46 protein-coding genes (1 of these 46 cut by a window edge) are annotated in these 57,671 nt (G+C 60.6%); 29 read left to right on the plus strand and 17 right to left on the minus strand.

The window, feature by feature from the left end; genetic code table 11:
• Window positions 1-51: 51 nt before the first annotated feature.
• Window positions 52-690: a TetR/AcrR family transcriptional regulator gene (locus tag HX818_RS19540; RefSeq protein WP_087694933.1), complete on the minus strand. Its 639-nt coding sequence runs from the start codon at window positions 688-690 to the stop codon at window positions 52-54.
• A gap of 92 nt (window positions 691-782) precedes the next feature.
• On the opposite strand from HX818_RS19540, the gene HX818_RS19545 reads away from it, so the two are divergent.
• Window positions 783-1,883, plus strand: a complete 1,101-nt coding sequence (locus HX818_RS19545) for an efflux RND transporter periplasmic adaptor subunit (protein WP_003219359.1) — start codon at window positions 783-785, stop codon at window positions 1,881-1,883.
• Between the two features lie 6 nt (window positions 1,884-1,889).
• A complete protein-coding gene (locus HX818_RS19550) occupies window positions 1,890-4,955 on the plus strand; it encodes an efflux RND transporter permease subunit (RefSeq protein ID WP_134325827.1) in 3,066 nt (1,021 codons plus the stop codon).
• Between the two features lie 679 nt (window positions 4,956-5,634).
• Here the strand turns inward: HX818_RS19550 and HX818_RS19555 are convergent.
• From HX818_RS19555 to plsB, 3 genes are read right to left on the minus strand one after another with little or no spacing between them, the layout of a single operon-like run.
• Entirely contained in the window at window positions 5,635-6,324 is a 690-nt protein-coding gene (locus HX818_RS19555) for a DUF4197 domain-containing protein (RefSeq protein ID WP_003219356.1), read from the minus strand.
• Between the two features lie 28 nt (window positions 6,325-6,352).
• A complete protein-coding gene (locus tag HX818_RS19560) occupies window positions 6,353-6,754 on the minus strand; it encodes a YbaY family lipoprotein (RefSeq protein ID WP_003219355.1) in 402 nt (133 codons plus the stop codon).
• A 51-nt stretch (window positions 6,755-6,805) separates the two neighbouring features.
• Window positions 6,806-9,310: a glycerol-3-phosphate 1-O-acyltransferase PlsB gene (plsB, locus tag HX818_RS19565; RefSeq protein ID WP_102607519.1), complete on the minus strand. Its 2,505-nt coding sequence runs from the start codon at window positions 9,308-9,310 to the stop codon at window positions 6,806-6,808.
• A gap of 196 nt (window positions 9,311-9,506) precedes the next feature.
• Between plsB and HX818_RS19570 the strand changes: the two genes are divergently transcribed.
• A complete protein-coding gene (locus HX818_RS19570; RefSeq protein ID WP_003219353.1) occupies window positions 9,507-9,716 on the plus strand; it encodes a cold-shock protein in 210 nt (69 codons plus the stop codon).
• A 122-nt stretch (window positions 9,717-9,838) separates the two neighbouring features.
• Here the strand turns inward: HX818_RS19570 and HX818_RS19575 are convergent, their stop codons facing one another.
• The 4 genes from HX818_RS19575 to HX818_RS19590 form a co-directional block, all read right to left on the minus strand.
• A complete protein-coding gene (locus HX818_RS19575; protein WP_008430491.1) occupies window positions 9,839-10,216 on the minus strand; it encodes a hypothetical protein in 378 nt (125 codons plus the stop codon).
• Between the two features lie 77 nt (window positions 10,217-10,293).
• Window positions 10,294-11,103: a putative RNA methyltransferase gene (locus HX818_RS19580; protein ID WP_177020592.1), complete on the minus strand. Its 810-nt coding sequence runs from the start codon at window positions 11,101-11,103 to the stop codon at window positions 10,294-10,296.
• Window positions 11,103-12,254 (minus strand): succinyl-diaminopimelate desuccinylase, encoded by a 1,152-nt coding sequence (dapE, locus tag HX818_RS19585; protein ID WP_008430488.1) that lies wholly within the window; start codon window positions 12,252-12,254, stop codon window positions 11,103-11,105. The genes HX818_RS19580 and dapE overlap by 1 nt, the downstream gene beginning before the upstream one ends.
• Window positions 12,255-12,490: 236 nt before the next feature.
• Window positions 12,491-15,082, minus strand: coding sequence for a glycosyltransferase (locus HX818_RS19590; RefSeq protein ID WP_177020593.1), 2,592 nt, complete (start codon window positions 15,080-15,082; stop codon window positions 12,491-12,493).
• Window positions 15,083-15,301: 219 nt separating this feature from the next.
• On the opposite strand from HX818_RS19590, the gene tcdA reads away from it, so the two are divergent.
• Complete coding sequence (gene tcdA, locus HX818_RS19595; protein WP_003219345.1) at window positions 15,302-16,111, plus strand: tRNA cyclic N6-threonylcarbamoyladenosine(37) synthase TcdA; 810 nt, start codon at window positions 15,302-15,304, stop codon at window positions 16,109-16,111.
• A gap of 117 nt (window positions 16,112-16,228) precedes the next feature.
• Here the strand turns inward: tcdA and HX818_RS19600 are convergent, their stop codons facing one another.
• From HX818_RS19600 to HX818_RS19615, 4 genes are all read right to left on the minus strand, one after another.
• A complete protein-coding gene (locus HX818_RS19600; protein WP_177020594.1) occupies window positions 16,229-16,642 on the minus strand; it encodes a SufE family protein in 414 nt (137 codons plus the stop codon).
• The gene (locus HX818_RS19605; RefSeq protein ID WP_003219343.1) at window positions 16,639-17,844 is read right to left on the minus strand and encodes an aminotransferase class V-fold PLP-dependent enzyme; all 1,206 of its coding nucleotides are present in this window, start codon (window positions 17,842-17,844) and stop codon (window positions 16,639-16,641) included. Before HX818_RS19605 ends, HX818_RS19600 begins: the two co-directional genes overlap by 4 nt.
• Before the next feature lie 69 nt (window positions 17,845-17,913).
• Window positions 17,914-18,948: a 2,3,4,5-tetrahydropyridine-2,6-dicarboxylate N-succinyltransferase gene (gene dapD / locus HX818_RS19610; protein ID WP_003219342.1), complete on the minus strand. Its 1,035-nt coding sequence runs from the start codon at window positions 18,946-18,948 to the stop codon at window positions 17,914-17,916.
• A gap of 33 nt (window positions 18,949-18,981) precedes the next feature.
• A complete protein-coding gene (locus HX818_RS19615) occupies window positions 18,982-19,344 on the minus strand; it encodes an ArsC family reductase (protein ID WP_003219341.1) in 363 nt (120 codons plus the stop codon).
• A 213-nt stretch (window positions 19,345-19,557) separates the two neighbouring features.
• Between HX818_RS19615 and HX818_RS19620 the strand changes: the two genes are divergently transcribed.
• Complete coding sequence (locus tag HX818_RS19620; protein ID WP_003219338.1) at window positions 19,558-21,201, plus strand: Na+/H+ antiporter; 1,644 nt, start codon at window positions 19,558-19,560, stop codon at window positions 21,199-21,201.
• Window positions 21,202-21,321: 120 nt separating this feature from the next.
• Here the strand turns inward: HX818_RS19620 and dapC are convergent, their stop codons facing one another.
• The 3 genes from dapC to map all read right to left on the minus strand — a co-directional run bounded on the left by dapC (window position 21,322) and on the right by map (window position 26,114).
• A complete protein-coding gene (gene dapC / locus HX818_RS19625; protein WP_008432243.1) occupies window positions 21,322-22,521 on the minus strand; it encodes a succinyldiaminopimelate transaminase in 1,200 nt (399 codons plus the stop codon).
• Window positions 22,522-22,567: 46 nt separating this feature from the next.
• Window positions 22,568-25,270: a [protein-PII] uridylyltransferase gene (locus HX818_RS19630; RefSeq protein ID WP_003219334.1), complete on the minus strand. Its 2,703-nt coding sequence runs from the start codon at window positions 25,268-25,270 to the stop codon at window positions 22,568-22,570.
• A gap of 61 nt (window positions 25,271-25,331) precedes the next feature.
• Window positions 25,332-26,114 carry a type I methionyl aminopeptidase gene (gene map, locus HX818_RS19635; RefSeq protein ID WP_003219332.1) on the minus strand — a complete coding sequence of 261 codons (783 nt, stop codon included), beginning with the start codon at window positions 26,112-26,114 and terminating at the stop codon, window positions 25,332-25,334.
• A 385-nt stretch (window positions 26,115-26,499) separates the two neighbouring features.
• Here map and rpsB point away from each other — a divergent pair, with 385 nt between their 5' ends.
• The 23 genes from rpsB (at window position 26,500) to ispD (ending at window position 52,678) form a co-directional block, all read left to right on the plus strand.
• Complete coding sequence (rpsB, locus tag HX818_RS19640; protein WP_003219330.1) at window positions 26,500-27,237, plus strand: 30S ribosomal protein S2; 738 nt, start codon at window positions 26,500-26,502, stop codon at window positions 27,235-27,237.
• 192 nt (window positions 27,238-27,429) lie between these two features.
• Window positions 27,430-28,293 carry a translation elongation factor Ts gene (tsf, locus tag HX818_RS19645; RefSeq protein WP_008432237.1) on the plus strand — a complete coding sequence of 288 codons (864 nt, stop codon included), beginning with the start codon at window positions 27,430-27,432 and terminating at the stop codon, window positions 28,291-28,293.
• Window positions 28,294-28,504: 211 nt separating this feature from the next.
• Window positions 28,505-29,248, plus strand: a complete 744-nt coding sequence (gene pyrH / locus HX818_RS19650) for a UMP kinase (RefSeq protein WP_003219327.1) — start codon at window positions 28,505-28,507, stop codon at window positions 29,246-29,248.
• Window positions 29,245-29,802: a ribosome recycling factor gene (gene frr / locus HX818_RS19655; protein WP_003219325.1), complete on the plus strand. Its 558-nt coding sequence runs from the start codon at window positions 29,245-29,247 to the stop codon at window positions 29,800-29,802. The genes pyrH and frr overlap by 4 nt, the downstream gene beginning before the upstream one ends.
• Window positions 29,803-29,819: 17 nt before the next feature.
• Window positions 29,820-30,575: a polyprenyl diphosphate synthase gene (gene uppS / locus HX818_RS19660; protein ID WP_003219323.1), complete on the plus strand. Its 756-nt coding sequence runs from the start codon at window positions 29,820-29,822 to the stop codon at window positions 30,573-30,575.
• A complete protein-coding gene (locus HX818_RS19665; protein WP_177020595.1) occupies window positions 30,575-31,381 on the plus strand; it encodes a phosphatidate cytidylyltransferase in 807 nt (268 codons plus the stop codon). Before uppS ends, HX818_RS19665 begins: the two co-directional genes overlap by 1 nt.
• A complete protein-coding gene (gene ispC, locus HX818_RS19670) occupies window positions 31,378-32,568 on the plus strand; it encodes a 1-deoxy-D-xylulose-5-phosphate reductoisomerase (protein ID WP_177020596.1) in 1,191 nt (396 codons plus the stop codon). The genes HX818_RS19665 and ispC overlap by 4 nt, the downstream gene beginning before the upstream one ends.
• Before the next feature lie 53 nt (window positions 32,569-32,621).
• Complete coding sequence (rseP, locus tag HX818_RS19675) at window positions 32,622-33,974, plus strand: sigma E protease regulator RseP (RefSeq protein ID WP_177020597.1); 1,353 nt, start codon at window positions 32,622-32,624, stop codon at window positions 33,972-33,974.
• A 74-nt stretch (window positions 33,975-34,048) separates the two neighbouring features.
• Window positions 34,049-36,436 (plus strand): outer membrane protein assembly factor BamA, encoded by a 2,388-nt coding sequence (gene bamA / locus HX818_RS19680; protein WP_008432225.1) that lies wholly within the window; start codon window positions 34,049-34,051, stop codon window positions 36,434-36,436.
• Window positions 36,437-36,481: 45 nt separating this feature from the next.
• Window positions 36,482-36,985, plus strand: a complete 504-nt coding sequence (locus HX818_RS19685; RefSeq protein ID WP_003219314.1) for an OmpH family outer membrane protein — start codon at window positions 36,482-36,484, stop codon at window positions 36,983-36,985.
• 3 nt (window positions 36,986-36,988) lie between these two features.
• Window positions 36,989-38,044, plus strand: coding sequence for a UDP-3-O-(3-hydroxymyristoyl)glucosamine N-acyltransferase (gene lpxD / locus HX818_RS19690; RefSeq protein WP_008432224.1), 1,056 nt, complete (start codon window positions 36,989-36,991; stop codon window positions 38,042-38,044).
• 110 nt (window positions 38,045-38,154) lie between these two features.
• On the plus strand, window positions 38,155-38,595 hold the full coding sequence (fabZ, locus tag HX818_RS19695; RefSeq protein ID WP_003219309.1) for a 3-hydroxyacyl-ACP dehydratase FabZ: 441 nt from the start codon (window positions 38,155-38,157) through the stop codon (window positions 38,593-38,595).
• Window positions 38,592-39,368, plus strand: a complete 777-nt coding sequence (gene lpxA / locus HX818_RS19700) for an acyl-ACP--UDP-N-acetylglucosamine O-acyltransferase (RefSeq protein WP_003219308.1) — start codon at window positions 38,592-38,594, stop codon at window positions 39,366-39,368. The genes fabZ and lpxA overlap by 4 nt, the downstream gene beginning before the upstream one ends.
• Before the next feature lie 2 nt (window positions 39,369-39,370).
• Window positions 39,371-40,510, plus strand: a complete 1,140-nt coding sequence (lpxB, locus tag HX818_RS19705) for a lipid-A-disaccharide synthase (protein WP_218168064.1) — start codon at window positions 39,371-39,373, stop codon at window positions 40,508-40,510.
• Entirely contained in the window at window positions 40,507-41,139 is a 633-nt protein-coding gene (gene rnhB / locus HX818_RS19710) for a ribonuclease HII (protein ID WP_177008895.1), read from the plus strand. Before lpxB ends, rnhB begins: the two co-directional genes overlap by 4 nt.
• 75 nt (window positions 41,140-41,214) lie before the next feature.
• Entirely contained in the window at window positions 41,215-44,736 is a 3,522-nt protein-coding gene (gene dnaE, locus HX818_RS19715; RefSeq protein WP_102605547.1) for a DNA polymerase III subunit alpha, read from the plus strand.
• A gap of 139 nt (window positions 44,737-44,875) precedes the next feature.
• Window positions 44,876-45,823, plus strand: a complete 948-nt coding sequence (locus HX818_RS19720; RefSeq protein ID WP_003219302.1) for an acetyl-CoA carboxylase carboxyltransferase subunit alpha — start codon at window positions 44,876-44,878, stop codon at window positions 45,821-45,823.
• Window positions 45,824-45,999: 176 nt separating this feature from the next.
• The gene (gene tilS / locus HX818_RS19725) at window positions 46,000-47,319 is read left to right on the plus strand and encodes a tRNA lysidine(34) synthetase TilS (protein WP_177020598.1); all 1,320 of its coding nucleotides are present in this window, start codon (window positions 46,000-46,002) and stop codon (window positions 47,317-47,319) included.
• A gap of 273 nt (window positions 47,320-47,592) precedes the next feature.
• Window positions 47,593-49,224 (plus strand): CTP synthase, encoded by a 1,632-nt coding sequence (locus HX818_RS19730; RefSeq protein WP_003219298.1) that lies wholly within the window; start codon window positions 47,593-47,595, stop codon window positions 49,222-49,224.
• A gap of 5 nt (window positions 49,225-49,229) precedes the next feature.
• Window positions 49,230-50,075 (plus strand): 3-deoxy-8-phosphooctulonate synthase, encoded by an 846-nt coding sequence (gene kdsA, locus HX818_RS19735; RefSeq protein WP_003219295.1) that lies wholly within the window; start codon window positions 49,230-49,232, stop codon window positions 50,073-50,075.
• A 156-nt stretch (window positions 50,076-50,231) separates the two neighbouring features.
• The gene (gene eno / locus HX818_RS19740; protein ID WP_003219294.1) at window positions 50,232-51,521 is read left to right on the plus strand and encodes a phosphopyruvate hydratase; all 1,290 of its coding nucleotides are present in this window, start codon (window positions 50,232-50,234) and stop codon (window positions 51,519-51,521) included.
• A gap of 171 nt (window positions 51,522-51,692) precedes the next feature.
• Window positions 51,693-51,971, plus strand: coding sequence for a cell division protein FtsB (ftsB, locus tag HX818_RS19745; protein WP_003219292.1), 279 nt, complete (start codon window positions 51,693-51,695; stop codon window positions 51,969-51,971).
• On the plus strand, window positions 51,968-52,678 hold the full coding sequence (gene ispD, locus HX818_RS19750) for a 2-C-methyl-D-erythritol 4-phosphate cytidylyltransferase (RefSeq protein ID WP_177020599.1): 711 nt from the start codon (window positions 51,968-51,970) through the stop codon (window positions 52,676-52,678). The genes ftsB and ispD overlap by 4 nt, the downstream gene beginning before the upstream one ends.
• A 3-nt stretch (window positions 52,679-52,681) precedes the next feature.
• Here the strand turns inward: ispD and HX818_RS19755 are convergent, their stop codons facing one another.
• Both HX818_RS19755 and HX818_RS19760 read right to left on the minus strand, forming a co-directional pair.
• Window positions 52,682-55,720, minus strand: a complete 3,039-nt coding sequence (locus tag HX818_RS19755; RefSeq protein WP_177020600.1) for a dermonecrotic toxin domain-containing protein — start codon at window positions 55,718-55,720, stop codon at window positions 52,682-52,684.
• Between the two features lie 67 nt (window positions 55,721-55,787).
• Window positions 55,788-56,684, minus strand: a complete 897-nt coding sequence (locus tag HX818_RS19760) for a LysR substrate-binding domain-containing protein (protein ID WP_003219287.1) — start codon at window positions 56,682-56,684, stop codon at window positions 55,788-55,790.
• 109 nt (window positions 56,685-56,793) lie between these two features.
• Here HX818_RS19760 and HX818_RS19765 point away from each other — a divergent pair, with 109 nt between their 5' ends.
• Window positions 56,794-57,671 carry the 5' portion of an S-(hydroxymethyl)glutathione dehydrogenase/class III alcohol dehydrogenase gene (locus HX818_RS19765; RefSeq protein WP_003219285.1) on the plus strand. It continues 235 nt past the right edge of the window, so only the first 878 of its 1,113 coding nucleotides appear in the window; the start codon lies at window positions 56,794-56,796; its stop codon lies beyond the right edge, outside the window.

Below are 57,671 nucleotides of genomic sequence, written 5' to 3' on the forward strand. Positions count from 1 at the left end.
AAGAGCGGAACCATAAGCGGCCCTGACCCAAAAAACGGATATGTACTCAGTTCAAAAAGCCCGATAAGCCCGCATAAACAGCCCCACAACCTCCTGCACATGCTCCTCGGCCGCCTCAGCGCTCAACTGCCCCCCGCACCCATACAACAAACAAAAATTCGCCGTCCCCTTGAGCAAGCAAAAAAAATGCTCCGCCGCGGTGAACGGCTTGGCAATACGCAATGCGCCACTCTGGTCGATCTTACAAAGCAGCCGCTCCATCCCCTGCAACATACGCATCGGCCCGGCTTCGAAAAAGATCTGCGACAACTTCGGATCCTGACTCCCGGAAGTCATCATCAACCGATGCAGGTTCACCGACTCCTCGCTATTGATCAGCACATGAAACCCGCGGGCGATATTGAGCAGCACCTTCTCCACCGGCACACCCTCGGGCAGCTCGAAATACATCACCGGTAACTGCTCTTCGCACTTGGCAACCACCGCCGCCGAGAACAGCGTCTCCTTGTCGGTGAAATGGCTGTACACCGTCAGCTTCGACACCCCGGCCTCCACTGCCACGGCATCCATGCTGGTACTGGCATACCCATTACTCAAAAACAGGATCTTCGCCGCATCAAGAATCGCCTGGCGTTTTGCCATGTCCTTGGGACGCCCGGGGCTATTGGTGTTCACAGGATTGTCGGACATTTTCACTTTATTACTGGACTGGTGAGTTTGGTATTAATAACATACTGGCCAGTATAATTATTCCTAGCACCATTAGCGAAAGGTCCTTCAGCATGCGCAGCTATTTCCTGCCACTCGCGTTGCCTGCCAGCTTGTTATTCCTGTTGGCTGCCTGTGGCCATGAAGAAGCGGCGCAAACCACCGTCCGCCCGGCCATGGTGGTTCAGCCAGAGCCTTCGGCGCAGGCTTCCGACAGCTACCCGGGCGAGGTGCGTGCACGCTATGAACCCGACCTGGCCTTTCGCATTGGCGGCAAAGTCAGCCGACGACTGGTGGAGGAGGGCGAGCGCGTCAAGGCCAACCAGCCCCTGGCCGAACTCGACCCTCAGGACGTACGCCTGCAACTGGAAGCCACCCGCGCCCAGGTCGCCGCTGCCGACGCTAACCTGAGCCTGGTACGCGCCGAGCGTGATCGCTACAAGACTCTGATGGACCGTCAGATGGTCAGCCGCTCCCAGTACGACAATTCCGAAAACCTCTACCGCTCCGGTGAAGCACGCCTCAAGCAGATCAAGGCCGAATTCGACGTGGCCAATAACCAGGCCGGTTACGCCGTGTTGCGCGCACCCCAGGATGGCGTGGTCGCCAAGCGTGCAGTGGAAGTCGGCCAGGTGGTGTCGGCCGGCCAGACCGTATTCACCCTGGCCACCGATGGCGAGCGGGAGGTGTTGATCAGCCTGCCGGAGCAAAGCTTCGGGCGTTTCAAGATTGGCCAGCCGGTGTCCGTGGAACTGTGGAGCCAGCCCGACCAGCGCTTCAACGGCCGCATCCGCGAACTGTCGCCGGCTGCCGATCCAAAGTCGCGAACCTTCGCCGCCCGCGTCGCGTTTACCGGCGGCAAAGTGCCTGCGGAACTGGGGCAGAGCGCTCGCGTCTTCATCCAGGCTGACGGGGTGATTCCCCTGGCGGTGCCGCTGTCTGCCCTGAGCGCGGAGAACGGCGCGTCCTACGTCTGGGTGGTGCAGCCCGACAATACCCTCAAGCGCACACCGGTGCGGATCGGCGCCTTTGGCGAGAAAACCGTGCCGGTGCTGGAAGGCTTGAACCCCACTGATTGGGTGATCGCCGCCGGTGTGCATGTACTCCATGAGGGCCAGCAAGTGCGCCCGGTGGATCGCGCCAATCGAGTGGTAAGTCTGGCGGCCAAGGAGTAGTCCCCGATGGGTTTCAATCTTTCCGAATGGGCGTTGCGTAATCGCCAGATCGTACTGTTCCTGATGATCCTGCTGGCAGTGGTCGGCACCTTGTCCTACACCAAGCTGGGACAAAGCGAAGACCCGCCGTTTACCTTCAAGGCCATGGTGATCAAGACCAACTGGCCAGGCGCTACGGCCCAGGAAGTGTCGCGCCAGGTGACCGAGCGTATTGAAAAGAAATTGATGGAGACCGGCGACTACGAGCGCATCGTCTCCTTCTCGCGGCCCGGTGAATCCCAGGTCACCTTCATGGCCCGGGACTCGATGCACTCGGCAGAGATCCCGGACCTCTGGTACCAGGTGCGCAAGAAAATCAGCGATATTCGCCAGACCCTGCCACCGGATATCCAGGGCCCGTTTTTCAACGATGAATTCGGTACCACCTTCGGCAATATCTACGCCCTGACCGGCGATGGCTTTGACTACGCCGTGCTCAAGGACTACGCCGACCGCATCCAGATTCAGCTGCAACGGGTGCCGGATGTCGGCAAGGTCGAACTGCTGGGCTTGCAGGACGAGAAGATCTGGATCGAGCTGTCCAACCTCAAGCTCGCCACCCTCGGCCTGCCGCTGGCGGCCGTGCAGCAGGCGTTGCAGGAACAGAACGCGGTGTCCACCGCCGGCTTCTTTGAAACCCCGAGCGAGCGCGTGCAGTTAAGGGTGTCCGGCAACTTCAAGACCGTTAAGGAGATTCGCGACTTCCCGATCCGCGTCGGTGATCGTACGTTCCGTATCGGTGACGTGGCCGAGATTCATCGTGGCTTCAACGATCCACCGGCACCGCGCATGCGCTACATGGGCGCCGACGCCATCGGGCTGGCCGTGGCCATGCGTGATGGTGGCGACATCCTGGTGCTGGGCAAGGCCCTGGAAGGCGAATTCGCACGCCTGCAGAAGAACCTTCCTGCCGGTATGGAACTGCGTAAGGTGTCGGACCAGCCAGCAGCGGTAAAAACCAGTGTCGGCGAATTCGTCCAGGTGCTCGCTGAGGCCCTGGCGATTGTGTTGCTGGTGAGCTTTTTCTCTCTGGGCGTGCGCACCGGCATGGTGGTCGCCCTGGCGATTCCGCTGGTGTTGGCCATGACGTTTGCCACCATGTATTACCTCGGCATCGGCCTGCACAAAATCTCCCTCGGCGCGCTGGTGCTGGCGCTGGGCTTGCTGGTGGACGATGCGATCATCGCCGTGGAAATGATGGCGATCAAAATGGAGCAAGGGTACGACCGGCTCAAGGCCGCCAGTTTCGCCTGGACCAGCACAGCCTTCCCGATGCTCACCGGCACCCTGATCACGGCCGCGGGTTTCCTGCCGATTGCCACGGCGCAATCGAGCACCGGTGAATACACCCGCTCGATCTTCCAGGTGGTGACCATTGCGCTGCTGGCCTCGTGGGTCGCCGCAGTGATGTTCGTGCCGTACCTGGGGGAAAAACTCCTGCCGGACCTGGCGAAGATTCATGCGGCCAAGCATGGCACCGACGGGCCGGATCCCTACGGCACACCCTTCTATCAGCGCGTAAGACGCCTGGTGGAGTGGTGTGTGCGTCGGCGCAAGACGGTGATCGTCCTGACCTTGCTGCTGTTTATCGGCTCGGTGGCGCTGTTCCGCTTTGTGCCCCAGCAGTTCTTCCCGGCTTCCGGGCGACTGGAACTGATGGTCGACCTGAAACTCGCTGAAGGCGCGTCCCTGAGCAATACGGCCGACCAGGTCAAACGCCTTGAAGCCTTGCTCAAGGAACATGCAGGTATTGAAAATTATGTGGCCTACGTCGGTACCGGTTCGCCACGTTTCTACCTGCCGCTGGACCAGCAACTGCCGGCCGCCAGCTTTGCCCAGTTTGTGGTGTTGGCCAAGACCATCGAGGAGCGCGAAAGCTTGCGCACCTGGCTGATCGAAACCCTCAACGAACAATTCCCGGACCTGCGTTCGCGGGTTACGCGGCTTGAAAACGGCCCGCCGGTTGGCTACCCCGTGCAGTTCCGGGTAACGGGCGAGCACATCGAAGAAGTCCGGGCCCTGGCGCGGAAAGTGGCGGCCAAGGTTCGCGAAAATACCCACGTGGTCAACGTGCACCTGGACTGGGAAGAACCGAGCAAGATCGTCTACCTCAACGTTGACCAGGACCGCGCCCGTGCCCTCGGCGTGAGCACCGCCAACCTGTCGAAATTCCTCCAGAGTTCCCTCACGGGCTCCAGCGTCAGCCAGTACCGCGAGGACAACGAGTTGATCGAAATCCTGCTGCGCGGCACGGTGCATGAGCGCACCGAGCTGTCGCTGCTGCCAAGCCTGGCGGTGCCGACCGACAACGGCAAGAGCGTGGCGCTGTCGCAGATCGCGACCCTGGAATACGGCTTTGAGGAAGGCATCATCTGGCACCGTAATCGCCTGCCGACCGTGACCGTTCGCGCCGATATCTACGGCAAGGAACAACCGGCCACCCTGGTGCAGCAGATCCTGCCGACCCTCGAAGGCGTGCGCGCTGAACTGCCGGACGGCTACCTGCTGGAAGTTGGCGGCACGGTCGAGGATTCCGCCCGTGGGCAGAATTCGGTCAAGGCCGGTGTGCCGCTGTTTATCGTGGTGGTGCTGACCTTGCTGATGCTGCAATTGCGCAGCTTCTCCCGCACCGCGATGGTGTTTCTCACGGCGCCCTTGGGCCTGATCGGGGTGACACTGTTCCTGCTGGTATTCCGCCAGCCCTTTGGGTTCGTGGCGATGCTGGGGACCATCGCGCTGTCGGGGATGATCATGCGTAACTCGGTGATCCTGGTGGACCAGATCGAGCAGGACATCAAGGCCGGCCTGGCTCCCTGGCAGGCGATTATCGAGGCGACCGTGCGGCGCTTCCGGCCGATTGTGCTGACGGCGCTGGCGGCCGTACTGGCGATGATCCCGCTGTCCCGCAGCGTGTTCTTCGGGCCGATGGCCGTGGCGATCATGGGCGGCTTGATTGTTGCGACGGCATTGACGCTGTTGTTCCTGCCCGCGCTGTATGCGGCGTGGTTTCGGGTCCGCAAGGAGGCGGTGTAAGGCTGCGAGTGGCAGGGGTGTCCTGTAAGGAAATGCCTCTGGTCATTCACACATAGACGCAAACTGCGACCCTGGGCGACGGAACGTTTGCCCGTGGTGCTCCACTCAGAATTGTCTGATTGACAGACGTCGTTGTCGGGGCCGCAAGCCTGCGGTCCCGATGAACAACAATGAGTTCATGGAGTGTCATATGTTTATTTTGTCTGCCCTGGCAGCTTTCAAAGGTGCTTTCCTGGGGTCACTGCTGGGCAATCTGTTGCCTGGGTCCAATAAAGAAGCTGATACGGCGCGACCGCACAAGCCCGGCCATGGACGGCCCGGTTTCAACCACGGCCATCACTCCCGACCAACGGGGCCTGTCCTGCCTGCGCGGCCCAAGCCGTATCACCATGCGCCGGTGCATGAGGCCCACCAACCCTACCAGAGGTCGTCGGCACTCTTTCCGATCCATCGATAGCCGCTGACTCGAGGCAGCCCGGGAACCACTCGGGCTGCCTTGCCGAATTTCGGTCGGTCCAATGGCAATGGCCAGCCCGAGATCAACATTAATATCAAAACCGAAAACAACACCACCAACAGCAGCAACAGCGATGCCGTGGGTAGTGATTTGCCTTGCAAGTGCCGCTATTAAAAAAAACGCCCTGAATAGTTCAGGGCGTTTTTAGTTGCCGGGTGTGGTCTACAGCGCGCCGAACACCTTCTTGGCCAAGCTGGTGGCAGCCGCCGCCGGGTTCTTGCGAATGGTTTCTTCCTGCTGGGCGATCATCTTGAACAGCCCGTCCAGCGCCTGTTCGGTCACGTAGCTTTCGACATTGGCGCTCTTGGCATCAATGGCGCCAAAGGTGGCGGCCTTGCCGGCGAGCGCGTTGTACTGCTGGGCCACGCCGACCTTGTCGGTAGCGGCCTTGACGATCGGCAGGAACTTGGCCCGGATCTCGTCACGGCTGCTTTTGTTCAGGTACTGGGTGGCCGAGTCCTGGCCGCCGGTGAGGATGCCCTTGGCATCGGTCACGCTCATGTTTTTCACCGCGTTTACCAGGATCGGCTGGGCCTGGGTGACAGCAGACTCGGCCGCCTTGTTCATGCTGGTTTCAAGTTGCGTGACCTGGTCACCCATGCCGAACATTTTCAACTTGTCGGCGACTTTGCCCAACTTGCCCGGCAGTCCGATCTTCACTTCGGGGTTGTTGCTGAAACCACCGGGCACACCCAGTTGTTTCACGGCAATCTGTGCGCCTTGGGTCAGTGCATCCTTGAGGCCGCCGGTGGCGTCGCCCTGGGACAGGCTGCCGAGGGACAAGGCCATGGCGTTGGCACCGAGCAGCAAGCCGGCGCACAGGGCAGTGAGGCGAAGGGAGTTACGGAGCATGGGCGCTTCCTTATGTTCGATATTTTAATCAGTGTGCAACCGCATCCACGCGCAGGCGCAGCGGTTGTGGGTCCTGGCCGTTCAACTGCACGGAGTGCCGTTCGGTGGTGATAAACAGTAGCTTGCCCTCCAGTTCGATGCGAGCGCTCACCGAGTAACTGTGGCCAGGCTTGACCTGGGTCGGGTCGTAGCTCAGATGAAAGGGCAGTGGCACCTGGCCTTTCACCGGGCCTTTCTGCTCGGCCAGGGTCACGGCCGGGGCGTCCATCAAGGACACATCCTGCAGGGTCACACTCAAGGTGGCGGCGGGCGGGAGGGCGATGCGTTGCAAATAGAAGACTTCGCCATCGAGGCTGGCTTTGGGCGCGGGGCTCATGGTCTGGCAGGCTCCCAGCAGGGCGGTCAGGCCCAGGAGGATGATTTTTTTCATGGTGCAGCTCCTTGTCAACGGCGCCAGAAACACCCTGGCGCCTCGGTCACTCTAGTGTGTTTCTTCGGGTACCACAGGCTGGTCTGCCGCCTCTTCGCTGCGATGCAGTGCGACCTGGCGAATCGACAGGCGAATCTCCGCGGGCAATACGCGTTTGGCTGCACCTTCGGCCAGCTCACCCAGCAGCGGGTGATAGCTCAGTTTGCCGGCCTCGTCGCGACGCAGCACATCTTGCTCCAGCAGGGTCTGGATAAAATGTCGGAAAAGGCTTTTGTCGAAGAACTCCGGGGCATTCAGGCCGTGCAGGATCGACAGGCGCTGGGCCATGACCGTGCACAGGTCTTCCAGCTCTTCGGCGCTGATGCTGTTCTGGCCGCTGTTGAGCAGCAGCGAGATCGCCATGTAGAAGCGTTGCAGGGTCTGGGCGATGCTCTTGGACAGCAGGGTCAACAGCACAAACTGCCGTGAGCTCGGCGCCGGGCGCAGGTACACGTCGTTTTCAAAACGCAGCAGGCCTTGTTCGACGAAGGCGTCCAGCCACTGGTCGACCACAGCATCCAGTTCGTCCAGGGACCAGCGGATAAACAGCTCCGATTGCAGGTACGGGTAGAGCGCACGGGTATAGCGCAGGATCTGTTCGCGGCTCATCCGCGAGCTGCTCTGGAAGAAACTCGCCAGCAGCGCCGGCAGGGCAAAAATGTGCAGCACGTTGTTGCGGTAGTAGGTCATCAGGACGGCGTTCTGCTCGTCCAGGTAGAGGATCTTGCCCAGTGCATCGCTCTGTTCGGACAGCAGGTGCATGTCCTTGACGTGCTTGATCAGCGCCAGGCCGTCGCCTTCCGGCAGGGTGGTGTGGGGCGAGTAGGGCACCTTGCGCAGCAGTGCCAGGTACAGATCCAACTGGCGCGCCATCGCCTGTTCGTCCAGGGCCAGGCGGGTGGTGGACAGCAGCGCGAGGGCCACCAGGTTCACCGGATTGATCGCCGCCGCTTCGTTCAAGTGTTGCGCCACCCGTTCGCCGAGGCGGTTGGTGGTTTCGTTGAGCCACGCCGGCTTGTAGTTCGGGCCCAGCTCCTGGGAGCGCCAGTCGGGCTGCTCGCTGTCGAGGAATTCAGCCAGCTTGATCGGTTCGCCGAAGTTCACGGCGACCTGGCCAAAGCGCTGCTTGAGGGCGCCGACCACTTTGAAAATATCGAAAATCGACTCTTTCTTCTTGCTCGCACCGCGCAGTTCGCCCAGGTAAGTGCGGCCTTCCAGCACCCGCTCATAGCCGATGTACACCGGCACGAACACGATGGGCATGCGCGAGGAACGCAGGAAGCTGCGCAGGGTGATCGCCAGCATCCCGGTCTTCGGTTGCAGCATGCGCCCGGTGCGCGAGCGTCCCCCTTCGACGAAGTATTCCACCGGGAAACCCTTGGTGAACAAGGTGTGCAGGTATTCGTTGAACACCGAGGTGTACAGCGGGTTGCCCTTGAAAGTACGGCGCATGAAAAACGCCCCGCCACGGCGCAACAGGCTGCCGATCACCGGCATGTTCAGGTTGATCCCGGCGGCGATGTGCGGCGGGGTCAAGCCATTCTTGAACAGGAGATAGGAGAGCAGCAGGTAGTCGATATGGCTGCGATGGCACGGTACATAGATCACCTCGTAGCCCTGGGCGACCTTTTGCACACCTTCGATGTTGTTGACCTTGATGCCGTCGTAGATCTTGTTCCAGAACCAGCTCAGCACCACTTCGAGGAAACGGATGGCGGTGTAGGTGTAGTCCGAGGCGATCTCGTTGCCATAGCGCAGGGCCTGGGCCTTGGCTTTCTCGGGGGTGATTTTCTCGCGTTCGGCCTCGTCGAGGATCGCCTGGCGTACCAGTGGCATGTTCACCAGGCCCTTCACCAGGTTGCGCCGGTGGGACAGGTCGGGGCCGATCACTGCGGTTTTCAGGTTGCGAAAGTGCACCCGCAGGATGCGCTGGGCCATGCGCACGGTGCGTTCGTGGCCTTTATTGTGCTCGATCAACTCACGCAGGTTGATGGGCGCGGAGAATTGCACCCGGGTCTTGCGGCCCAGGATCAGGATGCTCAGCAGCCGGCGCAGGCGGCCGGTGACAGCCCAGCTGTCGGCGAACAGCAGTTTCCAGGGGCTGGACTCGCTGTCGGGCGACTGGCCCCAGAACACGCTGACTGGAATGATCTGTGCATTCTCTTCGGCGTGTTCGGTGAGCACATCCACCAGGCGGGTCAGGGTGGGTGGGGCGCCACGCTTGTCCTGGCGCCCCAGCCAGTCGGGGTCGGGCGTCAGGTAGAAGAAGGCTGCCGGCTCCATCAGCGGGCCGACCGACACCGGCAGCACCGGGCGCGGCAGGCCGGCCTTGGTACATTCGGTATCAACCACCGCCAATTCGGTGAGGGATGGAGATTGCAGGACGTAAAACACCGGACGACTGCGGTCGAGGTTCAAGGTAAGGGACGACTGGTTGATCGTCTCTGAGCGAACCCAGAGGTACAACAGCCGGCGCAAGGTGCCAAATACCAGACGGCGAAAGGGAGAACGGGTCATACGGCTTCTGCTTTGAGTGGGGAAAAAAACCGGGCAGGTGCTCGGGGCGCTAGTGTGCAGTATTAGCCGAAAATCGGCAAAAAAGCGGCGAAGTAATCTTGAGTTGAAGCTTTTTGAGCCTGTCTTATACTCGGCAGTTCAACTGCGACGACTCAACAATAAACGTACTTATAAAAAGCATGTGGGAGCAAAACAGATGGCAACGCGCGAAACCGGCAATGTGAAGTGGTTCAACGACGCCAAGGGCTATGGCTTTATCCAGCGGGAAGATGGCAAGGATGTGTTTGTGCACTACCGCGCCATTCGCGGTGAAGGGCATCGTTCATTGGCTGAAGGCCAGCAGGTGGAATACGCCGTGGTGACGGGAGAGAAGGGCTTGCAGGCTGAGGATGTGGTGGGCCTGTAACCTTGGCGTGATCGTTCCCACGCTCTGCGTGGGAATGCTTCTTTGGACGCTCCGCGTCTGCTTTTAATCGTGACGCGGAGCGTCACAGGTTGCATTCCCACGCAGAGCGTGGGAACGATCCCTCAGGTTGTTTTCCAGGTGATCTGCTCTTCACCGTCTGCGCTGATACGAATCCAGGTATCCGCGCTTTCTTCACCTTCTTCCTCTACCCAGCTGCCCGGCGCGCAACGCACTTCGACGTTCAGCGCGGCAAAGGCTGCGCGGGCGCAGGCGATGTCATCTTCCCACGGGGTCTGGTCGCTTTCCAGGTACAGGCTGTTCCATTTGCCTACGGCTTTCGGCAGCCAGGTGACCGGTACGCTGCCGGCTTTGCACTTGTAGGTCTGGCCGCGCTGGACCCAGTCGGTGCACGGGCCCAGGGCGGCGCCCAACCAGGCGGCGATGGCCTTGTGGTCGACGTCGGCGTCCTTGAGGTAAATCTCGATATCAGGTTGGCGCATGGATGTTCCTCGTTGCGGGATTTTGAAAATCCATTCGCGGATTCGGTGTGGGCCCCGAGGCCCACAAAAATAATGGGTTATTGAAGCACGAAATAGTCGTAGCGCATCGACACAGTGACCAGCAGCGGTTCGGCGGCTTCGATCACCCGGGCCCGGCGTTCGGCACTCGCGCGCCAGCCGTGGGGCGTCATCGCCAGCAGGTTGGCGCGATCCTTGGGGTCGGCCAGGTTGAGCTTGAACTCCAGGGTTTCGCTGTGTTGCAGGCTCATGCCCTGCGGCACCAGCGCCAGGTGCTTGTCGTCGGTGTACTCGCGCACTTCGTCGTACAAACGCTCACGCAGCTCCATCAGGTGGCCGCGGGTCGGGCCGACTTTCATCAAACCACCACCCGGGCTGAGCAGGCGCTTGGCCTCCAGCCAGTCCAGTGGGCTGAACACGCTGGCCAGGAACTGGCAACTGGCATCGGCCAACGGCACCCGGGCCATGCTGGCGATCAACCAGGTCACCGTGGGGTTGCGCTTGCAGGCGCGCTTGACCGCTTCCCTGGAAATATCCAGGGCATAACCATCGGCGCGCAGCAGGGCGTCGGCGATCTGTGCGGTGTAGTAACCCTCGCCACAGCCGATGTCGAGCCAGCGCTGGGGTTTGCGTTCAGCGGCCAGTTCGGCCAGGCGCCTGGCCACCGGGGCGTAATGCCCAGCGTTGAGAAAGTCGCGGCGCGCTTCCACCATCGCCAGGTTGTCGCCTGGGTCACGGCTGTTCTTGTGCTGCACCGGCAACAGGTTCAGGTAACCCTGGCGCGCCCGGTCGAAACGGTGCCCGGCCGGGCAGGCTACGCCGTTGTCCACTTCATGGAGCGGTGCGCTGCAAATGGGGCAAGCGAGCATCAGGCGAGCAACTTGATCAGGGTCTGGTAGTAGATTTCGGTCAGCACATCGAGGTCGCTGGCGAGGATGCGCTCGTTGACCTGATGGATCGTCGCGTTGACCGGGCCCAGCTCCACCACCTGAGTGCCGAGGGTAGCGATGAAGCGCCCATCGGAGGTGCCGCCGCTGGTGGACGCCTGGGTCTCGCGACCGGTGACGGCCTTGATGCTGGCGGAGACCGCATCGAGCAACGCGCCCGGTTCGGTGAGGAACGGCAGGCCCGACAGCGCCCACTCCACATGCCAGTCCAGGCCATGCTTGTCGAGAATCGCCGCGACCCGCTGCTGCAGGCCTTCGACGGTGGACTCGGTGGAGAAGCGGAAGTTGAACACCGCCGTCAGGTCGCCCGGGATCACGTTGGTGGCGCCGGTGCCGGAGTTGAGGTTGGAAATCTGGAAGCTGGTAGGCGGGAAGAAGGTGTTGCCATCGTCCCAGTGCTCGGCGGCCAGTTCGGCCAGGGCCGGAGCCGCCAGGTGGATCGGGTTCTTCGCCAGGTGCGGGTAGGCCACATGGCCTTGCACGCCGCGCACGGTCAGGGTGGCGCCGAGGGAGCCGCGACGGCCGTTCTTGACCACGTCGCCCACCAGGGTGGTGCTCGACGGTTCGCCGACGATGCACCAGTCCAGGCGCTCCTTGCGGGCTGCCAGGCGTTCGATCACCGCCTTGGTGCCGTGGTGCGCCGGGCCTTCTTCGTCACTGGTGATCAGGAATGCGACCGAACCCTTGTGGTCCGGGTAGTCGGTCACAAAGCGCTCGGAAGCGACCAGCATCGCCGCCAGGCTGCCTTTCATGTCGGCTGCGCCACGGCCGCAGAGCATGCCGTTTTCATCGATCAGCGCGTCGAACGGGTCGTTCTGCCAGGCCTTGACCGGGCCGGTCGGCACCACGTCGGTGTGGCCGGCGAAGCACAATACCGGGCCTTCGTGTTTGCCGTGGGTGGCCCAGAAGTTATCCACATCCTCGATGCGCATCGGCTCAAGCGCAAAACCGGCGTCGCCCAGGCGCTGCATCATCAGCTTCTGGCAATCGGCGTCGACCGGCGTCACCGACGGGCGGCGGATCAGGTCGATAGCGAGTTGGAGGGTCGGCGAAAGGTCGGCGTGGGCCGTCATGTAAAAACTCCAGAAGCATGTCAGGGCGCAAGGCTTATGTGGGAGGGGGCTTGTGTGGGAGCGGGCTTGCTCGCGAATACGGAGTGTCAGTCAACAATGTATGAACTGACCCGGCGCATTCGCGAGCAAGCCCGCTCCCACACAAAGCAATGGCCTGGGCCAAGTCTCACAAAATGGCCGTTATCTTATAGCAAAACGGCGGCCAGAGGCCGCCGTTTAGTGCATTGCGCAGGATTTTAAGCAGCGGCCACAGGCTCTTGCTTCGGTGCCGGTTTCGGCAGCGACGACAGGAACGCCATGATCAGCGCCGCCACATACGGCAGCGACTGCACCAGCAACATCACCACCCAGAAGCGCATGTCATTGCTCGGCAGGCCCTGCACCAGGTAAATCCCCAGTGCCGCACCCCACAACAGCAGCATGATGAACATCTCTTCCCGGGCTTCGGAAATCGCCACCCAGAAACCGTGGTTATCGGCGTTCTTCGGTGTACGGAAGAACGGAATGCTGGTGGTGAAGAACCCGTACAGCACCGCCTTGGCGATGGTGTGCGACAACGCCAGCCCGGCCAGTGCCGCGCAGAACGCATCTTTCAGGTTCACACCCACCGCACGACGGTAGAGGAAGATGATCTTGCCGACCTTGAACACGAACAACGCCAGTGGCGGGATCGCGAAAATCAGCAGCGGCGGGTCAACCCGCGTCGGCACGATAATCATCGCCGCCGACCACAACAAGGCGCCCACGGTGAAGAAGATGTTCATGCCGTCGGCCACCCACGGCAACCACCCCGCGAGGAAGTGGTAGCGCTGGCCACGGGTCAGCTCGGTGTCCTTGCCGCGCAAGAGGCTCGCAGTGTGGCGCTTGATGATCTGGATCGCGCCGTAGGCCCAGCGGAAACGCTGTTTCTTGAAGTCGATAAAGGTATCGGGCATCAGGCCCTTGCCGTAGCTGTCGTGGTAGTACGCCGCCGACAGGCCCTTCTCGAAGACCCGCAGGCCCAGCTCGGCATCCTCACAGATGCACCAGTCGGCCCAGCCCAGCTCTTCCAGCACCGAGCGACGGGTCATGGTCATGGTGCCGTGCTGGATGATCGCGTCACGGTCGTTGCGGGTGACCATGCCGATATGGAAGAAGCCTTTGTATTCCGCGTAGCAGAGCTTCTTGAAGGTGCTTTCGTTCTGGTCACGATAATCCTGTGGCGACTGCACCACGGCGATTTTCGGGTCGGCGAAGTGCGGCACCATGTGCTTGAGCCAGTTTGGCGACACGCAGTAATCGGAGTCGATCACCGCGATCACTTCGGCATCCTTGGCGGTGTGCGGGATCAGGTAGTTCAGTGCGCCGCCCTTGAAACCGGCCAGGGGCGAGACGTGGAAGAACTTGAAGCGCGGGCCGAGGGTTTCGCAGTAGTCGCGCACCGGCTCCCACACGGCCGGGTCCTTGGTGTTGTTGTCGATGATCAGGACTTCGTAGTCCGGATAATCGAGGGCGGCCAGGGCGTCGAGGGTCTGTTTGACCATCTCCGGCGGCTCGTTGTAGCACGGCACGTGGATCGAGACTTTCGGGCGGTAGTCCGAATCCCCTTCAACCGGCAGGAATTCACGCCGGCGTTTGTGGGTCCAGACTGCTTCGGCCAGCTCATGGGCTTCGGTCAGCAACACGATAAATACGCCCAGGGCGCCGAGTGCCAGCAGGAAGCCCACCGTCAAGCTGAACCAGGTGCTGTATTGCTGACTGTAGTCATAACCGATCCACACCAATACCGACCCGCACAGGAACGCGATAAAGGTCAGGAACGTACGGCCGCGCTGGCGCAGGGCCGAGCCGTCGATCATCAGCAGGGTCAGGGACAGCAGCGCAAGCACCACCGAGCCGATCGCCAGCACTCGCCATTGCGGAATCGCGACCACCGGGCCATCAAAGTTGAATTTCTGCTGGCGTGCGGCGTTGAACACGCCCCAATAGGCCCCTACAGAGCCTTCGTCGCTGGCTTTCCATGGCTGGTCAAACGCTTCGATCACGAAGTAGTTGTAGCCCTGGCGGTTCAGCGTGTTAACCAGCGTGCGCAGGTAAATCGCCTGGTCGGCGGGGGAGGCGTCAGCACCGCCACGCATCCGGCCGTTGCTCGGCCAGCCAACCTCCGACAGCAACAGCGGCTTTTTCGGGAAGGTCTTCTTCAGGTCCCGTGCGCGATCGAGGACGAACTGGCCGGCCTTGTCCACCGGGATATTTTCCCAGTACGGCAGGATGTGCGCGGCGATCAGGTCGACGTGCTTGGCCAGTTGCGGGTTGTGTTCCCAGATGTGCCATTGCTCGGAGGTGGTTACGGGCACCTTGACGGCGGCCCGTACCCGATCCAGCAGCACGATCAGCGCTTCCGGAGTGATTTCCTCGCGGAACAGCGCCTCGTTGCCCACCACTACCCGCACTACGCTGCGGGAGCTGTTGGCGATTTCGATGGCGCGCTGGATCTCGCGCTCGTTGCGCTCGAGGTCCGGACTGATCCAGATCCCCAGGGTCACCCGCAGGCCGAATTCTTCCGCCAGCTTGGGGATATCCCCCAGGGTGCCGTCGACCGAGTAGGTACGGATGTTGTCCGTCAGCTTGCTCATGATCGCAAGGTCCTGACGCATTTGATCGTCGGTCGGATACTGGTCTTTCTGTGGGTATTGGCCTTGCTGGAACGGCGAGTACGAAAAACCGGAGATCTGCTCGGGCCAGTTAGGGGCATTGACTGGGCGGTTGATCAGCGCCCAGAAGCCGGTGAACAGCGCGGCAATTGCCAGCACCACCACCAGGTTGAGTCCAAATTTACGCGATGACATGGCTATTTCGGGTTCCAAAGGGTGTGGAACGAAAAGAGGTGTCGGCCTGCGCCGAACGGCGCGCATCCTACACTGGCCTTTCACCGACCGTACAGCAAGCCGGGAAAAACCGGACATTGGGCAGTGCAACTCGTCGTAAGTTCTCTTACTTGTAGCTTGTAGTTTAAAACTTGTCGCTGTGTAGCCCTATAATGCGCGCCGGTTTTTGGGGTAATGGTCATGAGTACAGAAGATCCACGGTTTGCCGGCGTCGCCCGCTTGTATGGCATTGAAGGCCTGGAGCGCCTGAAGGCGGCCCATGTGGCCATCGTCGGCGTGGGCGGGGTGGGTTCGTGGGCGGCGGAAGCCATCGCTCGCTGCGGCGTGGGCGAGATTTCGCTGTTTGACCTCGATGATGTATGCGTCAGCAACAGCAACCGTCAGTTGCATGCGCTGGACAGCACGGTGGGCAAGGCCAAGGTCGAGGTCATGGCCGAGCGCCTGAAAGGCATCAACCCGGATTGCACCGTGCACGCGGTGGCGGATTTCGTGACCCGCGAGACGATGGCCGAGTACATCACGCCCAATATCGATTGCGTGATCGACTGCATCGACAGTGTGAACGCCAAGGCCGCACTGATTGCCTGGTGCAAGCGGCGCAAGATCCAGATCATCACCACCGGCGGCGCGGGCGGGCAGATTGATCCGACGTTGATTCAGGTGTGTGACTTGAACCGTACGTTCAATGACCCGCTGGCGTCGAAGGTGCGCTCCACGTTGCGTCGCGATTATGGCTTCTCCCGCACTGTGACCCGCCATTACAGCGTGCCCTGCGTGTTCTCCACCGAACAGCTGCGTTACCCGAAGCCGGACGGCAGCATCTGTTTGCAGAAGAGTTTTGTCGGGGATGGCGTGAAGCTGGACTGCGCCGGCGGGTTTGGCGCGGTGATGATGGTCACTGCGACCTTCGGCATGGTGGCCGCGACCAAGGCGGTGGACAAGATAGTGGCCGGGGTGCGCCGGCCTGCTGACAGGGTCAAGGCCCCTTAGATCTCAGTCTGGAATGAAGATCAAAATGTGGGAGCGGGCTTGCTCGCGAAAGCGGTGTATCAGTCGACATCTCCGGTGACTGACACGCCGCCTTCGCGAGCAAGCCCGCTCCCACATTTAGTTTTGTATAAGGCTCAACTCCCGCATCCGCTGAAGCACCGCATTCAACCCATTGCTGCGCGACGGCGATAACTGCCGCGACAGGCCCAGTTGCTCAAACCAGCCGGGCAAGTCGACCGCCTGCAACTCAGCGACAGACAAGCTGTTGACCCGCGCCAGCAACAACGCCACCAGCCCGCGTATCAGCCGTGCATCGCTGCTGGCGGCAAACTGCCAATGCCCATCCTGCAAGCGCCCCACCAGCCACACCAGGCTTTCACAGCCCTGCACCAGGTTGACGTCTACCTTGTCTTCGTCCGGCAAGGCGGGCAGCCGCTCGCCCCATTGCATCAGCAGGCGGGCTCGTTGCTCCCAACTGCCGACCGCCTGGAACGCTTCCAGCGCGACAACGGCCTCAGTCGGCAAGCTCATCGCAACATATCCAGGGCTTGATCCAGCGCTTCAAAAAAGCGCTCCAGGTCATCGGAGTCGTTGTACAGCGCCAATGACACCCGAATCGCCCCCGACAATCCCATCTGCTTGAGCAGCGGCATCGCACAATGGTGGCCGGCGCGCACCGCAATCCCTTGTTCGGTCAGCAAGTGGGCGAGGTCGGCGTTGTGCACGCCTTCCACCACGAAGCTGGCCAGGGCGACGTGCGGCGACCCCAGCAAGCGCACGCCATTGCGCGCTTGCAAGCCACGCAACAGGTAGTCGTGCAGGGCGGCTTCGTGAGCCGTCACCGCCTGCTGGTCCAGGGAACTCAGGTAATCCAGGGTTGCCCCCAGGCCGATCACGCTGGCGATCGGCGGAGTCCCGGCTTCGAAGCCGAGGGGCGCCGGGCGGAAACTGGCGCTTTGATAATCAGCCTGCTGCACCATCTCGCCCCCAAACTGCCAGTGGCGCAGGTGATGCAGGGCTTCGGTGCGGCCATACAGCACGCCGACGCCGTCCGGCCCGTAGAGTTTATGGCTGGAAAACACGTAGAAGTCGCAGCCCAGGGCCTGCATATCATGGCGACCATGCACGATGCCCTGGGCGCCATCGACCACCGTCAGGGCGTCGTGGGCCTTGGCCAGTGCCAGCAATTGCGGCAACGGCTGCCAGGCACCGAGTACGTTGGACAGTTGGCTCACCGCCAGCAGGCGGGTGCGCGGGCCGATCAGTTGGGCGGCGGCTTGCAGGTCGATCAAGCCGTCATCGTCAAGCGGCAGTACCACCAGCGCCAGCTCGCGACGCTTGGCCAGTTGCTGCCACGGCAGCAGGTTGGCGTGGTGCTCCAGGGCGCTGATGACAATCTCGTCGCCCGGGTTGAATAGGTGCTCAAGGCCATAAGCCAGGAGGTTCAGCGCCGATGTCGCGCCGTGGGTGAAGATGATTTGCCCCTCGTCACCGACGTTCAGCCACTGTGCCACCTTGCTGCGACTGTCCTCGAAAGCCTGGGTCGCATGGGCGCCCGGCAAGTGCTGTGCACGGTGCACATTGGCTGCGCCATTGGCGTAGTAATGGCTGATGGCGTCCAGCAGGGCTTGAGGTTTTTGCGTGGTGGCGGCGTTGTCCAGATAGGTCTGGTCTTGCCGTTGCAGGGTGGCGATGGCCGGAAAATCGGCGCGCCAGGGAGAGGGCACAAGCATGGTGATCAAGACTCGTATAAACGGCCCGCACCGGTCAGGCGCGGGCCGTTAGTGGCATCGAGTCGCTGCTTAGTTGTGAGCGTGCAGCGCTGCGTTCAGTTCGATGGCCGATTTGTGGGTTTTGCACTCCACGGCACCGGTCTCGGAGTTGCGGCGGAACAGCAGATCCGGTTGGCCGGCCAGCTCGCGGGCCTTGACCACCTTGACCAGCTGGTTCTGCTCGTCCAGCAGCGCAACCTTGGTGCCGGCGGTCACGTACAGGCCCGACTCCACGGTGTTGCGGTCGCCCAACGGGATACCGATACCGGCGTTGGCGCCGATCAGGCAGCCTTCGCCGACCTTGATCACGATGTTGCCGCCACCCGACAGGGTGCCCATGGTGGAGCAACCGCCGCCCAGGTCCGAACCCTTGCCGACGAACACGCCAGCCGACACGCGGCCTTCGATCATGCCCGGGCCTTCGGTACCGGCGTTGAAGTTGACGAAACCTTCGTGCATCACGGTGGTGCCTTCGCCTACGTAGGCGCCCAGGCGGATGCGCGCGGCATCAGCGATACGCACGCCGCTCGGCACCACGTAGTCGGTCATCTTCGGGAACTTGTCCACCGAGAACACTTCCAGCAGGTCGCCACGCAGGCGCGCTTCCAGTTGACGCTCGGCCAGCTCATTGATGTCGATTGCGCCCTGGCTGGTCCAGGCCACGTTCGGCAACTGCGGGAACACACCGGCCAGGCTCAGGCCGTGAGGCTTGACCAGGCGATGGGACAGCAGGTGCAGCTTGAGGTAGGCCTCAGGCGTGGAGGTCAGTGCGGCGTCTTCGGCCAGCAGGGTGGCGACCAGCGGCGTGTGGCTTTCAGCCAGGCGGCTCAACAGGGCGGCTTGGGCAGCGTCGACGCCCTTGAGCGCGTCAGCCAGTTGCAGGGCCTGGGTGACGGTGAAAGTGATCGCCTGGTTGCCTTCGGTGTAACCGAGGATCGGCGCGATGGCCGCGATGATTTCAGCCGATGGATTGAGCAGCGGTTGTGCGTAAAACACTTCCAGCCAAGCACCTTGGCGGTTCTGAGTGCCGACGCCGAAGCCCAGGCTGAACAGGGAATTGGACATGCTGTTACCTCTACAAAAATGGAATGGGCTGGCCTACTTGAGGGCCGCCGAATAGCTATCTGGCTTGAAGCCAATCAGGGTTTTGTCACCGAGATCAAGCACCGGGCGCTTGATCATCGAGGGTTGCGCGAGCATCAATTCAATGGCTTTCGCTTGGTCGAGATCGGCTTTGCGTTCGTCTTCGAGTTTGCGAAAGGTGGTGCCCGCACGGTTCAAAACCACCTGCCAACCGTGCTCATTGCACCATTGGGTCAAGTGTTCGCGGTCGATACCGGCCGTCTTGTAGTCATGAAACTCATACTGGATAGCGTGCTCATCGAGCCAGGTGCGCGCCTTTTTCATGGTGTCGCAGGCTTTGATGCCGAAAAGGTGCAACGTTTTGCTTGAAGCGGTCAAGGAATTGCCCCCCTTTGGGCTCACGCAGATTAAAGGTCACGGATTATGCCATGGCCAGCGGCTTTCGGCGCCGCTCGTCACACTTACGTTTTGCTCGTGTGCGACTTTTGTGCAAAGGCCATCGCGCAGCATAGGCGGCTAATATGGCACTTCAACGGCGAGTTGTTGCCTGATGTGTGTTGTTGCAAGTTGATTGTCTGGGAATCCCGCGTTATGCAAACCGCCTACACCGTACTTATCCTGCTGATGCTGGTCAGCGTTTCGCGCCTTGTCGGGCGTGTGATCCCACTGCCGTTGCCACTGGTGCAGATCGCCGCCGGTGCGTTGCTGGCCTGGCCGACCCTGGGGCTGCATGTCGCCCTGGACCCTGAGTTGTTTCTTTTCCTGTTTCTGCCGCCGCTGCTGTTCTCCGATGGCTGGCGCATGCCCAAGCGTGAATTGTGGCGCCTGCGCGGGCCGATCCTGACGCTGGCGGTGGGGTTGGTGCTGTTTACGGTGGTGGGGGCCGGTTACTTCATTCACTGGTTGTTGCCGAGTATTCCCCTGCCGGTGGCCTTCGCCCTGGCGGCCGTGTTGTCGCCGACGGATGCCGTGGCGGTGTCGGCCATTTCCCAGAACCGCTTGCCGACGCCACTGATGCACATGCTCCAGGGCGAGGCGTTGATGAATGATGCCTCGGGCCTGGTGACCTTCAAGTTCGCCCTGGCGGCGGCGCTGACCGGCGTGTTCTCGCTGGCGGATGCGAGCCTCACTTTTGTGCTGGTGGCCGTGGGTGGGCTGGCGGTCGGTGTGGCGTTGAGCTGGCTGGTCGGCCGCCTGCGTGCCTGGATGATCGCCCGGGGCTGGGACGACCCGGCGACGCACGTGGTGTTCATGTTGTTGCTGCCATTCGCCGCCTACGTGCTGGCGGAACGCCTTGGCGCCTCGGGCATCCTGTCGGCGGTGGCTGCGGGCATGATGCAAAGCTGGCTCGACCTGCTGCCGCGCCAGACCAGCACCCGGTTGCTCAACCGCAGCGTCTGGTCGCTGCTGGAGTTTGCGTTCAACGGCTTGATCTTCCTGCTGCTGGGCCTGCAACTGCCTGACATCATCAAGGCGGTGGTCAGTCACGAGCCGACGCTGTGGCCGACCTTGTTGTATCGCTGCCTGGACGTGATCGCGATTTTCCTGGTGCTGGTGGTGTTGCGGTTTATCTGGGTGCAAAGCATCTGGCGCCTGTCGGGTTTATTGCGCCGGATTCGTGGGAAAAGTGAGCTGACGCTGGTGCCCACCGCGCGGTCCTGCTGGTTGCTGACCGTCGGTGGCGTACGCGGTGCCGTGACCCTGGCGGGTGTGATGTCGGTACCGTTACTGCTTGCGCCGGGGCAGGATTTTCCCGAGCGCGACCTGCTGATCTTCATCGCCGCCGGTGTGATCCTGCTGTCGTTGGTCGCGGCCTGCATCGCTTTGCCGCTGCTGTTACGCGGCATCGAGAAGAGCCCGGATGAGAAACGCCACAATGAAGTGCGCGAGGCCTGGAAGAAGACCGCCGTGGCTGCTATCCATGCCCTGGAAGCCGAAGAACCCGCTGAAGCTGCACCCCAGGATGCCGCCCAGGCAGCCTTGGCCACCGAGCTCAAGGCGCGGTTGATGTCGGAGTATCGTCATCAACTGGAAGTGTTCAACGATTCGGCCGAAGCCCAGGCGCTGGCGTTGCAGATGGATCAACTGGAACGCAAGTTGCGGCTCAAGGCCCTGCGGGCGCAGCGTCTGGAACTGTATAGCCTGAGCCGTCACCACCAGATTGGTGATGATGTGCTACGGGAGGTGTTGGCGGATCTGGATATGAGCGAGGCGAATCTGGGTCATATCAAATAACACCGCGGTGCTTGCTTGTGGCGAGGGAGCTTGCTCCCGCTGGGCTGCGTAGCGGCCCCAAAAAAGCGGGAGCGCTGCGCACTCCAGCGGGAGCAAGCTCCCTCGCCACATTCAGCGCAGTTATTTATTGCGGGTAATAAAGTCGCGAATCCGCGTCGCCGCTTCCACACACTCTGCCAGCGGCGCAACCAGCGCCAGGCGCACACGCCCGGCGCCCGGGTTGACCCCGTCCACTTCCCGCGACAGGTACGAGCCCGGTACCACGGTCACGTGTTCTTCCACGAACAAGTCCCGGCAGAACGCCGCATCGTCGCCCTTCACATTCGGCCACAGGTAGAAGCCGCCGTCCGGGTTTTGCACGTCCAGCACCGGCTTCAGGATCGCCAGCACCGCATCGAACTTCTCCCGGTACAGGTCACGGTTGGCCTGCACGTGGGCTTCGTCCTGCCAGGCAGCAATGCTCGCCAGTTGGGTTTGCACCGGCATCGCGCAACCGTGGTAGGTGCGGTACAGCAGGAAGCCCTTGAGGATATCGGCGTCGCCGGCCACAAAGCCCGAACGCAGGCCCGGCAGGTTGGAGCGCTTGGACAGGCTGTGGAACACCACGCAACGCTTGAAGTCCTGGCGACCCAGTTCCACGCAGGCGCTGAGCAGGCCTGGCGGCGGGGTTTGTTCGTCGAAGTACAGCTCGCTGTAGCACTCGTCGGCGGCGATCACGAAGTCGTATTCGTCAGCCAGGGCGATCAGCTTTTTCAGGGTGGCGACGGGAATCAGTGCACCGGTGGGGTTGCCTGGCGAGCACAGGAACAGGATCTGGCAGCGTTTCCAGATGTCCGGCGATACGGCGTCGAAATCCGGGTTGAAGCCGTTTTCATCCAGGCACGGCAGGTAATGCGGCTTGGCCCCGGCGAGGAACGCCGCGCCTTCGTAGATCTGGTAGAACGGGTTCGGGCTGACCACCAGCGCGTCGTCGCCACGGTTGACCACGGTCTGGGTGAAGGCGAACAGCGCTTCACGGGTGCCGTTCACCGGCAGGATGTTGCGCGCCGGGTCCAGCCAGCCCTTGGGCACGCTGAAACGGCGTTCACACCAGGCGCCAATGGCTTCGCGCAGGGCAGGAATGCCCAGGGTGGTGGGGTACACCGCCATCTGGTCCAGGTTGTTGGCCAGAGCCTCGGCGACAAACTGCGGGGATTTGTGCTTCGGCTCACCGATGGACAGGGCGATGGGGCGTTTGTCCGGGTTCGGCGTGACGCTGCCCAGCAGGACGCGCAATTTCTCGAACGGGTAGGGCTGCAGCTGGTTCAGGGCATTGTTCATCGATAAATCTCGTTCAATTCATTGGAAGCTGAAAATGGGCGGTCGGTCAGATGCTCAAGCGTGACATCTCGACGCCGGTCTCCTGATTGACGCTCAACTGCTGGACGATGGCTTCCTGCAAGCGTCGGCACAGTTCAGGGTCGGAAAGCGGCTGGTTGTCGGCATCGGTAATGAAGAACACGTCTTCCACCCGCTCGCCCAGGGTCGCAATCTTGGCGTTCTGCAACGACAGGTCGAATTCCAGGAATATCGTGCCGATCCGTGCCAGCAGGCCCGGGCGGTCCGGCGCGCTGAGTTCCAGCACCGTCACCGGGCGCTGGGCGTCGTTGTGGATAGTCACCTCGGGGGCAAACGCAAAGTGCTTGAGCTGGCGCGGCACCCGACGCTGGATGATGGTCGGGTAGTCGTCAGGATTGCGCAGCGCGTCGGTCAGGCCTTTGCGGATCTTTTTCACCCGCTCCGGGTTGTCGCCGATGGACTCGCCTTCTGTGTCTAGCACGATGTAGGTGTCGAGGGTGAACTGGCTGCTGGAGGTGATGACCCGGGCGTCGTGAATGTTCAGGTTGAGCTGGTCCATCGCCGCCACGGTCACGGCGAAGAAGTCGTGCTGGTCGGGTGCGTAGATGAAGATCTGGGTGCCACCCTCGAACTCGCGCTGGGTGGTTTCCTTGATCAGCACCAGCGGGCCGCCATCGGCTGGCTGCTGCAGGATCGCGTCGCTGTGCCAGGCCACGTCGCCGGCGGTGTGGCGCAGGAAGTAGTCGTCCCCGAGTTGCGACCAGAGTTGCTCGACGTCGTCCGGGTCATTGCCGCCACGCACCAGAATATCCAGGGCCGCGCTTTGGGTGCGGCGGATCTGTTCTTCGCGGTCCACCGGGTTCTCCAGGCCGCGACGCAGCGCGCGCTTGGTCTCGGTGTAGAGCTGGCGCAACAGGCTGGCGCGCCAGGAGTTCCACAGCGTCGGGTTGGTGGCGTTGATGTCGGACACGGTGAGCACGTACAGGTAGTCGAGGCGGGTTTCATCGCCGACGGCCTGGGCAAAATCGTGGATCACCTGTGGGTCGGACAAGTCCTTGCGCTGGGCGGTGGTGGACATCACCAGGTGGTTCTGCACCAGCCACACGATCAGGCGGCTGTCCCACAGCGGCAACTGGTGACGCTGGCAGAACGCTTCGGCGTCCACTGCGCCAATTTCCGAATGATCACCGTGCCGGCCCTTGCCGATGTCGTGGTACAGGCCGGCGAGGTAGATCAATTCCGGCTTGGGCAGGCGCGCCATGAGCTTGCTGGCCAGCGGGAATTTCTCTGACACCTGGGTGTACTGCAACTTACGCAGGTGCTTGATCAGGTTCAGGGTGTGGGCGTCCACCGTGTAGATGTGGAACAGGTCGTGCTGCATCTGCCCGACGATAAAACCGAACTCCGGCAGGTAGCGCCCCAGGATCCCGTAGCGGTTCATGCGACGCAGGTTGCGGTGGATGCCGATCTTGCACTTGAACAGCTCGATAAACAGGCTGGTATTGCGGATGTCGTGGCGGAAATCGTCGTCGATCAGGTGACGGTTTTCCCGCAGCAGGCGAATGGTGTCGGCGCGTACGCCCTTGATTTCCGGCTGCTGGGCCATCAACACGAAGATTTCCAGCATGGCGAACGGCGTGCGTTTGAACACGTTGTCGTTGCGTGCCTCGATATAGCCATCGTGGAGCTGGAAGCGCGCGTTGATCGGCTGCGGCGGTGCTTCGTCTTCCGGGGCCAGGATCACTTCTTCGAAGTGCTGGATGATCAGGTCGCTGAGCTGGGCAATGCTCATTACCACGCGGTAGTACTGCTGCATGAAGCTTTCGATGCTGGTCTTCGCGTCTTCGCCTTCAAACCCCAGCAGGGTGGCGATGGAGCGCTGGTGGTCGAACAGCAGGCGGTCTTCGGAGCGCCCGGCCAGCATGTGCAGCGCGTAGCGCACTTTCCAGAGGAATTCCTGGGAGGAGGCCAGCAGGGCGTTTTCGCTCTCCACCAGGAAGCCTTCCCCGGCCAGGGCGCGCAGGTTCAGGGTGCCGTACTGGCGACGGGCGACCCACAAAATCGTCTGGATGTCCCGCAGCCCGCCCGGGGAGCCTTTGACGTTGGGTTCCAGGTTGTATTCGGTGTCGTTGTACTTGTGGTGCCGGGCTTTCTGCTCGGCACGCTTGGCCAGGAAGAAGTCCTTGCTTGGCCACATGTGCGCGGTGCTGGTGACTTCCAGCATGCGCTGGCGCAGGCGCTCGGGGCCGGCGATGGTGCGGCTTTCCATCAGGTTGGTGATCACCGTCAGGTCGGCGCGGGCTTCCTGGGCACACTCGTCCACCGAGCGTACGCTTTGGCCGACTTCCAGGCCGATGTCCCACAACAGCGTCAGAAAACGCTCGATGGAGTCGCGAAAGATCTCGTGATCGGCGCTGTCCAGCAAGATCAGCAGGTCGATGTCGGAGTAGGGGTGCAGTTCGCCACGGCCGTAGCCGCCGACCGCCACCAGGGCGATATCGGCGTCTTCACTCCAGCTGAACTGTTCCCAGGCCTTTTGCAGGATGTTGTCGACGAACCAGGCGCGGTCCTCGATCAGCCGGCGGATATCGCGGCCGGTACGAAAGCGCCCGTCGAGCACCTCGCGGGCCTGACGAATGGCCTTCTTGAAGGCTGCGATGGGGCTGGCCTTCAGTGCCAGTTCCGCCTGGAACTGGCCACGGTCGAAGAGTTCGGGATCCACCTGGGGCATCGATCGGTTTTCCTTTCTATCTATGGGTCACAGCGTCGCTATTAGAAAACCGGTGCAAACATTACGCCGAAACGCGGGGAATCGTGTCGTCGGCACGCAGAGTGAAGATCTCGTAGCCGGTGTCGGTCACCAGCAGGGTGTGTTCCCACTGCGCCGAGAGCTTGCGGTCCTTGGTGATGGCGGTCCAGCCGTCGCCCAGCACCTTGGTGTCGGCCTTGCCCTGGTTGATCATCGGCTCGATGGTGAAGGTCATGCCTGCCTTGAGCTCCATGCCGGTGCCGGCGCGGCCGTAGTGCAGGATCTGTGGCTCTTCGTGGAACACCTTGCCGATGCCGTGGCCGCAGAACTCGCGCACCACCGAGAAGCCGTTCTTTTCAGCGTGCTTCTGGATGATTTCACCGATGTCGCCCAGGCGGCAGCCAGGCTTGACGATCTCGATGGCCTTGTACATGCATTCCTGGGTGACTTGCGACAGGCGCTCGGCCCAGACCGGCACGGTGCCGACGTGGAACATGCGGCTGGTGTCGCCGTGGTAGCCGTCCTTGATGACGGTGACGTCGATGTTCAGGGTGTCGCCGTCCTTCAGCGGCTTGTCGCCGGGAATTCCGTGGCACACCACGTGGTTGATCGAGGTGCAGATCGACTTGGGGAAACCCTTGTAGTTCAGCGGCGCAGGGATGGCCTTTTGCACGTCGACGATATAGTCGTGGCAAATGCGGTCCAGCGCTTCGGTGGTGACGCCGGGCTTGACGTGTTCGGCAATCATTTCCAGGACGTCGGCAGCCAGTTTGCCGGCAACACGCATGCCAGCGATATCTTCGGCGGTTTTGAGGGTGACGGTCATACAGGCTCTCTCTAGCGCGACGCGCTGAAATCAATACGGTTTACGGGTGTGCGACAAAAGGTTGCAGAATTCGCACAAGCCCAAAAAACGCGATTCTAGCAGACGCAAGGGTGAAACCATGAGCGTCTGGCGATCGCTTCTGTCTATAAGGATGGGGTCATTCTGGCTCTATTCAAAGGCTTAGGCAAAAGCGACTGACGGCAAATGTGATTGCGGGTTTCGTTTTTGCAAGCTCTGTGGTATAAAATGCGCCGCTTTCCGGGGATACCCCGCAAAGCTTAAATCCACACACGTGTCGACACGATGACCTGGGTGCCGGAGGCGAATGCCGCTGGTTGGTCATTGGGATACGTGGAGGCCAAACCCGACTTATTAAGGAACTATCATGTCCCAAGTCAACATGCGCGATATGCTGAAGGCCGGTGTGCACTTCGGTCACCAGACCCGTTACTGGAACCCGAAAATGGGTAAATACATTTTCGGCGCGCGTAACAAGATCCACATCATCAACCTTGAAAAAACCCTGCCAATGTTCAACGAAGCTCTGACTTTCGTAGAGCGCCTGGCCCAGGGCAAAAACAAGATTCTGTTCGTCGGCACCAAGCGTTCCGCTGGCAAGATCGTTGCTGAAGAAGCAGCACGTTGCGGTTCGCCGTACGTCGATCACCGCTGGTTGGGCGGCATGCTGACCAACTTCAAAACCATCCGTGCTTCCATCAAGCGTCTGCGTGACCTTGAAGTGCAAGCCGAAGACGGTACTTTCGCCAAGCTGACCAAGAAAGAGGCGCTGATGCGCACTCGCGACCTGGAAAAGCTCGATCGTTCCCTGGGTGGTATCAAGGACATGGGCGGTCTGCCTGACGCACTGTTCGTTATCGACGTTGATCACGAGCGCATCGCGATCACCGAAGCCAACAAGCTGGGCATCCCGGTTATCGGCGTAGTCGATACCAACAGCAGCCCGGAAGGCGTTGACTACATCATCCCAGGCAACGATGACGCAATCCGCGCTATCCAGCTGTACATGGGTTCGATGGCTGACGCTGTAATCCGTGGTCGCAACCACGTTGCTGGCGGTACCGAGCAGTTCGTTGAAGAAGCTCCGGTAGCTGCAGCTGAGTAACTGACGCCTTGGCGTTGACTCAGTAAGCAAAAAGGGGGCTTGGCCCCCTTTTTGCCACCTCGAAAACCATTTGTCGGCAGCGCAGCTACAACATTTGTAACGTGCAGCGGCCTACAAGGGTGGTTCGGGAAGAATTGATCGCCCGTTCAATCGGGTGGAATGGTTGAAAACCTATCCAAGAGGATTTTGAAAATGGCAGAGATTACTGCAGCGTTGGTTAAAGAACTGCGTGAGCGTACCGGCGAAGGCATGATGGATTGCAAAAAGGCCTTGACCAAGGCCGGCGGCGACATCGAAAAAGCCATTGATGACATGCGTGCTTCGGGCGCCATCAAGGCTGCCAAGAAAGCAGGCAACGTCGCTGCTGAAGGCGCCATCGCAATCAAGGAAGACGGCAAATCGGCCGTTATCCTGGAAGTTAACTCGCAGACCGACTTCCTGGCCCTGCAAGACGACTTCAAGAACTTCGTCGCTGCCAGCGTTGAAAAAGCATTCGCTGACAAGCTGACCGACGCCGCTCCGCTGATCGAAGCTCAAGAAGCTGATCGTCTGGTTCTGGTGGGTAAAGTGGGCGAGAACGTTAACATTCGTCGCCTGACCCGCGTTGAAGGTGACGTTGTGGGTGCTTACCTGCACGGCAACAAGATCGGTGTTGTGGTTGCCCTGAAAGGCGGCAACGTTGAACTGGCCAAAGACATCGCTATGCACGTAGCGGCCAGCAACCCTGAATTCCTGCTGCCATCGGAAGTTTCTGCTGAAGCCATCGAACGCGAGAAAGCCGTGTTCCTGCAGCTGAACGAAGAGAAAATCAAAGGCAAGCCTGAAAACATCGTTGAAAACATGGTCAAGGGCCGTATCAGCAAGTTCCTGGCTGAGGCTTCCCTGGTTGAGCAGGCGTTCGTCAAGAACCCTGAAATCAAGGTTGGCGAACTGGCCAAGAAAGCCGGTGCTGAAATCGTTTCCTTCACCTACTACAAAGTAGGCGACGGCATCGAGAAGCCGGTCGACAACTTCGCTGAAGAAGTTGCTGCCCAGCTGGCTGCCACCAAGAAGTAAGACAGTTTTTAACTGTCGCCCAAAAGAGGCTGCCCGCTTACGCGCGCAGCCTCTTTTCAAATGGGGTGATCGATTTTTATTGGTTTCCCTTTGGAACTGGCTTACAAAGCCGTGTTCCGATGGCGCTGTGACAGCGTCAAGCTAGAGTGAACGCAGGCCGTAAACGGCTTGCCAAGAATTTTCAAAAAATACGCCGCAGGAGAGATTCGCAATGGCTCAGCAGGGCAGTGGTCATCAGGCTCGCTATAAACGCATTCTACTCAAGCTTAGCGGCGAGGCCCTGATGGGCTCGGAAGAGTTTGGGATCGATCCCAAAGTACTCGATCGCATGGCGCTGGAAGTCGGCCAGTTGGTCGGTATCGGTGTCCAGGTCGGTCTGGTGATTGGCGGCGGCAACCTGTTCCGTGGCGCGGCACTCAGCGCTGCCGGCATGGATCGGGTGACAGGCGACCACATGGGCATGCTGGCCACTGTGATGAACGCCCTGGCCATGCGTGATGCGCTGGAGCGCGCCAATATCACCGCGATCGTGATGTCGGCTATTTCCATGGTTGGCGTAACGGATCACTATGATCGTCGCAAGGCCATGCGTCACCTGGATGCCAAGGAAGTCGTGATTTTTGCGGCCGGTACCGGCAACCCATTCTTTACCACCGATTCGGCAGCTTGCCTGCGTGGTATCGAGATCAACGCGGACGTGGTGCTCAAGGCCACCAAGGTTGACGGTGTCTACACTGCAGACCCATTCAAAGACCCGCATGCCGAGAAGTTCGATCATCTGACTTATGATGAAGTACTGGATCGCAAGCTGGGCGTGATGGACCTGACGGCAATTTGCTTGTGCCGCGACCACAAGATGCCGCTGCGCGTATTTAACATGAACAAGCCCGGCGCCCTGCTGAACATCGTACACGGCGGCGCGGAAGGGACTCTGATCGAGGAAATCGAACAATGATCAACGAAATCAAAAAAGACGCTCAAGAGCGCATGCAAAAATCCCTGGAATCCCTGAACCATGCGTTTGGCCAGATTCGTACCGGCAAGGCCCACCCAAGCATCCTGGGCAGCGTGATGGTGCCTTACTACGGCGCTGATACCTCGATCACCCAAGTGGCCAACATCACTGTAAAAGATTCGCGCACCCTGCAAGTCGTTGCTTTCGAGCGCAACATGCTCGGCGCCGTCGACAAGGCCATCCAGAGCGCCGGTTTGAACCTCAATCCGACCAACCTGGGCGAATTGCTGCTGATCTCCATGCCTGCCCTGACCGAAGAAACCCGCAAGGGCTTCACCAAGCAGGCGCGCAGTGCAGCGGAAGACGCACGTGTTGCCGTGCGCAACATCCGTCGTGATGCCTTGGGTGACCTGAAGAAGCTGGTCAAGGACAAGGAAATCAGCGAAGACGAAGAGCGCCGTGCCGTTGCTGATATCGACAAGCTGACTAAAGATGCCGAGGCCCAGATCACCAAGGCCACGGAAGATAAAGAAAAGGACCTGATGGCCGTATAAGGGGTCAGGACGCCTTCATGGAAAAGACCAAGCAGACTGTGCCCTCCGTGGTGCCGCGCCATGTCGCGATCATCATGGACGGGAATAATCGCTGGGCGAAGAAGCGCTTTATGCCGGGCGTTGCCGGGCATAAGGCGGGTGTCGACGCTGTACGAGCCGTGATTGAGGTGTGCGCCGAGGCCAAGGTCGAAGTATTGACCCTGTTCGCGTTCTCCAGTGAAAACTGGCAGCGCCCGGCCGAGGAGGTCAGTGCCTTGATGGACCTGTTCTTCAAGGCCCTGCGCCGCGAGGCCAAGCGCCTGAACGAGAACAACATCAGCCTGCGTATCATCGGTGACCGTTCGCGGTTTCATCCGGAGCTGCAGGCGGCCATGCGCGAAGCCGAGGCGATCACTGCCGGCAGCAACCGTTTTGTGCTGCAGATCGCAGCCAACTACGGCGGCCAGTGGGATATTGCCCAGGCCGCGCAGCGTCTGGCGCGGGAAGTGCAGGCCGGCCATCTGCGCCCGGAAGACATCACCCCCGAACTCTTGCAAACCTGCCTGGTGACCGGCGACCTGCCGTTGCCGGACCTGTGCATTCGTACCGGTGGCGACCATCGCATCAGCAACTTCCTGTTGTGGCAGTTGGCCTATACCGAACTGTACTTCTCCGACCTGTTCTGGCCGGACTTCAAACACGATGCCATGCGCAATGCGCTGGCCGATTTCGCTTCCCGTCAGCGTCGCTTCGGTAAAACGAGCGAGCAGATCGAAGCTGGAGCCCGGGTTTAATGCTTAAACAACGAATCATCACGGCGCTGATCCTGCTGCCTATTGCCCTGTGCGGGTTTTTCCTGCTTGAAGGTGCGAACTTCGCGCTGTTCATCGGCCTGGTTGTGACCCTGGGTGCCTGGGAATGGGCGCGCCTGGCGGGTTTCGCCGCGCAGTTGCCTCGTGTGGTGTATGCCGCTGTCATGGCGTTGTTGATGTTCCTGATGTACATCCTGCCGGACGTGGCGCCCTGGGTGCTGGGTGCGGCGGTGTTGTGGTGGGCGTTGGCGACCTATCTGGTGCTGACCTATCCGGGCACCAGCAGTCACTGGTCCAGTGTTGCCTGCAAGCTGGTGATTGGCCTTTTGATTCTGTTGCCTGCCTGGCAGGGCCTGGTCTACATCAAGCACATGCAACTGGGTAACTGGCTGATCATGGCGGTGATGGTCCTGGTGTGGGGTGCCGATATCGGCGCCTATTTCTCCGGGCGTGCCTTCGGCAAGCGCAAGCTGGCGCCGGCGGTCAGTCCGGGCAAAAGCTGGGAAGGCGTATATGGCGGCCTGGCGTTGACCCTGGTGATTACCGTGGTGGTCGGTGTGGTGCGTGGCTGGACCGTCAAGGAAATGCTACTGGGCCTGGTGGGCGCAGCCGTGGTGGTGTTCATCTCGGTGGTCGGTGACCTGACCGAAAGCATGTTCAAGCGCCAGGCCGGGATCAAGGACAGCAGTAACCTGCTGCCGGGTCACGGTGGCGTGCTGGACCGTATCGACAGCCTGACTGCCGCGATCCCGATCTTTGCCGTACTGCTGTGGATGGCTGCCTCGTGAGCCGCCTGCAACAGGTAACCGTGCTGGGCGCTACCGGCTCGGTGGGGCTAAGCACCCTGGATGTGATTGCCCGTCATCCCGAGCGTTATCAAGTATTCGCCTTGACCGGTTTCAGTCGCCTGAGTGAACTGCTGGCACTGTGTGTGCGGCACGCGCCGCAATACGCAGTAGTGCCCGAAGCGGCAGTTGCACGTGGTTTGCAGGATGACTTGCGCGCTGCGGGCCTGGCGACTCAGGTATTGGTGGGGGAGGAGGGGTTGTGCCAGGTTTCGGCAGACCCTGAGGTCGACACCGTGGTTGCGGCGATTGTCGGCGCTGCCGGCTTGCGCCCGACCCTGGCGGCCGTTGATGCGGGCAAGAAGATTCTGCTGGCCAACAAAGAAGCCCTGGTGATGTCCGGGGCACTCTTCATGCAGGCGGTGCGCAAGAGCGGCGCCGTGCTGTTGCCGCTCGACAGCGAGCACAACGCGATTTTCCAATGCATGCCGGGTGATTTCGCCCGCGGGTTGAGCCAGGTCGGCGTGCGCCGGATTCTGCTGACAGCCTCCGGTGGCCCGTTCCGGCAGACGCCGCTGGCCGATCTGGAACATGTTTCTCCCGATCAGGCGTGCGCTCACCCGAACTGGTCCATGGGGCGCAAGATCTCGGTGGATTCAGCGAGCATGATGAACAAGGGCCTGGAGCTGATTGAGGCCTGCTGGTTGTTCGATGCCCGGCCGGACCAGGTCGAGGTGGTGATCCACCCGCAAAGTGTGATTCATTCCCTGGTGGACTATGTGGATGGCTCGGTATTGGCCCAACTGGGCAATCCGGACATGCGTACGCCGATCGCCAATGCCCTGGCATGGCCTGAGCGGATTGACTCGGGTGTTGCGCCGTTGGATCTGTTTGCCATTGCCCGTCTGGACTTCGAAGCGCCCGACGAGCAACGCTTCCCTTGCCTGCGTCTTGCGCGGCAAGCTGCGGAGGCGGGTAACAGTGCCCCGGCGATGCTGAATGCGGCCAATGAAGTGGCTGTGGCGGCGTTTCTGGACCGGCGCATCCGCTTTCCGCAGATCGCGGGTATCATCGAGGACGTTTTGAACCTTGAGCCCGTCGTCCCGGTGAATGATCTGGGCGCGGTGTTCGAAGCGGATGCAAAGGCCCGGGCCTTGACCGAGCAGTGGTTGAGCCGCAATACGCGTTAGCCTCTGGGTGTGTTCAAGCCTTCAGGCACTGGATTGAAATGCGGAGAAATTAGATGAGTGCGCTCTACATGATTGTCGGCACCCTGGTTGCTCTGGGTGTGCTGGTTACCTTCCACGAGTTCGGCCATTTCTGGGTCGCGCGTCGTTGCGGCGTCAAGGTACTGCGCTTTTCCGTAGGCTTCGGCATGCCGTTGCTGCGCTGGCACGACCGTCGTGGCACCGAGTTCGTAATTGCGGCCATTCCATTGGGCGGCTACGTCAAGATGCTCGACGAGCGCGAAGGCGAAGTGCCGGCTGATCAGTTGGATCAATCCTTCAACCGCAAGACCGTTCGTCAGCGCATCGCCATCGTCGCGGCAGGCCCGATCGCGAATTTCCTGTTGGCGATGGTGTTCTTCTGGGTCCTGGCCATGTTGGGTAGCCAGCAGGTGCGTCCGGTGATCGGTGCCGTCGAGGCCGACAGCATGGCGGCGAAGGCCGGCCTGACTGCCGGGCAAGAAATTGTTGCAGTTGATGGCGAGCCAACCACCGGCTGGGGTGCCGTCAATTTGCAGTTGGTGCGTCGCCTGGGTGAAAGCGGCATCGTGAAACTGGTGGTGCGCGATCAGGATTCCACCACCGAAACCTCGCGCGAGCTGGTCCTGGACCACTGGCTGAAAGGCTCCGATGAGCCTGACCCGATCAAATCCCTGGGCATTCGCCCATGGCGTCCGGCCTTGCCGCCGGTGCTGGCGGAGCTGGATCCGAAGGGGCCGGCCCAGGCCGCGGGTCTGAAAACCGGCGATCGCCTGCTGGCCCTCGATGGCCAGGCGCTGAGTGACTGGCAGCAGGTGGTCGACCTGGTGCGTGTACGCCCTGATACCAAAATTGTGCTGAAAGTTGAGCGCGATGGTGCTCAAATCGACGTCCCTGTGACCCTGGCGGTTCGTGGGGAAGCCAAGGCAGCCGGGGGTTACCTGGGGGCCGGCGTCAAAGGTGTCGATTGGCCACCTTCGATGGTTCGAGAGGTCAGCTTCGGGCCGTTGGCAGCGATTGGCGAGGGTGCGAGACGCACCTGGACCATGAGTGTACTGACCCTCGATTCCCTCAAGAAAATGTTGTTCGGCGAGCTCTCGGTAAAAAACTTGAGTGGACCGATAACCATTGCTAAAGTGGCGGGCGCTTCTGCCCAGTCGGGCGTTGTAGATTTCCTGAATTTCCTGGCTTATCTGAGTATTAGCCTTGGGGTTCTGAATTTGTTGCCCATTCCAGTATTGGATGGGGGGCATCTGTTGTTTTATCTGGTCGAGTGGGCGCGTGGTCGCCCCTTGTCGGATCGGGTGCAGGGTTGGGGGATACAGATCGGTATCAGTTTGGTGGTCGGGGTGATGTTATTAGCCCTGGTCAACGATCTGGGACGACTGTAACGCTTCGCTGAATTGCGAATCTGCCGCATTTTGCGGCAGTTTGTTTATTGCCAGTTGGAATAAGAAAGGACTTCATGAAACGTCTGCTGCTAACTGCGGTTCTCACCGTATTGATGATCGCCGAAGTTCACGCCGAGTCCTTCACCATCTCCGATATTCGCGTCAACGGCCTCCAGCGGGTTTCCGCGGGTAGCGTCTTTGGTGCCTTGCCGTTGAACGTCGGGGAACAGGCTGATGACCGTCGCCTGGTGGAATCCACTCGTGCGCTGTTCAAAACCGGGTTCTTTCAAGATATCCAACTGGGTCGCGAAGGTAACGTCCTCGTCATTACTGTCGTCGAGCGACCTTCTGTCGCCAGTATCGAGATCGAAGGCAACAAGGCGATCTCCACTGAAGACTTGATGAAAGGCCTCAAGCAATCCGGCCTTGCCGAAGGCGAGATCTTCCAGCGTGCCACCCTCGAAGGCGTGCGTAACGAACTGCAACGCCAGTACGTTGCCCAGGGTCGTTACTCGGCTACCGTCGAGACCGAAGTGGTGCCGCAACCGCGTAACCGCGTCGGCCTGAAGGTCAACATCAACGAAGGCACCGTGGCGGCCATCCAGCACATCAACGTGGTGGGTAACACCAAGTTTGCTGATGACGACCTGATCGACCTGTTCGAACTCAAGACCACCAACTGGCTGTCGTTCTTCAAGAACGATGACAAGTATGCCCGTGAAAAACTCTCCGGTGACCTGGAGCGCCTGCGTTCCTACTACCTGGACCGCGGCTATATCAACATGGATATCGCTTCGACCCAGGTGTCCATCACCCCGGACAAGAAGCACGTCTATATCACTGTCAACGTCAACGAAGGCGAGAAGTACAAGGTTCGTGACGTCAAGCTCAGCGGCGACTTGAAAGTGCCTGAAGACCAGGTCAAGTCCCTGTTGCTGGTGCAGAAGGACCAGGTGTTCTCGCGCAAGCTGATGACCACCACCTCCGAGCTGATCACCCGTCGCCTGGGTAACGAAGGCTATACCTTCGCCAACGTCAACGGCGTACCGACCCCGCACGACGAAGACCACACCGTGGACATCACCTTCGTTGTAGACCCGGGCAAGCGTGCCTACGTGAACCGCATCAACTTCCGTGGCAACACCAAGTCTGCCGACGAAGTGCTGCGCCGTGAAATGCGTCAGATGGAAGGTGGCTGGGCGTCGACTTACCTGATCGACCAGTCCAAGGTTCGCCTCGAGCGCCTGGGCTTCTTTAAGGAAGTCAACGTTGAAACCCCGGCTGTACCGGGTGTGGATGACCAGGTTGACGTGAACTACGCCGTAGAAGAGCAAGCCTCCGGTTCGATTACCGCCAGTGTCGGTTTCGCCCAGAGTGCCGGCCTGATCCTCGGTGGTTCGATCACCCAGAACAACTTCCTCGGTACCGGTAACAAGGTTTCCATCGGCCTGACCCGAAGCGAATACCAGAGCCGCTATAACTTCGGTTATGTCGACCCCTACTGGACTGCTGACGGCGTGAGCCTGGGCTACAACGCCTTCTATCGCACAACCGACTACAAAGACCTCGACGTTGACGTTGCAAGCTATGCAATCGACAGCTTCGGTGTTGGTGCCAACATTGGTTACCCGATCAGTGAGACCTCGCGTCTGACCTTCGGCCTGACCGCGCAGCAGGACAAGATCAAGACCGGTGTGTACACCGTGGATGAGATCTTCAACTTCGTGCGTAAAGAAGGCGACCAGTTCCTGAACTTCAAGGCTTCGGCCGGTTGGTCGGAATCGACCCTGAACAAAGGTGTACTGGCGACCCGTGGCCATTCCCAGAGCCTGACTCTGGAAGCCACCACGCCGGGCAGCGACCTGTCGTTCTTCAAACTCGACTACCGTGGCCAGTTGTTCCAGCCATTGAGCGAAAACTACACCATGCGCCTGCACACCGAATTGGGTTATGGCGATGGTTATGGTTCGACCAGCGGCTTGCCGTTCTATGAGAACTACTATGCGGGTGGTTTCAACTCGGTACGTGGTTTCAAGGACAGCACCTTGGGTCCTCGTGGTACCCCAAGCCGTGGCGTGGGTGTGACCGGTAACCAGGGGACTGTGGCTGACTCGGACAACGACCCGCTGCCATTCGGTGGTAACGTGCTGATCCAGGGTGGTGCTGAGATTCTGTTCCCGCTGCCATTCGTTAAAGATCAACGTTCCCTGCGTACTTCGGTCTTCTGGGATGTGGGTAACGTATTCGACTCCAAGTGCGAACAGGTCACCAACCCGAATGGCTCGAAGTCCAACACGCAGTGCAACGACGTGAGCTTCAGCAACCTGGCAAGCTCTGTCGGTGTCGGTGTGACCTGGGTTACCGCGCTTGGCCCATTGAGCTTTGCTCTGGCCATGCCGGTCAAGAAACCGGATAACGCTGAAACCCAGATTTTCCAATTCTCCCTCGGCCAGACGTTCTAAGCGTCTGACCCAAGATAACGACAACGGATTCTGTAGGAGTGCATCGTGCGTAAGTTGACTCAATTGGTTCTCCTGGCGACTGTCCTGGTAGCGACCCCGGCCTTTGCCGAAATGAAAATTGCCGTTCTGAACTATCAGATGGCGCTGCTGGAATCCGATGCGGCCAAGAAATATGCCGTAGATGCCGAGAAGAAATTCGGTCCTCAACTGACCAAGCTCAAGACGCTGGAAAGCAGCGCCAAGGGCATCCAGGATCGTCTGGTAGCCGGTGGCGACAAGATGCAGCAAGGCGAGCGCGAGCGTCTGGAGCTTGAATTCAAGCAAAAGGCCCGTGACTACCAGTTCCAGTCCAAGGAACTGAACGAAGCCAAGGCTGTTGCCGACCGCGAAATGCTCAAGCAGCTGAAGCCGAAACTCGACAGCGCTGTGGAAGAAGTCATCAAGAAAGGTGCCTTTGACCTGGTATTCGAACGCGGTGCAGTCATCGACGTTAAACCTCAGTACGACATCACCCGTCAGGTGATCGAGCGCATGAATCAGCTGAAGTAAGCCATGACTGCGACTATCAAGCTCGGCCAATTGGCCGAGTTCCTGGGAGCCACCTTGCGTGGCTCCGCGGAGAAGGAAATCACTGGGCTAGCCACCTTGCAGGAGGCTGGCCCAGCTCAGTTGAGCTTCCTGGCAAACCCCCAATACCGTAAATACCTGGGCGAAAGCCGCGCCGCAGCCGTGCTGCTGAAGGCCGCTGACGCCGAAGGTTTTGCCGGGGACGCGCTGGTTGTTGCCGATCCGTACCTGGCGTATGCCCGGGTGTCGCACCTGTTCGATCCGAAACCCAAGGCCCCCGCCGGTATCCATCCGACGGCGGTGATCGCCGATGACGCTCAGGTTGACCCTGCCGCGAGCATCGGTGCTTTTGTGGTGATTGAAAGCGGTGCACGCATCGGGGCGGGTGTAACGCTGGGTGCCCAGTGTTTTATCGGCGCGCGCAGCGAGATTGGTGCCGGTGGCTGGCTGGCTCCGCGTGTGACCCTGTACCACGATGTGCGTATCGGTGAGCGTGTGGTGATTCAGTCCGGTGCCGTGATTGGCGGCGAGGGCTTCGGCTTCGCCAACTCGAAGGGTGTCTGGCACAAGATTGCCCAAGTGGGCGGCGTGTTGATTGGCGATGACGTTGAAATTGGCGTCAACACTGCCGTTGACCGCGGGGCCCTGGCCGATACCGTCATTGGTAACGGCGTGAAACTGGATAACCAGATTCAGATCGCCCACAACGTGCAGATTGGCGATCACACCGCCATGGCCGCCTGCGTGGGGATCTCCGGCAGCACCAGGATCGGCAAGCATTGCATGCTCGCCGGGGGTGTTGGCCTGGTGGGCCATATCGAAGTGTGCGACAACGTATTCATCACCGGCATGACCATGGTGACCCATTCGATTACCGAGCCTGGGTCCTATTCATCCGGTACGGCCATGCAGCCTGCGGCCGAATGGCGCAAGAGCGCGGCGCGTCTGAGGCAGCTCGACGATATCGCTCGGCGCCTGAAACATCTGGAAAAGCGTGTTGGGGACGTGACCCCTGACGGTAATGCTTCATCAGATGGCTGATACCATTTCCATATCAAGTGTGCACAGCCGCTAGACTGCCTCCTTGATTTGCTAGAGGGGCGTGCCTTAGTCCGCACGCTCCCAATCTTTATTACAGGCTTCCCCCCGAAATGATGGACATCAACGAGATTCGCGAATACCTGCCTCACCGTTACCCGTTCCTGCTGGTGGACCGGGTCACGGACCTCAATGTTGAGGAAAAGCGCATTCGTGCCTACAAGAATGTCAGCATCAACGAACCGTTCTTCAACGGTCACTTCCCTGCGCATCCCATCATGCCAGGCGTATTGATCATCGAAGCGATGGCCCAGGCTGCCGGTATCCTTGGTTTCAAAATGCTCGACCTGAAGCCTGCCGATGGCACGCTCTACTATTTCGTGGGCTCTGACAAACTGCGCTTCCGCAACCCGGTAACTCCGGGTGACCAGTTGATCCTTGAAGCCAAGTTCATCAGCTGCAAGCGCCAGATCTGGAAGTTCGAATGCCAGGCCTCGGTCGACGGCAAGCCGGTGTGCTCGGCTGAAATCATCTGTGCGGAACGCAAACTATGAGTTTGATTGACCCTCGCGCAATCATCGATCCGACGGCCGTACTGGCCGCCGACGTTGAGGTCGGCCCTTGGTCGATCGTCGGCGCAGGTGTGGAAATCGGCGAGGGGACAGTCATCGGGCCGCATGTGATCCTCAAAGGCCCGACGAGGATTGGCAAACACAATCGTATCTATCAGTTCTCATCGATAGGCGAAGACACCCCGGACATGAAGTACAAGGGTGAAGAAACACGTCTGGTAATCGGTGATCACAACATCATCCGTGAAGGCGTGACCATTCACCGCGGTACTGTCCAGGACCGTGCCGAGACCACCCTGGGTGACCACAACCTGGTGATGGCTTATGCGCATATCGGTCATGACAGCGTAATCGGCAACCATTGCATCCTGGTCAACAACACTGCGTTGGCCGGCCATGTGCACGTTGACGATTGGGCGATCCTGTCCGGCTTTACCCTGGTGCATCAGTACTGCCATATCGGCGCCCACAGCTTTTCCGGCATGGGTACCGCCATCGGCAAGGACGTTCCGGCGTTCGTCACCGTATTCGGCAACCCGGCCGAGGCCCGCAGCATGAACTTCGAAGGCATGCGCCGTCGGGGCTTCAGCGAAGACGCGATCCACGCCCTGCGCCGCGCCTACAAGGTGGTTTACCGCCAGGGGCTGACGGTCGACCAGGCCTTGATCGAACTGACGGAGCCAGCCGCATTGTTTCCGGAAGTCGCGATATTCCGTGACTCTATCCAGTCGTCGACTCGCGGCATCACCCGCTGATCATGGCCAGGCTGCGTATAGCGTTGGTGGCCGGAGAAGCTTCCGGCGATATTCTCGGTGCAGGCCTGATGCGGGCCCTCAAGCTCCAGCATCCGGCGGTTGAATTCATCGGTGTCGGCGGTCCGTTGATGCAGGCTGAAGGCCTGACGTCCTACTTCCCTATGGAACGCTTGTCGGTCATGGGGCTGGTGGAGGTGCTGGGCCGTTTGCGCGAGCTGCTGGCCCGTCGCAAAAAGCTGATCCAGACCCTGATCGAAGAAAAGCCCGACGTCTTTATCGGAATCGACGCGCCGGACTTCACCCTCAATATCGAACTCAAATTGCGTCAGGCCGGGATCAAGACCGTGCATTACGTCAGCCCGTCAGTGTGGGCGTGGCGGCAAAAGCGCGTGCTGAAGATTCGCGAAGGCTGCGACCTGATGCTGACCCTGCTGCCCTTCGAGGCCAGGTTCTACGAAGAGAAGGGCGTGCCGGTGCGGTTTGTCGGGCACACCCTGGCCGATACCATTCCTCTGCAGGCCGACCGTGCTGCCGCGCGTGCCGAACTGGGTTTGCCCGAAGGTCCGCTGGTGGCCTTGATGCCGGGCAGTCGTGGCGGCGAAGTCGGTCGTCTCGGCGCGCTGTTTTTTGATGCTGCCGAACGTCTGCAGGCGCTGAAGCCGGGTGTGCGCTTCGTATTGCCATGTGCCAGTCCTCAGCGCCGTGCACAAATTGAAGAATTGCTGGTAGGGCGCAACTTGCCGTTGACCCTGCTCGACGGCGGCTCGCACCTGGCACTGGCGGCGTGCGATGCGGTGCTGATCGCCTCCGGCACTGCGACCCTGGAGGCCTTGCTCTACAAGCGCCCGATGGTTGTGGCCTATCGCCTGGCGCCGCTGACCTACTGGATTCTCAAGCGTATGGTCAAAAGCCCCTACATCTCCCTGCCGAATTTGCTGGCCCAGCGTCTGTTGGTGCCCGAGTTGTTGCAGGACGATGCGACGCCTGAGGCGTTGGCGCAAACCATGCTTCCGTTGATCGATGGCGGCGAAGAGCAGACCCGTGGTTTCGACGAAATCCACCGCACCTTGCGCCGTGATGCGTCGAACCAGGCGGCGGACGCTGTGCTGACCTTGATCGGCCATAAACAGGAAACCCTATGAAGACGCAAATGGGCCTGGATTTCAGCCTGGTCGCCGATGCCCTTGATCTGGTTGCCGGTGTTGACGAAGTCGGTCGCGGCCCGCTGTGCGGCGCAGTCGTCACCGCCGCAGTGATTCTCGACCCGAACCGCCCGATCCTTGGCCTCAACGATTCGAAGAAACTTACCGAGGCCCGTCGTGAAAAGCTCTATGACGAGATCTGTGAGAAAGCCCTGAGCTGGCACATCGCCCGGGCTGAGGTCGAAGAAATCGACGAACTGAACATCCTGCACGCCACCATGCTGGCCATGCAGCGCGCTATTGAAGGCCTGCACATCACGCCCAAAATGGCGATGATCGACGGCAACCGCTGCCCGAAGCTGACGATGCCGGCTGAAGCGGTGGTCAAGGGTGATAGCAAAGTGCCGGCGATTGCCGCTGCATCGATCCTGGCCAAGGTCAGCCGTGACCGTGAAATGGCGGCTTTCGAATTGATCTATCCCGGCTACGGCATCGGCGGGCACAAAGGCTATCCAACGCCCGTTCATCTGGAAGCTTTGGCTCGCCTGGGCCCGACCCCGATCCACCGCCGCTCGTTTGCCCCGGTTCGCCAGGCTTTCGAGGCTCGGGAAAGCCTGATCGAGGTTTAGCAGCAAGGCTGATGTTTTTGCCAAGGCCCGGTACAATCCGGGCCTTGTTGTCTCCACGTTTTGTACAGGATCACTATGCCGGCTTCATTCGTTCACCTGCGCCTGCACACTGAATACTCCCTGGTCGACGGCCTGGTACGGATCAAACCCCTGGTCAAAACCCTGGTGGGCATGAACATGCCTGCCGTGGCGGTGACCGACCAGAACAACATGTGTTCCCTGGTCAAGTTCTACAAGGCCGCCATGGGCGCCGGCATCAAGCCGATCTGCGGTGCCGACCTGTGGCTGTCGAACAAGGACCCGGATAACCCACTGAGCCGCATCAGCCTGTTGGCGATGAACGGCGTGGGTTACCGCAACCTCACCGAACTGATTTCCCGTGGCTTTATCGATGGCCAGCGCAACGGCTCGATCATCATCGAGCGCGAGTGGGTGGCCGAAGCCAGCGAAGGGCTGATCATGCTCTCGGCGGCCAAAGAGGGTGAAATCGGTATCGCGCTGTTGGGCGGCAATCCTCATGAGGCTGAAGTGCTCGCCCGTGAGTGGATGGAGGTGTTCCCCGACCGTTTCTACCTGGAAATCCAGCGCACCAACCGCCCCAACGATGAAGAGCAGTTGCACGCCGCCGTGGCCCTGGCTGAAAAGCTTGGCGCGCCGCTGGTCGCGACCAACGATGTACGCTTTATCAAGAAGGAAGACTTCGAGGCCCACGAAACCCGCGTATGCATCGGCGAAGGCCGGGCGCTGGACGATCCGCGCCGCTCGAAGAACTACAGCGAAGAGCAGTACCTCAAAAGCGCCGATGAAATGGCCGAGCTGTTCAGTGACCTGCCCGAGGCCCTGGAAAACTCCGTCGAAATTGCCAAGCGCTGCAATATTGAAGTGAAGCTGGGCAAGCACTTCCTGCCCAACTTCCCGATTCCCGATGGCATGACCATCGACGAGTATTTCCGCAAGGTGTCCTTCGACGGCCTCGAAGAACGCCTGAGCGTCCTGTTGCCCAAGGACACCACGCAAGATTACGAGGCCAAGCGCCAGGTCTACGTCGACCGGCTGAATTTCGAGCTGGATATCATTATCCAGATGGGGTTCCCCGGTTACTTCCTGATCGTAATGGACTTTATCCAGTGGGCCAAAAGCAACGGCGTGCCGGTGGGCCCAGGCCGTGGATCGGGTGCCGGGTCGCTGGTGGCCTATGTGCAGAAGATCACCGACCTCGACCCGCTGGAATATGACCTGCTGTTCGAACGTTTCCTCAACCCGGAACGGGTATCGATGCCCGACTTCGACGTCGACTTCTGCATGGATGGTCGCGACCGGGTTATCGAATACGTGGCCGAGAAATACGGCCGTAACGCTGTAAGCCAGATCATCACCTTCGGTTCCATGGCGGCGAAAGCGGTAATCCGCGACGTGGCCCGGGTACAGGGCAAGTCCTACGGCCTGGCTGACCGCCTGTCGAAGATGATTCCGTTTGAAGTCGGCATGACCCTGGAAAAAGCCTACGAGCAGGAAGAAATCCTGCGGGACTTCATCAAGGTCGATGAAGAAGCGGCTGAAATCTGGGACATGGCGCGCAAGCTCGAAGGCGTGGTGCGTAACGTCGGTAAGCACGCCGGTGGTGTGGTTATCGCGCCGACCAAGCTGACTGACTTTTCGCCGATCTATTGCGACGAAGAAGGCGACGGCCTGGTAACCCAGTTCGACAAGGACGACGTGGAGGCGGCCGGCCTGGTGAAGTTCGACTTCCTCGGCCTGCGTACCCTGACGATCATCGACTGGGCGCTGAAGACCATCAACCGCGACCGCGCCAAGGTCAATGAGCCACCGCTGGATATCGCGTTTATCCCGCTGGATGACAAGCCGACCTACAGCCTGCTGCAAAAAGCCGAAACCACGGCCGTGTTCCAGCTTGAATCCCGCGGCATGAAAGAGCTGATCAAAAAGCTCAAGCCCGACTGCCTGGAAGACTTGATCGCACTGGTGGCCCTGTTCCGTCCGGGCCCGCTGCAATCGGGCATGGTGGATGACTTCATCAACCGTAAGCACGGGCGTGCCGAGCTGGCTTACCCGCACTCCGACTACCAGTACGAAGGTCTCAAGCCGGTACTGGCACCGACCTACGGCATCATCCTGTATCAAGAACAGGTGATGCAGATTGCCCAGGTCATGGCCGGCTATACCCTCGGCGGCGCGGACATGCTGCGTCGAGCCATGGGTAAGAAAAAGCCCGAGGAAATGGCCAAGCAGCGCGGTGGCTTCATTGAAGGTTGCGCCACCAACAACATCGATGCCGACCTGGCCGGTAACATCTTCGACCTGGTGGAAAAGTTCGCCGGTTACGGCTTCAACAAATCCCACTCTGCCGCCTATGGCCTGGTGTCTTACCAGACTGCGTGGCTGAAGGCTCACTACCCGGCGCCGTTCATGGCGGCGGTACTGTCTGCGGATATGCACAACACCGACAAGGTCGTGACCTTGATCGAGGAAGTGCGCACCATGAAGCTGCGCCTCGACGCGCCGGACGTGAACACTTCCGAGTTCAAGTTCACGGTGAACGACGAAGGCCGCATCATCTATGGCCTCGGCGCGATCAAGGGCGTGGGCGAAGGCCCGGTGGAGGCGATTACCGAAGCGCGTCAGGACGGGCCGTTCAAGGACCTGTTCGATTTCTGCGCCCGGGTCGACCTCAAGCGCATCAACAAACGTACTCTGGATGGCTTGATCCGCAGCGGCGCCCTGGATCGCCTGGGCCCGTACTTCCATGACGAGCCGAAGGCGTACCAGGCCAATATCGACCGCAACCGCGCGGTATTGCTGACCGCCATGGAAGAAGCGATCAAGGCCGCCGAGCAGACCGCACGCACCCACGACAGCGGCCACGCCGACCTGTTTGGCGGGCTGTTCGTCGAAGAAGATGCCGACGTCTACGCCAACCATCGCAAGGCCAAGGAGCTGACCCTCAAGGAACGCCTCAAGGGTGAGAAAGACACCCTGGGCCTGTACCTCACCGGTCACCCGATTGACGAATATGAAGGTGAAATCCGGCGTTTCGCCCGCCAGCGCATCATCGACCTGAAGCCGGCGCGGGATACCCAGACCGTCGCAGGCATGATCATCGCGCTGCGGGTGATGAAGAATAAAAAGGGCGACAAGATGGGTTTCATCACCCTCGACGACCGCTCGGGCCGGATCGAAGCCTCGCTGTTTGCCGATGCATTCCATTCCGCCCAGTCGCTGTTGCAGACCGACGCGATGGTGGTGGTGGAAGGGGAGGTCAGCAACGACGACTTCTCCGGCGGCCTGCGCCTGCGGATCAAGCGCGTGATGAGCATGGAGGATGCACGCACCAATCTGGCCGAAAGCCTGCGCCTGAAGGTCAGGACCGATGCGCTCAAGGGCGATCAGCTACGCTGGTTGGGTGACTTGCTTAAACGCCACCGTGGCGCCTGCCCGGTGACCATGGAGTACACCGGCAACGACGCCAAGGCGATGTTGCAGTTTGGTGAGACGTGGCGAATTGACCCCGCCGATGGCTTGATTCAAGCATTGCGTGACCAGTTCGGGCGTGACAACGTCTTCCTCCAATACCGTTGACGGTCAGGCAGTACGAAGATCGCCTGATCTCGACCGAACATTTAATCTCGACCTAACCGCGCCTCTCCCTTAAGGTAGGGCGCGAATAGACAACCGGCTGGCCAGGCACTCCTTGGCCGTCGACCCAAGACGGACGCTTATGAACCCGAATTTTCTTGATTTCGAACAGCCGATCGCTGACCTGCAAGCCAAGATCGAAGAGCTGCGCCTGGTCGGCAATGACAATTCGCTGAATATCGGCGATGAAATCGCTCGCCTGCAAGACAAGAGCAGCACGCTTACCGAAGACATCTTCGGCAAGCTGACCAGCTGGCAGATCGCGCGCCTGGCCCGCCACCCGCGCCGTCCGTACACCCTGGACTACATCGACCATATCTTTACCGAGTTCGATGAGCTGCACGGCGACCGTCACTTCTCCGACGACGCCGCCATCGTGGGCGGTATCGCTCGCCTGGACGACCAGCCAGTGATGGTCATCGGTCACCAGAAAGGCCGTGAAGTGCGCGAGAAAGTCCGCCGCAACTTCGGCATGCCGCGCCCTGAAGGCTACCGCAAGGCCTGTCGCCTGATGGAAATGGCCGAGCGCTTCAAGATGCCGATCCTGACCTTCATCGACACCCCGGGCGCCTACCCGGGTATCGACGCTGAAGAGCGCAACCAGAGCGAAGCGATTGCCTGGAACCTGCGGGTAATGGCGCGCCTGAAGACGCCAATCATCGCTACCGTGATCGGCGAAGGCGGTTCCGGCGGCGCATTGGCGATTGGCGTCTGCGACCAGCTGAACATGCTGCAATATTCCACCTACGCGGTGATCTCGCCGGAAGGTTGCGCCTCGATCCTGTGGAAAACCGCCGAGAAGGCACCGGATGCCGCGGAAGCCATGGGCATCACTGCCGATCGCCTGAAAGGCCTGGGTATCGTGGATAAAGTGATCGCCGAGCCATTGGGCGGCGCCCACCGTGACCCGGCTGCCGCTGCCGCGACCATTCGTGCCGAACTCAGCTCGCAGCTGGCGATGCTCAAGAAGTTCGACAACGAGGCGCTGCTGGCCCGTCGTTACGAGCGCCTGATGAGCTACGGTCTCTAAGCCGACGCGTTACTAAATGTGGGAGCTGGCTTGTGTGGGAGCGGGCTTGCTCGCGAAGGCGGTGATTCAGTCAATATAGTTGGCGACTGACACACTGCATTCGCGAGCAAGCCCGCTCCCACATTTGCTTTGTGTATGCTGGGTTATCGCATTCCAGATTGATGGCGTACTTTGCTATGAAGCCCACGTTAACCGCCAAGCTCCTGCAAGCCGTCGCGCCCTGGCGCAACGCCCCGGCCTGGCACATCGCCTTCTCCGGCGGCCTCGACTCCACCGTCCTGCTGCACCTCCTGGCCACTCTGGCCAAAACCGACAAGCTTCCGCCACTCAGTGCGCTTCATGTTCATCATGGGCTGCAAGCTGCGGCGGATGCGTGGCCGGCCCATTGCCAGTCCGTGTGCGACGCCTTGTGCGTGCCTTTGCGGGTGATCCGCGTGCAAGTGCAACAAGGTGCAAGCCTGGAGCGCGCGGCCCGTGACGCGCGGTATCAGGCGTTTGCCGAGGTCACCGGGGCAGGGGAGTTGCTGGTCACGGGCCAGCACCGTGACGATCAGGCAGAAACCTTACTGTTTCGGCTGTTGCGTGGGGCTGGCGTGCGTGGCCTGGCGGCAATGCCCGCGCAGCGCCCTTTGGCAGATGGCTATCTGGTGCGACCCTTGCTGGATGTGTCTCGCGCCGAGCTTGAAGCCTACGCCCGTGAACATCAATTGACCTGGATCGAAGACCCGTCGAACGCTGATCCGCGTTTCTCCCGCAATTACCTGCGCCACCATGTTTTCCCACACCTGACTGAACGTTGGCCCCAAGCCGTCAGCACCATGGCCCGCAGCGCCGAACATCTGAGCGAAGCCCACGGCTTGCTCGACGAACTGGCGCAGATGGACCTGCTGGCCGCCAGCCAGCACCCGGTGTTTCCCTGGCTGGCATTGCCTTCGCTGACCCTTGAACCGCTTGCCGCGCTCTCCGAGGCCCGCCAGCGCAACGCACTCATGCATTGGCTGACACCGCTGACACGCTTGCCCGACAGTGACCACTGGACCGGCTGGGCGACCTTGCGCGACGCCAAACACGATGCACAGCCACTGTGGCGCCTGGCCGACGGCCAATTGCACCGTTGTGGTGGACTTATCTGGTGGTTACCTGCCAGTTGGTCGGAATTTTCTGACGCATCGGTGAGCTGGCCGCACCCGCAAAACCCACTACAGTTACCCGGTAACGGCCAAGTGCGCTTCAGCGGCAGTGCACCCGAAGGCCCCCTGAGCATCCGTTATCGCCAGGGCGGTGAAATCATGGAATTGCCAGGCCGGGGCCGGCGCGACCTGAAGCGCTTGCTTAACGAAAGTGCGGTACCAGGCTTCATCCGTGGCAGATTGCCGCTGCTGTATCAGGGCCAGCAATTGCTGGCTGTGGCCAACCTGCCGGGGCTTGCGGCGGGTGGCGGTACCGGCTGGCAATTACATTGGATGCCACCAACCTGCGATCAAGGTTTGAGCTGATAGAGCCTTTCCGGTAGACTACGCTCCCTTCTTGATACAACTTCTGTGGATTCGCCTGAATCGCAGCAGTTGCCGATTACCAAGCAGTCTTTGCTGGGCGATTCCAAAAAATGTGTAGCGATCAACGTACCGGTGTTTCATTGCTGGTCTGTCACAACGCGGCGGTTTTTTTGAAAGGTGCACTGTGATTAATGCAGGTGATCGGGGGCTTCGGCCTTCCTTCGCTTTCCCCGGCGGCTCGGACCGCTTTAACGCAGACTTCTAGGGTTTTTCATGACGCGCTACATATTCGTCACGGGCGGTGTTGTTTCTTCATTGGGGAAAGGCATTGCCTCCGCTTCATTGGCGGCCATCCTGGAGGCGCGGGGACTTAAGGTCACCATGCTCAAGCTGGACCCGTACATCAACGTTGACCCGGGCACCATGAGCCCGTTCCAGCACGGTGAAGTGTTCGTCACCCACGACGGCGCCGAGACCGACCTGGACCTGGGCCACTACGAGCGGTTCATCCGCACGACCATGACCCAGAACAACAACTTCACCACCGGCCGTGTCTACGAGCACGTGCTGCGCAAGGAGCGCCGTGGTGACTACCTGGGTGCAACCATCCAGGTGATCCCGCACATCACCGACGAAATCAAGCGCCGCATCATCAAGGGTGCAGGCGATGCCGACGTGGCAATGGTCGAGATCGGTGGCACCGTGGGTGACATCGAATCCCAACCGTTCCTCGAAGCCATCCGCCAGTTGCGTTTCGAAGTCGGCGCCAAGCGCGCGATGCTGATGCACCTGACGCTGGTGCCGTACATCGCCACCGCCGGCGAAACCAAAACCAAGCCTACCCAGCACTCGGTCAAGGAACTGCGTTCCATCGGCCTGCAGCCGGACGTGCTGGTGTGCCGCTCCGACCACGCGATCGACATCGCGTCCCGTCGCAAGATCGCCCAGTTCACCAACGTTGAAGAACGTGCGGTAATCGCCCTGGAAGACGCCGACACCATCTACAAGATCCCGGGCATCCTGCATTCCCAGGGCCTGGATGATTTTGTCGTCGAGCGCTTCGGCCTGCAATGTGGCGGCGCCGATCTGTCCGAGTGGGAAGCCGTGGTCGACGCCAAGCTCAACCCTGAGCATGAAGTCACCATCGCCATGGTCGGCAAGTACATGGAGCTGCTGGACGCCTACAAGTCGCTGATCGAAGCGATGAGCCACGCGGGTATCAGCAACCGTACCAAGGTCAACCTGCGCTACATCGACTCCGAAGACATCGAGAACCAGGGCACCGCGCTGCTGGAAGGCGTTGATGCCATCCTGGTTCCGGGCGGCTTCGGTCTGCGTGGCGTGGAAGGCAAGATCACTGCCGTCCAGTACGCTCGTGAGAACAAGGTGCCGTACCTGGGTATCTGCCTGGGCATGCAAGTGGCGGTCATCGAGTTCGCCCGTAACGTGATGGGCTGGAAAGACGCCAACTCCACCGAGTTCGATCGCACCAGCGGTCATCCGGTCGTGGGCCTGATCACCGAGTGGGAAGATGCCACCGGCGCCGTCGAAACCCGTACCGAAGCCTCCGACCTGGGCGGCACCATGCGCCTCGGCGCGCAGGATTGCCTGCTGGAGCCGGGGTCCCTGGTTCACGATTGCTACGGCAAGGACGTGATTGTCGAGCGTCACCGTCACCGCTACGAAGTGAACAACAACCTGCTGCCGAAAATCATGGAAGCCGGCCTGAAAATCTCCGGTCGTTCCGGTGATGGCGCGCTGGTTGAAGTGGTTGAAGCACCGGATCATCCATGGTTCGTGGCTTGCCAGTTCCACCCGGAGTTCACCTCGACCCCGCGCGACGGTCACCCGTTGTTCAGCGGCTTCGTTAAAGCAGCACTGACGCAACATCAGAAGAAGGCGTAAACCTGATGGCCCAGAAGATCATTCGCGTAGGCGACATCGAGATTGCCAACGACAAGCCCATGGTGCTGTTCGGCGGCATGAACGTGCTGGAAAGCCGCGACATGGCGATGCAGGTCTGTGAAGAGTACGTGAAGGTGACCGAGAAACTCGGTATCCCCTACGTGTTCAAGGCCAGCTTCGACAAGGCCAACCGTTCGTCCGTGACTTCCTACCGCGGCCCGGGCCTTGAAGAAGGCATGCGGATCTTCCAGGACATCAAGCAAGCCTTCGGCGTGCCGATCATCACCGACGTCCACGAGCCTGAGCAGGCAGCCGTGGTTGCCGAGGTGTGCGACATCATCCAGTTGCCGGCCTTCCTGTCGCGCCAGACCGACCTCGTGGTCGCGATGGCCAAGACCGGCGCTGTGATCAATATCAAGAAAGCCCAGTTCCTCGCGCCTCAGGAAATGAAACATATCCTGAACAAGTGCGTGGAAGCGGGTAACGACCAGTTGATCCTCTGCGAGCGTGGTTCGAGCTTCGGCTACAACAACCTCGTGGTGGACATGCTCGGTTTCGGCATCATGAAACAGTTCGAATACCCAGTGTTCTTCGACGTGACCCACGCGCTGCAAATGCCCGGTGGTCGCGCCGATTCCGCTGGCGGGCGCCGTGCCCAGGTACTGGACCTGGCCAAGGCCGGCATCAGCCAGTCTCTGGCAGGTTTGTTCCTGGAAGCCCACCCGGACCCGGACAACGCCAAGTGCGACGGCCCATGCGCCCTGCGCCTGGACAAGCTGGAGCCATTCCTGGCCCAGTTGAAGCAGTTGGACGACCTGGTCAAGAGTTTTCCGACGGTAGAGACCGCGTAAGCGCCATTTCTCCGGTAGACTTTCCCTCGCTTTACGCTCAGGCCCGCAGGCCTGAGCCTTGTCGCCTGCAAGCCTGCCCGTTGTTCCACCCTTGCGGTCGGTCAAAAGATTTCCTTCAGCTGCGTCGTTTTCGTCAACTTTGGAGTGTTTACAACAATGGCAAAAATCGTCGACATCAAAGGTCGTGAAGTTCTCGACTCCCGTGGCAACCCTACCGTCGAAGCCGACGTGCTTCTCGATAACGGCATCATCGGCAGCGCCTGCGCGCCGTCCGGTGCTTCCACAGGTTCCCGCGAAGCACTGGAACTGCGTGATGGCGACAAGAGCCGTTACCTGGGCAAGGGTGTACTCAAGGCGGTGGCCAACATCAATGGCCCGATCCGCGACCTGCTGCTGGGCAAGGATCCACTTGACCAGAAAGCCCTCGATCACGCGATGATCAAGCTCGACGGTACCGAAAACAAAGGCAGCCTGGGCGCCAACGCCATCCTCGCCGTGTCCCTGGCCGCTGCCAAGGCCGCTGCACAGGACCAGGACCTGCCGCTGTACGCCCACATCGCCAACCTGAACGGCACTCCGGGTGTCTACTCGATGCCGGTTCCGATGATGAACATCATCAACGGTGGCGAGCACGCTGATAACAACGTCGACATCCAGGAATTCATGGTGCAGCCGGTTGGCGCCAAGACCTTCTCCGAAGGCCTGCGCATGGGCACCGAGATTTTCCATCACCTCAAGGCTGTGCTGAAGGCCCGTGGCCTGAGCACTGCAGTGGGTGACGAAGGTGGTTTCGCGCCGAACCTGGCGTCCAACGAAGATGCACTGAAAGTGATCTCCGAAGCCGTGGCCAACGCTGGCTACAAGCTGGGCACCGACGTGACCCTGGCCCTGGACTGCGCGGCCAGCGAATTCTACGAAGACGGCAAGTACAACCTGTCCGGCGAAGGCCACGTCTTCACCTCGGAAGGTTTTGCTGACTACCTCAAGGGCCTGACCGAGCGCTACCCGATCATCTCGATCGAAGACGGCCTGGACGAGTCCGACTGGGCTGGCTGGAAAGTGTTGACCGACAAGATCGGCGAGAAGATCCAACTGGTGGGCGACGACCTGTTCGTGACCAACACCAAGATCCTGAAAGAAGGCATCGACAAAAAGATCGCCAACTCGATCCTGATCAAGTTCAACCAGATCGGCACCCTGACCGAAACCCTGGAAGCCATCCAGATGGCCAAGGCTGCGGGCTACACCGCCGTGATCTCCCACCGCTCCGGCGAAACCGAAGACTCGACCATTGCCGACCTGGCCGTGGGCACTTCGGCTGGGCAGATCAAGACCGGTTCCCTGTGCCGTTCCGATCGTGTTTCCAAGTACAACCAATTGCTGCGTATCGAAGAGCAACTGGGCGGCAAAGCCAAGTACAACGGTCGCAGCGAGTTTCGCGGCTGATTGTTAAATGGTAAAAGGTCAGCGGATTACGTCGGAAAAATCACGGCAGCGTGAATTTCGGCGCTAATCTCATGACTAACAAGCACAAGCCTGGTTATTCCAGGCTTCGTGCTATCAGTTGCTGCAAAAGTTTTGCATGGCTGTCTTTTTTCACTGGATACCCGATATTCGATGCGCAGTCCCAATTGGTTGTTCCTCGTCTTGCTCTTGCTGCTGGCTGGCCTGCAGTACCGCCTTTGGGTGGGGAATGGCAGCTTGGCGCAGGTCACCGAACTGACCCAGCAAATTGCCGCACAGCACGCCGAAAACGAGGTGTTGCTGGAGCGCAATCGCGTGCTCGATGCCGAAGTACTTGAATTGAAAAAAGGCATGGAGACCGTTGAAGAGCGGGCTCGCCATGAGTTGGGCATGGTCAAGGAGGGCGAAACCCTCTACCAGTTGGCCCAATGAGCATTTCGTCACCGGCCTTCTGGGCCGTGATTCCTGCCGCGGGCGTGGGTGCCCGTATGGCCGCGGACCGTCCCAAGCAGTACTTGCAATTGGGTGGTCGCACTATTCTCGAACACAGCCTTGGCTGTTTCCTCGATCATCCGGGCCTCAAGGGGCTGGTGGTCAGCGTTGCGATGGATGACCCTTACTGGCCGACCCTGGCTTGCGCCGCCGACCCACGCATTGTGCGCGTTGACGGCGGCGAAGAGCGCTCGGGTTCGGTCCTCAATGCCTTGCTTTACCTGCACGGCCAGGGCGCCAGCGATGACGATTGGGTGCTGGTGCATGACGCCGCCCGGCCGAACCTCAGCCGCGATGACCTGGACAAGTTGCTCTTTGAACTGGCCGACGACAGCGTGGGTGGGCTGCTGGCCGTGCCGGCGCGGGACACCCTCAAGCGCGCCGACAAGCACGGGCGCGTGTTGGAAACGGTTGATCGCACGCCGATCTGGCAGGCCTACACCCCGCAGATGTTCCACCTTGGCGCGCTGCACCGGGCCTTGGCCGACAGCCTGGTCTCGGACGTGGTCATCACCGACGAAGCCTCGGCCATGGAATGGGCCGGGCATGCGCCTCGCCTGATCGAAGGCCGTTCCGACAACCTCAAGGTCACGCGCCCGGAAGACCTTGAATGGCTGCGCCAGCGTCGGACTTTCCAGTCTTCCTGACGGTCACACCGTCATCTGTTCAACCCCGGCCGGGGTCTTGAACTCATCCACCAGTGCCTGAATGCTGTCGAACGGTTTGCCGTCCACGGCCCAACCGGGCGCGCTGATGGCGTATCGGCCGCCCTGTTGATCGATCCTGAAATGGCGTACGTCGCCTCGCCGTGAACGGTAGTGAAGGTGTGCCGGTGTCGTGACGGTGGCCGGTGTCAGCATGAACTGGCCTGGCTTGGTCAGCAGCGTCTGTGGCGTCCTGGCCTGGGGCTGGGAGGGGGCGGGCGCCGGTTGCGCCGGGCGTTGCAAGCTGGCGCGGTCCACCCGCAGGACCAGGTTGGCCTTGACCGTTCCCTCACCCTTGCCGATGCCCAGGCTGGCGGTGCGTCCCGTGTCCACTTCGACGCCGAGGTGCCCGCCAGCCGCTGCATCCTCGATCCGCAGGCCGATGCTGCCGGTGAGTTCGGCGATCCCCGGAATCCCTTTGTAGGTATTGGTATGGCTGTCGCCCACCAGTGCGACCCATTTGCCCGGGCGCAGCTTGGTGGTCTGGATCCATTGAATCACCTCGGTGGCGTAGAAGTTCATCATGCGCTGGCGCAAGTTGTCGGCGGTGTCGGGCAGGTCGCGCAGCATGTAGCTGACAGTGCAGTCGATCGGCTGGATTTTGATCCCGGCGTCACGGGCTGCGGTGACGATGTTGACGAACGAGTAGTGCCGGTCGCGCAACGGCGGGTAGATGTTGTTGAGGAAGCCCTTGAGTTCCTCGGGCATCACCGCGCTTCGGGTACGGTAGAACGCCTTGAGCAAGGGCATGTGTACATCCGTCAGCAGATGCTCGAAATAGAGGCGTTTGACCCCCTCGCTGGCCAACAGCGGCATGTTGTTGATCAGGAACGCCTTGCTCGACAGGGCTCCATGGCTTTCGCCGATCACCAGGCCGTCGCTGGCGTGCAGCAGTTTTTGAATGATGGTCGGCTGCGATTCATTCAGGCTGAGCCTTGGAAGCACCGGCCGCATCGGTGAAAACGACAAGTTGGCAAAGAATATCGTGGCATCTTCAGACAGCTTGGTTCTTTTCTCGAAAAACAACTTGCGGGTGTCTTTCACCGGCTGGGCACCGCTGCCCACGGGTTCAAGGTTTTCCGAAAACGAACTGGTGTCGGTGAGCATCTCCGAAACGGTCTCGCGTGCGGGGGGTGGCATCTCGTAGGCACTGTAGAACGTCGAGTGTTGCGGGCCGCCGAACAGCGTGTAGACCCTTTGCCAGGCATTGCGAAATGCGCCTCCGCCGGCCAGCCCGGCCGTGCGCCACTTCAGGTCGGCGCTCTGGATGGCATACAGGCCGGTGGATTGCAGCGTGTTTGGCGCGTTGGGAGCCATTACGAACAGTTCGAAGAAGCCTGATTCATTGGGGGTCTTGTAGGTCAGGTACAGGTCGCCGTGAATCCGGATGGTCTGCAGGCCGCCGGGAGTCATCCGTGGGTTCAGGGTGCGCGTCTCGGTGTTGGCCGCCATGGAGGTTTCGTTGATGGCGCTGACGCTGATCCGGCCCGCATCCTGGCGTACTGCCGGGCCCAGGGTGGGGCGCAGGCTTTCGAGGCCCTTGAGCCCCTTGGACACGCCATGGGCGACCACCGGCAGCGCGTTAAGGGCGCCGAATACAATGCGCTCCTTCGCGTGGGGTTTGCCGCGCAGCAGGTCGTCGGCACCCACCACCATTTCAGTCGCGCCGGAGGTCAGGAAGCAAAATTCCGCCAGTAGCGCGTTGCCCATGGCCAGTGCCACGGGAACCGCCAGGATGCAGGCTTTTTCCAGGGCATCCAGGGTGTCGGCCTTGAGCGTATCCAGGGGCGAAATAAAGCTTCGCGCCGCTACTTTTGCAAGGCGTACCCTGATCTGCCGGGCGATGAACTCAAACGGGTTACTGCCCAGTGCCGGATACATCGGGTTATTGATGTACTGCTCGGGATCCCAGTAGTTATCGGCCCGCAGGCTGTTGAACAAACCCGGGGAGGTTGCCGGCTTCGGAAACACCGCCATCCCCACCAGTGCCTCCTCCACGCCGCTGTAGATCAGGCCGGAGTCGATGGCGTCCTCGTCGAAGTGTTGGGTCAGCGCCTTGCGTTGAGTGGCGTCCCTTGCCGTTTTCACCAGCCAACTGCGCATGTCTGCCGGGTTATTGAACCCATGGAAGGGCGAGGAGTTGCCCGGGATATAGAGCAGGGTCACCTGGCTTTGGTTATCGGTGATGGTCAGGATGTCGGTGGATTCGCTGTTGTGAACGCGCAATAGCCGCAGGGACAGGTTTGGGTCGAGGCGATAGGGCTCCTGGAAATCCTCCAGGGTGAGGTTGTCGTGGTTCTTGTCGATGCCGATTCCCGCCGCCCGTGCCGCCAGCTGTCTCTCTGCCACGGTCAGGGTGAACTCATGGAACTGTTCCAGATAGGCTTTGGTGAACGCGATGCGCATCAGGGTGTTGTAGTTTTCCCGGTGGCTGTTCCAGAACTTGCCGATCGCCTCGTCGTAGGTTTGTTCGAAATGGCTTGAGTTAACGATGTGCCTGAAGGTTTTTGGTGAAATCTCCAGCTGCGTGCTCGGGTCGTAAACCTGGGGCTGGCTTTGCAGATACAGCGCCTCATAACGCCTTGGCGGGATCCAGCCCGAGACGATGAACTCTTCGTTGAACATTGCCGGAATCCGGTTATCCATCAAGCGCGGCAGCTCGCTGACAATATTGAAATAAGGTGCAGTGGTGGAAAACCCGGTGGTATTGAGCATGCCGCCCGGGGGCTGGGGCGCATTGCAGACCATGGCCTCGGTCAGCGACATCGACTGGATCACCACGGCGGTGAAGGCCGCATTGGGGTTGTCGGTGTTGTATTCGAGGGTGGCGAGGAGGGTGGTATCCGGGTCGAACTCGACCTGGCTGAGGGGCTGTACCCGCTCGCGGATCAACTGGGCGGCGATTTGCGAAGGTACGGGGAAATCCGCCAGGACCTTGCGAACGAAATGACTGATGCGCTGGAGTTGCGGGCCGTTGGTTATCATGGGGTGCCTGGTTACGCAGTAAAAAAGCTATTTACCGGCACTCAGGCGCTGCATGGGCGGTAGCTGTCTATCGCAGGTAGACGGGATGGTTGCCCAGGCCCTCCTTGAGAAAGTCCACCAGTTTTCGCACCTTGGGCGAAAGGTGGCGTTGTTGCGGGTACAGCGCCCAAACCGCGGTGTTGGGCGGTTGATGGGCTTCGAGTAACGACACCAGTGCGCCGCTGTGCAAATGCTCCAGCACGTAATAGTCCGGCAATTGGCAAAGACCGACACCTTGCAGGGCCGCATCCAGCACCGCTTGCCCGCTGTTGCAGCGCCAGTTTCCCTGTACACGCTGGGAAAATTCGCGCCCGTCCTGGGCCAGTTGCCAAATATCCGAGCTGCCGATCAGGCAGTTATGCCGGCTTAACTCCGACAAGCTATGTGGCCGCCCGTACCTGGCCAGGTAGGACGGTGACGCGCACAGGTACATACGCCGCGGCGCGAGGCGGCTGGCAACCATGCGCGAATCCGCCAGGCGCCCGAGGCGAATCGCCAGGTCCAGGCCTTCGTGCACCAGGTCCAGCTGGCGGTTGGTCAATTCCACATCCACGCGCAATTGCGGGTAAAGCGCCATGAACCGCGTCACCAGCGGCACGATAAAACGCTCGCCGTAAGCCACTGCGCAGGTCATGCGCAACATTCCCTTGGGCTCGCTGGCCAGGTCGCCCACGGCGCGCAAGGCTTCTTCGCGACCGTCCTGCAATCGCTGGCAATGTTGCAGGAAGGTCTGGCCGGCTTCGGTCAGTGTCACCTTGCGCGTGCTGCGATACAGCAAGCGTGTTTGCAGGCGCTCTTCCAGTCGCGCGACCTGGCGGCTGATATGGGACGACGACACGCCCAGGCGCTCGGCGGCCGCGGTGAATTGGCTGCATTCGGCCACGGCGACGAACTCGTCGATGCCCTCCCAGCGGTTTTCCAGCATGCTGATTGTCCCTGTGCGGCAATAATGTTTTGCTTTTGTCTGGATTATTAATCAGATGAGCATGTTTTACACTGCCGGCCTTACGTTTTTAACCCGATGGAGAAACCGGATGATCAAGTCCCGCGCGGCCGTAGCCTTCGAAGCCAAGAAACCCCTCGAGATCGTTGAAGTGGATGTGGCCATGCCCAAGGCGGGCGAGGTGCTGTTGCGGGTGGTGGCGTCCGGTGTGTGCCATACCGATGCCTACACCCTGTCGGGCGCGGACCCGGAAGGCATTTTCCCGTCGATCCTCGGCCACGAAGGCGGCGCCGTGGTTGAAGCCATCGGCGAAGGCGTGACCTCGGTGGCGGTGGGCGACCACGTGATCCCGCTGTACACCCCGGAATGCGGCAAGTGCAAATTCTGCCTGTCGGGCAAGACCAACCTCTGCCAGGCGATTCGCGCCACCCAGGGTAAAGGCCTGATGCCAGATGGCACCTCGCGCTTTTCCTACAAGGGCCAGCCGATTTTCCACTACATGGGCACTTCGACCTTCTCCGAATACACCGTGCTGCCGGAAATCTCCGTAGCGAAGATTCCCAAAGAAGCGCCGCTGGAAAAAGTCTGCCTGCTGGGCTGTGGTGTCACCACCGGTATCGGTGCAGTGATCAACACCGCCAAGGTCAAGCCAGGCGACACCGTGGCCATCTTCGGCCTGGGCGGCATCGGCCTGTCGGCGGTGATCGGCGCGGTGAAAGCCAAGGCCGGCCGCATCATTGCCATCGACATCAACCCGGCCAAGTTTGAAATCGCCAGGCAGCTGGGTGCCACCGACTGCATCAACCCGAAAGACTACGACCGCCCGATCCAGGACGTGATCGTCGATTTGACCGACGGCGGCGTCGACTTTTCCTTCGAGTGCATCGGCAATGTCCAACTGATGCGTGCGGCCCTTGAGTGCTGCCACAAAGGTTGGGGCGAGTCGGTGATCATCGGCGTGGCCGGCGC

This window comes from Pseudomonas sp. F9001, assembly GCF_013385435.1.
GTDB lineage: Bacteria > Pseudomonadota > Gammaproteobacteria > Pseudomonadales > Pseudomonadaceae > Aquipseudomonas.

What these genes read in the sequence shown, in the direction of transcription:
- HX818_RS19540 (WP_087694933.1), bottom strand. Translation starts at nt 690, where the DNA reads ATGTCCGACAATCCTGTGAACACCAATAGCCCCGGGCGTCCCAAGGAC.
- HX818_RS19545 (WP_003219359.1), top strand. Translation starts at nt 783, where the DNA reads ATGCGCAGCTATTTCCTGCCACTCGCGTTGCCTGCCAGCTTGTTATTC.
- HX818_RS19550 (WP_134325827.1), top strand. Translation starts at nt 1,890, where the DNA reads ATGGGTTTCAATCTTTCCGAATGGGCGTTGCGTAATCGCCAGATCGTA.
- HX818_RS19555 (WP_003219356.1), bottom strand. Translation starts at nt 6,324, where the DNA reads ATGCTCCGTAACTCCCTTCGCCTCACTGCCCTGTGCGCCGGCTTGCTG.
- HX818_RS19560 (WP_003219355.1), bottom strand. Translation starts at nt 6,754, where the DNA reads ATGAAAAAAATCATCCTCCTGGGCCTGACCGCCCTGCTGGGAGCCTGC.
- plsB (WP_102607519.1), bottom strand. Translation starts at nt 9,310, where the DNA reads ATGACCCGTTCTCCCTTTCGCCGTCTGGTATTTGGCACCTTGCGCCGG.
- HX818_RS19570 (WP_003219353.1), top strand. Translation starts at nt 9,507, where the DNA reads ATGGCAACGCGCGAAACCGGCAATGTGAAGTGGTTCAACGACGCCAAG.
- HX818_RS19575 (WP_008430491.1), bottom strand. Translation starts at nt 10,216, where the DNA reads ATGCGCCAACCTGATATCGAGATTTACCTCAAGGACGCCGACGTCGAC.
- HX818_RS19580 (WP_177020592.1), bottom strand. Translation starts at nt 11,103, where the DNA reads ATGCTCGCTTGCCCCATTTGCAGCGCACCGCTCCATGAAGTGGACAAC.
- dapE (WP_008430488.1), bottom strand. Translation starts at nt 12,254, where the DNA reads ATGACGGCCCACGCCGACCTTTCGCCGACCCTCCAACTCGCTATCGAC.
- HX818_RS19590 (WP_177020593.1), bottom strand. Translation starts at nt 15,082, where the DNA reads ATGTCATCGCGTAAATTTGGACTCAACCTGGTGGTGGTGCTGGCAATT.
- tcdA (WP_003219345.1), top strand. Translation starts at nt 15,302, where the DNA reads ATGAGTACAGAAGATCCACGGTTTGCCGGCGTCGCCCGCTTGTATGGC.
- HX818_RS19600 (WP_177020594.1), bottom strand. Translation starts at nt 16,642, where the DNA reads ATGAGCTTGCCGACTGAGGCCGTTGTCGCGCTGGAAGCGTTCCAGGCG.
- HX818_RS19605 (WP_003219343.1), bottom strand. Translation starts at nt 17,844, where the DNA reads ATGCTTGTGCCCTCTCCCTGGCGCGCCGATTTTCCGGCCATCGCCACC.
- dapD (WP_003219342.1), bottom strand. Translation starts at nt 18,948, where the DNA reads ATGTCCAATTCCCTGTTCAGCCTGGGCTTCGGCGTCGGCACTCAGAAC.
- HX818_RS19620 (WP_003219338.1), top strand. Translation starts at nt 19,558, where the DNA reads ATGCAAACCGCCTACACCGTACTTATCCTGCTGATGCTGGTCAGCGTT.
- dapC (WP_008432243.1), bottom strand. Translation starts at nt 22,521, where the DNA reads ATGAACAATGCCCTGAACCAGCTGCAGCCCTACCCGTTCGAGAAATTG.
- HX818_RS19630 (WP_003219334.1), bottom strand. Translation starts at nt 25,270, where the DNA reads ATGCCCCAGGTGGATCCCGAACTCTTCGACCGTGGCCAGTTCCAGGCG.
- map (WP_003219332.1), bottom strand. Translation starts at nt 26,114, where the DNA reads ATGACCGTCACCCTCAAAACCGCCGAAGATATCGCTGGCATGCGTGTT.
- rpsB (WP_003219330.1), top strand. Translation starts at nt 26,500, where the DNA reads ATGTCCCAAGTCAACATGCGCGATATGCTGAAGGCCGGTGTGCACTTC.
- tsf (WP_008432237.1), top strand. Translation starts at nt 27,430, where the DNA reads ATGGCAGAGATTACTGCAGCGTTGGTTAAAGAACTGCGTGAGCGTACC.
- pyrH (WP_003219327.1), top strand. Translation starts at nt 28,505, where the DNA reads ATGGCTCAGCAGGGCAGTGGTCATCAGGCTCGCTATAAACGCATTCTA.
- frr (WP_003219325.1), top strand. Translation starts at nt 29,245, where the DNA reads ATGATCAACGAAATCAAAAAAGACGCTCAAGAGCGCATGCAAAAATCC.
- uppS (WP_003219323.1), top strand. Translation starts at nt 29,820, where the DNA reads ATGGAAAAGACCAAGCAGACTGTGCCCTCCGTGGTGCCGCGCCATGTC.
- HX818_RS19665 (WP_177020595.1), top strand. Translation starts at nt 30,575, where the DNA reads ATGCTTAAACAACGAATCATCACGGCGCTGATCCTGCTGCCTATTGCC.
- rseP (WP_177020597.1), top strand. Translation starts at nt 32,622, where the DNA reads ATGAGTGCGCTCTACATGATTGTCGGCACCCTGGTTGCTCTGGGTGTG.
- bamA (WP_008432225.1), top strand. Translation starts at nt 34,049, where the DNA reads ATGAAACGTCTGCTGCTAACTGCGGTTCTCACCGTATTGATGATCGCC.
- lpxD (WP_008432224.1), top strand. Translation starts at nt 36,989, where the DNA reads ATGACTGCGACTATCAAGCTCGGCCAATTGGCCGAGTTCCTGGGAGCC.
- fabZ (WP_003219309.1), top strand. Translation starts at nt 38,155, where the DNA reads ATGATGGACATCAACGAGATTCGCGAATACCTGCCTCACCGTTACCCG.
- lpxA (WP_003219308.1), top strand. Translation starts at nt 38,592, where the DNA reads ATGAGTTTGATTGACCCTCGCGCAATCATCGATCCGACGGCCGTACTG.
- lpxB (WP_218168064.1), top strand. Translation starts at nt 39,371, where the DNA reads ATGGCCAGGCTGCGTATAGCGTTGGTGGCCGGAGAAGCTTCCGGCGAT.
- rnhB (WP_177008895.1), top strand. Translation starts at nt 40,507, where the DNA reads ATGAAGACGCAAATGGGCCTGGATTTCAGCCTGGTCGCCGATGCCCTT.
- dnaE (WP_102605547.1), top strand. Translation starts at nt 41,215, where the DNA reads ATGCCGGCTTCATTCGTTCACCTGCGCCTGCACACTGAATACTCCCTG.
- HX818_RS19720 (WP_003219302.1), top strand. Translation starts at nt 44,876, where the DNA reads ATGAACCCGAATTTTCTTGATTTCGAACAGCCGATCGCTGACCTGCAA.
- tilS (WP_177020598.1), top strand. Translation starts at nt 46,000, where the DNA reads ATGAAGCCCACGTTAACCGCCAAGCTCCTGCAAGCCGTCGCGCCCTGG.
- HX818_RS19730 (WP_003219298.1), top strand. Translation starts at nt 47,593, where the DNA reads ATGACGCGCTACATATTCGTCACGGGCGGTGTTGTTTCTTCATTGGGG.
- kdsA (WP_003219295.1), top strand. Translation starts at nt 49,230, where the DNA reads ATGGCCCAGAAGATCATTCGCGTAGGCGACATCGAGATTGCCAACGAC.
- eno (WP_003219294.1), top strand. Translation starts at nt 50,232, where the DNA reads ATGGCAAAAATCGTCGACATCAAAGGTCGTGAAGTTCTCGACTCCCGT.
- ftsB (WP_003219292.1), top strand. Translation starts at nt 51,693, where the DNA reads ATGCGCAGTCCCAATTGGTTGTTCCTCGTCTTGCTCTTGCTGCTGGCT.
- ispD (WP_177020599.1), top strand. Translation starts at nt 51,968, where the DNA reads ATGAGCATTTCGTCACCGGCCTTCTGGGCCGTGATTCCTGCCGCGGGC.
- HX818_RS19755 (WP_177020600.1), bottom strand. Translation starts at nt 55,720, where the DNA reads ATGATAACCAACGGCCCGCAACTCCAGCGCATCAGTCATTTCGTTCGC.
- HX818_RS19760 (WP_003219287.1), bottom strand. Translation starts at nt 56,684, where the DNA reads ATGCTGGAAAACCGCTGGGAGGGCATCGACGAGTTCGTCGCCGTGGCC.